The 57,671-nt window shown below is 43.5% G+C and carries 38 protein-coding genes, 2 pseudogenes and 1 riboswitch (2 of these 41 running past the window's edge); of the genes and pseudogenes, 29 read left to right on the forward strand and 11 right to left on the reverse strand.

The features are described from left to right. The 8 genes from M2470_RS02605 to M2470_RS02640 all read left to right on the forward strand — a co-directional run. Window positions 1-1,863: the 3' portion of a S46 family peptidase gene (locus M2470_RS02605; protein ID WP_348524181.1), read on the forward strand. The gene continues 270 nt to the left of window position 1, outside the view; the window shows 1,863 of its 2,133 coding nt (coding positions 271-2,133); its start codon lies off the left edge, out of view; the stop codon is at window positions 1,861-1,863. A 175-nt stretch (window positions 1,864-2,038) separates the two neighbouring features. Then, window positions 2,039-2,983, forward strand: a complete 945-nt coding sequence (locus M2470_RS02610) for an SPFH domain-containing protein (protein WP_280743527.1) — start codon at window positions 2,039-2,041, stop codon at window positions 2,981-2,983. Window positions 2,984-2,990: 7 nt separating this feature from the next. Continuing rightward, on the forward strand, window positions 2,991-3,197 hold the full coding sequence (locus tag M2470_RS02615; RefSeq protein ID WP_280743526.1) for an Arc family DNA-binding protein: 207 nt from the start codon (window positions 2,991-2,993) through the stop codon (window positions 3,195-3,197). Window positions 3,198-3,355: 158 nt separating this feature from the next. After that, window positions 3,356-4,042: an ABC transporter ATP-binding protein gene (locus tag M2470_RS02620; protein ID WP_280743525.1), complete on the forward strand. Its 687-nt coding sequence runs from the start codon at window positions 3,356-3,358 to the stop codon at window positions 4,040-4,042. Further along, complete coding sequence (locus M2470_RS02625) at window positions 4,035-5,312, forward strand: ABC transporter permease (protein ID WP_280743524.1); 1,278 nt, start codon at window positions 4,035-4,037, stop codon at window positions 5,310-5,312. The genes M2470_RS02620 and M2470_RS02625 overlap by 8 nt, the downstream gene beginning before the upstream one ends. 27 nt (window positions 5,313-5,339) lie before the next feature. Next, complete coding sequence (locus tag M2470_RS02630; RefSeq protein WP_280743523.1) at window positions 5,340-6,602, forward strand: ABC transporter permease; 1,263 nt, start codon at window positions 5,340-5,342, stop codon at window positions 6,600-6,602. A gap of 20 nt (window positions 6,603-6,622) precedes the next feature. Further along, the gene (locus M2470_RS02635; protein ID WP_280743522.1) at window positions 6,623-7,744 is read left to right on the forward strand and encodes an efflux RND transporter periplasmic adaptor subunit; all 1,122 of its coding nucleotides are present in this window, start codon (window positions 6,623-6,625) and stop codon (window positions 7,742-7,744) included. Between the two features lie 33 nt (window positions 7,745-7,777). Further along, a complete protein-coding gene (locus M2470_RS02640) occupies window positions 7,778-9,121 on the forward strand; it encodes a TolC family protein (protein ID WP_348524202.1) in 1,344 nt (447 codons plus the stop codon). 3 nt (window positions 9,122-9,124) lie between these two features. Here M2470_RS02640 and mgtE read toward each other — a convergent pair whose 3' ends face one another. Beyond that, complete coding sequence (gene mgtE / locus M2470_RS02645; RefSeq protein ID WP_280743520.1) at window positions 9,125-10,471, reverse strand: magnesium transporter; 1,347 nt, start codon at window positions 10,469-10,471, stop codon at window positions 9,125-9,127. Further along, on the reverse strand, window positions 10,468-11,265 hold the full coding sequence (gene rsmA, locus M2470_RS02650; RefSeq protein WP_280743519.1) for a 16S rRNA (adenine(1518)-N(6)/adenine(1519)-N(6))-dimethyltransferase RsmA: 798 nt from the start codon (window positions 11,263-11,265) through the stop codon (window positions 10,468-10,470). The genes mgtE and rsmA overlap by 4 nt, the downstream gene beginning before the upstream one ends. An 89-nt stretch (window positions 11,266-11,354) precedes the next feature. Between rsmA and M2470_RS02655 the strand changes: the two genes are divergently transcribed. Next, entirely contained in the window at window positions 11,355-12,362 is a 1,008-nt protein-coding gene (locus tag M2470_RS02655; RefSeq protein WP_280743518.1) for a lysylphosphatidylglycerol synthase transmembrane domain-containing protein, read from the forward strand. A 31-nt stretch (window positions 12,363-12,393) separates the two neighbouring features. Beyond that, entirely contained in the window at window positions 12,394-13,878 is a 1,485-nt protein-coding gene (locus M2470_RS02660; RefSeq protein ID WP_280743517.1) for a DUF3943 domain-containing protein, read from the forward strand. Window positions 13,879-13,975: 97 nt separating this feature from the next. Here M2470_RS02660 and M2470_RS02665 read toward each other — a convergent pair whose 3' ends face one another. Beyond that, complete coding sequence (locus M2470_RS02665; RefSeq protein WP_280743516.1) at window positions 13,976-17,281, reverse strand: carboxypeptidase-like regulatory domain-containing protein; 3,306 nt, start codon at window positions 17,279-17,281, stop codon at window positions 13,976-13,978. A 113-nt stretch (window positions 17,282-17,394) separates the two neighbouring features. On the opposite strand from M2470_RS02665, the gene M2470_RS02670 reads away from it, so the two are divergent. Continuing rightward, entirely contained in the window at window positions 17,395-18,849 is a 1,455-nt protein-coding gene (locus M2470_RS02670; protein WP_280743515.1) for an aminoacyl-histidine dipeptidase, read from the forward strand. Between the two features lie 22 nt (window positions 18,850-18,871). Here M2470_RS02670 and M2470_RS02675 read toward each other — a convergent pair whose 3' ends face one another. Next, window positions 18,872-22,867: a hybrid sensor histidine kinase/response regulator transcription factor gene (locus tag M2470_RS02675; protein ID WP_280743514.1), complete on the reverse strand. Its 3,996-nt coding sequence runs from the start codon at window positions 22,865-22,867 to the stop codon at window positions 18,872-18,874. 247 nt (window positions 22,868-23,114) lie between these two features. On the opposite strand from M2470_RS02675, the gene M2470_RS02680 reads away from it, so the two are divergent. The 5 genes from M2470_RS02680 (at window position 23,115) to M2470_RS02700 (ending at window position 32,280) form a co-directional block, all read left to right on the forward strand. Then, window positions 23,115-26,564 (forward strand): SusC/RagA family TonB-linked outer membrane protein, encoded by a 3,450-nt coding sequence (locus M2470_RS02680; RefSeq protein ID WP_280743513.1) that lies wholly within the window; start codon window positions 23,115-23,117, stop codon window positions 26,562-26,564. A gap of 47 nt (window positions 26,565-26,611) precedes the next feature. Further along, window positions 26,612-28,483: a SusD/RagB family nutrient-binding outer membrane lipoprotein gene (locus M2470_RS02685; RefSeq protein ID WP_280743512.1), complete on the forward strand. Its 1,872-nt coding sequence runs from the start codon at window positions 26,612-26,614 to the stop codon at window positions 28,481-28,483. Between the two features lie 114 nt (window positions 28,484-28,597). After that, a riboswitch (TPP riboswitch) is annotated at window positions 28,598-28,716 on the forward strand. A 108-nt stretch (window positions 28,717-28,824) separates the two neighbouring features. Next, complete coding sequence (locus M2470_RS02690) at window positions 28,825-30,996, forward strand: TonB-dependent receptor plug domain-containing protein (protein WP_280743660.1); 2,172 nt, start codon at window positions 28,825-28,827, stop codon at window positions 30,994-30,996. A gap of 44 nt (window positions 30,997-31,040) precedes the next feature. Then, entirely contained in the window at window positions 31,041-31,667 is a 627-nt protein-coding gene (gene pnuC, locus M2470_RS02695; protein ID WP_280743659.1) for a nicotinamide riboside transporter PnuC, read from the forward strand. Continuing rightward, complete coding sequence (locus M2470_RS02700; RefSeq protein WP_280743511.1) at window positions 31,651-32,280, forward strand: thiamine diphosphokinase; 630 nt, start codon at window positions 31,651-31,653, stop codon at window positions 32,278-32,280. The genes pnuC and M2470_RS02700 overlap by 17 nt, the downstream gene beginning before the upstream one ends. 212 nt (window positions 32,281-32,492) lie before the next feature. On the opposite strand, the gene M2470_RS02705 is transcribed toward M2470_RS02700, so the two are convergent. Continuing rightward, window positions 32,493-33,500, reverse strand: a complete 1,008-nt coding sequence (locus M2470_RS02705) for an aspartate-semialdehyde dehydrogenase (protein ID WP_280743510.1) — start codon at window positions 33,498-33,500, stop codon at window positions 32,493-32,495. 129 nt (window positions 33,501-33,629) lie between these two features. Between M2470_RS02705 and M2470_RS02710 the strand changes: the two genes are divergently transcribed. After that, on the forward strand, window positions 33,630-35,414 hold the full coding sequence (locus tag M2470_RS02710; RefSeq protein ID WP_280743509.1) for a lamin tail domain-containing protein: 1,785 nt from the start codon (window positions 33,630-33,632) through the stop codon (window positions 35,412-35,414). A 90-nt stretch (window positions 35,415-35,504) separates the two neighbouring features. Continuing rightward, window positions 35,505-38,162: an ATP-binding protein gene (locus M2470_RS02715; RefSeq protein WP_280743508.1), complete on the forward strand. Its 2,658-nt coding sequence runs from the start codon at window positions 35,505-35,507 to the stop codon at window positions 38,160-38,162. Here the strand turns inward: M2470_RS02715 and M2470_RS02720 are convergent. Continuing rightward, window positions 38,163-38,855, reverse strand: a pseudogene (locus M2470_RS02720) (HAMP domain-containing sensor histidine kinase); the annotation flags it as partial. It lies immediately after the preceding gene. A gap of 2 nt (window positions 38,856-38,857) precedes the next feature. Next, window positions 38,858-39,901, reverse strand: a pseudogene (locus tag M2470_RS02725) (sigma-54 dependent transcriptional regulator); the annotation flags it as partial. A 139-nt stretch (window positions 39,902-40,040) separates the two neighbouring features. On the opposite strand from M2470_RS02725, the gene M2470_RS02730 reads away from it, so the two are divergent. Both M2470_RS02730 and M2470_RS02735 read left to right on the forward strand, forming a co-directional pair. Continuing rightward, on the forward strand, window positions 40,041-40,517 hold the full coding sequence (locus tag M2470_RS02730) for an outer membrane beta-barrel protein (RefSeq protein ID WP_280743506.1): 477 nt from the start codon (window positions 40,041-40,043) through the stop codon (window positions 40,515-40,517). Window positions 40,518-40,634: 117 nt separating this feature from the next. Further along, window positions 40,635-40,955, forward strand: a complete 321-nt coding sequence (locus tag M2470_RS02735; protein WP_280743505.1) for a hypothetical protein — start codon at window positions 40,635-40,637, stop codon at window positions 40,953-40,955. 128 nt (window positions 40,956-41,083) lie between these two features. Here the strand turns inward: M2470_RS02735 and M2470_RS02740 are convergent, their stop codons facing one another. After that, the gene (locus tag M2470_RS02740; protein WP_280743504.1) at window positions 41,084-43,489 is read right to left on the reverse strand and encodes an ABC transporter permease; all 2,406 of its coding nucleotides are present in this window, start codon (window positions 43,487-43,489) and stop codon (window positions 41,084-41,086) included. Between the two features lie 6 nt (window positions 43,490-43,495). Then, window positions 43,496-44,194, reverse strand: a complete 699-nt coding sequence (locus M2470_RS02745) for an ABC transporter ATP-binding protein (protein ID WP_280743503.1) — start codon at window positions 44,192-44,194, stop codon at window positions 43,496-43,498. Between the two features lie 222 nt (window positions 44,195-44,416). Between M2470_RS02745 and M2470_RS02750 the strand changes: the two genes are divergently transcribed. From M2470_RS02750 to M2470_RS02780, 7 genes are all read left to right on the forward strand, one after another. Then, on the forward strand, window positions 44,417-45,769 hold the full coding sequence (locus M2470_RS02750; RefSeq protein ID WP_280743502.1) for a sigma-54 dependent transcriptional regulator: 1,353 nt from the start codon (window positions 44,417-44,419) through the stop codon (window positions 45,767-45,769). Further along, the gene (locus M2470_RS02755) at window positions 45,766-47,049 is read left to right on the forward strand and encodes an ATP-binding protein (RefSeq protein WP_280743501.1); all 1,284 of its coding nucleotides are present in this window, start codon (window positions 45,766-45,768) and stop codon (window positions 47,047-47,049) included. The genes M2470_RS02750 and M2470_RS02755 overlap by 4 nt, the downstream gene beginning before the upstream one ends. A gap of 84 nt (window positions 47,050-47,133) precedes the next feature. Next, a complete protein-coding gene (locus M2470_RS02760; RefSeq protein ID WP_280743500.1) occupies window positions 47,134-48,597 on the forward strand; it encodes a TolC family protein in 1,464 nt (487 codons plus the stop codon). Then, window positions 48,582-49,832: an efflux RND transporter periplasmic adaptor subunit gene (locus tag M2470_RS02765; RefSeq protein WP_280743499.1), complete on the forward strand. Its 1,251-nt coding sequence runs from the start codon at window positions 48,582-48,584 to the stop codon at window positions 49,830-49,832. Before M2470_RS02760 ends, M2470_RS02765 begins: the two co-directional genes overlap by 16 nt. Before the next feature lie 26 nt (window positions 49,833-49,858). Then, entirely contained in the window at window positions 49,859-52,234 is a 2,376-nt protein-coding gene (locus tag M2470_RS02770) for an ABC transporter permease (RefSeq protein ID WP_280743498.1), read from the forward strand. A 344-nt stretch (window positions 52,235-52,578) separates the two neighbouring features. Beyond that, window positions 52,579-54,084, forward strand: coding sequence for a family 10 glycosylhydrolase (locus M2470_RS02775; protein WP_280743497.1), 1,506 nt, complete (start codon window positions 52,579-52,581; stop codon window positions 54,082-54,084). 1 nt (window position 54,085) lies between these two features. Then, complete coding sequence (locus M2470_RS02780) at window positions 54,086-54,937, forward strand: AraC family transcriptional regulator (RefSeq protein ID WP_280743496.1); 852 nt, start codon at window positions 54,086-54,088, stop codon at window positions 54,935-54,937. Here M2470_RS02780 and M2470_RS02785 read toward each other — a convergent pair. Next, window positions 54,927-55,625: a DUF3868 domain-containing protein gene (locus M2470_RS02785; RefSeq protein WP_280743495.1), complete on the reverse strand. Its 699-nt coding sequence runs from the start codon at window positions 55,623-55,625 to the stop codon at window positions 54,927-54,929. The two genes, M2470_RS02780 and M2470_RS02785, sit on opposite strands and share 11 nt — an antisense overlap. 4 nt (window positions 55,626-55,629) lie before the next feature. Further along, a complete protein-coding gene (locus M2470_RS02790; RefSeq protein WP_280743494.1) occupies window positions 55,630-56,187 on the reverse strand; it encodes a DUF3575 domain-containing protein in 558 nt (185 codons plus the stop codon). Between the two features lie 155 nt (window positions 56,188-56,342). Here M2470_RS02790 and M2470_RS02795 point away from each other — a divergent pair, with 155 nt between their 5' ends. Together M2470_RS02795 and M2470_RS02800 are read left to right on the forward strand one after the other, a co-directional pair. Next, window positions 56,343-57,467 carry a clostripain-related cysteine peptidase gene (locus M2470_RS02795; RefSeq protein ID WP_280743493.1) on the forward strand — a complete coding sequence of 375 codons (1,125 nt, stop codon included), beginning with the start codon at window positions 56,343-56,345 and terminating at the stop codon, window positions 57,465-57,467. A 40-nt stretch (window positions 57,468-57,507) separates the two neighbouring features. After that, window positions 57,508-57,671 carry the start of a tRNA threonylcarbamoyladenosine dehydratase gene (locus M2470_RS02800; protein ID WP_280743492.1) on the forward strand. It continues 550 nt past the right edge of the window, so 164 of the gene's 714 nt are visible here — the first part of the coding sequence; its start codon is at window positions 57,508-57,510; the stop codon falls past the right edge of the window.

Here is a 57,671-nt window from a genome sequence, read left to right on the forward strand (position 1 = left end):
CAGCAACTAAGTAGTGTAGAACATGATTATCTGAAAGATGGTTTTGTTTCGCAAACAAAGGAAGAAGAACTACCTGTTCCGGGACTGAATGTTCGTTACCTCCGCGAAACAGTGGATGTGAGTGATCGTATCAATACAGCGATTGCCTCGTATGAATCGGAATACGAACGTTTGATGGCTGCCGATTCCATCGGTCGCGCTATTTGCGATTCTATCGGTGAAAGCGAGTTTTTATCGGCAGATGTAGTGCCCTTTTATGCAAACAATAAATACTTTCTGGTAGTATACGATGTATTCAGAGATGTACGTATGGTATTTGCACCGCCCAGCTCAGTTGGTAAATTCGGTGGCGACACGGATAACTGGATGTGGCCTCGCCATACCGGAGACTTCTCCGTATTCCGCGTATATGCCGATGCCGACAATAAAGCAACAGAATACAATGCCAATAATAAACCCTATAGCCCTAAATATGTAGCCGAGGTTTCTATCCAGGGTTATCAGGATAACGATTATGCTATGACAATCGGCTTCCCGGGAAGCACCAGCCGCTATATGAGCTCCTGGGGTGTTCAGCAACGGATAGAAGACAGCAATAAACCCCGTATCGAAGTACGCGGTGTTAAGCAGAATATCTGGAGAGAAGCCATGAGTGCCAGTGATGCCGTACGCATCAAATATGCCTCTAAATATGCAGGAAGTTCCAACTACTGGAAAAACTCCATCGGAATGAACCGTGGGCTGGCCAACCTGGGTGTTGTAAACCGCAAACAAGGAGAGGAAAAAGCCTTTGCCAACTGGGTAAACCAGGATGCCAAACGCAAAGAAAAGTATGGCAATGTATTAAGCTTGCTTGAAAAAGGATATACTTCTACCAACGAATATCGGAATATTTCTACCTATTTGCAGGAAACATTTCTGAGCGGAGCTGAAATCATCCGCCTGGCTCGTATGGTACAGAGTGTAGATGTAAAAGGCTCTACTGAAGACGAAGTGAATATCTTCCTTGAAGATCGTATCAAAGCCTTCTACAAAGACTACGAACCAACGCTCGATGAAAAGGTATTGACAGCCATGATGCAAGTGGCAAAAGAACGTGTGCCTGCAGAATTTCTTCCCGACATATATAAAACGGTAGACAAGAAATATAAAGGCAATTACGCGAAGTATGCCGCCGACCTGTTCAAGAAAACGAAGCTTTTATCGTATGATAATGTAGCCAAGTTGCTCAAAAATCCTAAAGAATATGAAAAGCTGAAAAAAGATCCGGCTGCCGAACTGAGCCTGTCTGTAATGTTGTCAATCTATGATTTACAACAACTTATGAATGAATCTCGCTACGGTATCATGAAGGGTGAACGTCTTTATTTCGCAGGCTTGCAGGAAATGCAGCCGGAAAAGGCTTTCTATTCAGATGCCAACTTCACGATGCGTATGAGTTACGGTTCTATCGGCGGATATCGCCCCTATGATGCAGCCTGGTATGACTATTATTCAACAGAAAAAGGCGTTTTGGAAAAAGAAAACCCCGATGACGATGAATTCTGGGTACAAAAAGAAATACTGGATTTGATCCGCAGCAAAAACTTTGGAACCTATGGCAACCCGGATGGAACCATCAACGTAAACTTCCTTTCCAACAATGACATTACCGGTGGAAACTCCGGAAGTCCGGTCTTCGACAAGAATGCCCGCGTAATCGGCCTTGCTTTCGACGGCAACTGGGAAGCCATGAGTGGTGACATCGCTTTCGAACCCGATCTGCAACGCTGCATCGGAGTAGACGTGCGCTACATGCTCTTCATGATCGACAAATGGGGCAAATGCCCTCGCCTGATCAACGAGCTTAAGCTTGTGAAGTAAGATACTCTTTACATAGAATAAAATAGAAGGCGCAGAGCAGAGTTTAAACTCTTGCTTCTGCGTCTTCTGTTTTTTTGTTTTGATTATTTAACAATATTATTTTGATAAATGTTTGTTTTTAAGAAAAATATCCTGTTTTTTTGTGATATCAAAATAATATCAAAAATATAATATTATGAAAGCTGTAGAGAAAGAATTTCATGGTGTGAAGTTATCAGGCTTTTTGGGCTTGCTTATTCTGTTTGTTGTTACGTGTTTTTTTATAGGCCTTTTGATGTTGGGTGAAGACTGGAGTATTATGACAGCTCTGACCTTGGGATTGGTTTTGATTACATTGTTAGCGCTTGGCTTTATGATTGTGGAGCCGAATGATGCCCGGGTGATGGTGTTTTTCGGGAAGTATAAAGGTACTATTACTAGCAATGGCTTCTTCTGGGTGAATCCTTTTTATGTGAAAAAGAAAATAACCTTACGTGCCAGGAACCTGGATGTGCCACCTATCAAAGTGAATGATAAAGTAGGTAACCCTGTGATGATTGGTGCTGTTATGGTGTGGAAAGTAAAAGATACCTATAAAGCAATGTTTGATATAGACTCTTCTTCGATAGAGAAAACAAATACCCATACAGGTATTACCTTTGCTCAATTATCTAAGCTGATGCAGAGCTACGAAAACTTTGTCAAGATACAGAGCGATGCCGCTTTGCGGAAGATTGCAGGAATGTATGCGTATGACTCCAACGAGAGTATGGGAGATAAAGTAACGTTGCGTTCTGATGATGGGGAAGTAGCCCAGAAGCTGGAAGAAGAGCTGAATAGCCGCTTAGCCATTGCCGGTATCGAGGTGATCGAAGCACGGATTAACTATCTGGCGTATGCTTCCGAGATTGCCGGAGTGATGCTTCGCAGACAGCAGGCTGATGCCATTATTGCCGCCCGCGAGAAAATAGTAGAAGGAGCTGTTAGTATGGTGCAGTTAGCATTAGACAAGCTGGATAGAGAGCAGGTAGTAGAGTTGGATGAAGAGAAAAAGGCGGCTATGGTCAGCAATTTGCTGGTGGTTCTCTGTGCGGATGAAGCGGCTCAGCCAGTCCTCAATACAGGAACTTTACATCATTAATCTTTCTATGGCCAAAAAGGAAAATACAAATAAGAGTTTTATTTTACGCATCGATGCTGAGATGATGGAAGCTATCGAAGCCTGGGCTGCGGATGAGTTTCGCAGTACCAACGGACAGATTCAATATATTCTAGATCAAGCCTTGCGTAAAGCAGGCAGAGGTAAGAAGAAACGAAAGACCAACCCCGAAAAAGGCGAAGAGGGCGCGGAATGATCCATCTGTCATTTCGTTAATGTTTTGTAAATATGAGTACCTTGCGATACAAGGTATTGGTGTGCTGGATATATTTGCGGAGTGTAAAAATGTTTCCCTAGCTTGTAACAAAAAAGATAATTTGTACGTCTAATAAATAGAAAAGTAACTACAATAGTATGATTATTCAGTTGGATGGAATAAACAAAACGTACTTCAACGGAGCCCCATTGCACGTTTTGAAAGGTATAGACCTAGGTATTGAGAAAGGAGAAATGGTTGCTATTATGGGAGCTTCCGGGTCCGGAAAATCAACCCTTTTGAATATCCTGGGCATCTTGGATACCTATGACACGGGTACTTATACCCTAAATGGGCAGTTGATCCGGGATTTGAGTGAGAGTAGAGCTGCTGAGTTGAGAAACAAGATGATCGGATTTATCTTTCAATCGTTCAATCTGATTTCCTTTAAGAATGCCATGGAAAATGTGGCACTTCCCCTTTATTATCAAGGAATCAAGCGGAAAAAGCGAAATGCCATAGCTATGGAATACCTGGATATGGTAGGGTTGGCTGATTGGGCAGAACATATGCCGAATGAATTATCCGGTGGACAGAAGCAGCGTGTGGCCATTGCCCGGGCGTTGATAGCCAAGCCGCAAGTGATATTGGCCGATGAACCGACAGGTGCTCTTGATAGTGTAACTACAGTAGAAGTGATGGAGCTTTTGCGTTCCGTTAACAAGGAAGGCATGACCATGATTATCGTAACCCATGAACAGTCTGTTGCCGATGTGACAGACCGTATTATCCGTTTGAAAGACGGCCTTATCGAACAAATCGAAATCGTTCCGCATTATGCTTGACTTTGACAGTCTACGTGAAATATGGAGCACCATGAAGAAGAACAAGCTCCGTACCTTTCTCACCGGTTTTTCCGTGGCATGGGGGATCTTTATGCTGATTGTCCTGTTGGGAGCGGGTAATGGTCTGGCAAATGGAATTGCTCATAACTTCCGCGACATGGCTGAGAATACGGTCTATTGTTGGTCGCAATATACAACACTCCCTTACAAAGGATATCAGCCGAATCGTAGCCTCAACTTCACGGAAGATGATGTTTTTGCGATTAAAAGGCAGTTTCCGGAAGTAAACCTCATTTCTCCGGTCCGGCAACGAAACGACACAATTACCTTCGATCAGGAATATCTGACAGGTACTATACTGTCTGTGCATCCGGACTTTAACTCAATTATGTATATCCCTGTCTTGTCCGGTAAAGGGCGATTCCTGAACAAAATAGACTTACAGCAACGTCGGAAGGTAATCGTATTGAGCCCACGTATGGTGGAAGTGCTTTTCCGCGATTCTATCGAACCTTTAGGTCAGCATGTGAAACTTGGAAACCTGATGTTTCAGGTGATAGGGGTTTACCAGGACGACAATAAAAGCAACGATGCTCCGGCTTATATTCCGTTTTCTACCAGTCAGCTGTTGTACGAAAACGGACGTAAGGTGTATAGCCTCCGTTTTACTCTTAAAGGTATACATACAGAGCCGGCGGAAGAAGATTTTACCAACAGGTTTCGCAAATATATGGCCCGGCGACTCCAGTTCGACCCTGAAGACAAGAATGCTATCGGGATGTACAGTACGGGGCAGGAGTTCCGTATGTGGCAGGGGATGACAAACGGTATTGCCTTGTTTATCTGGATAGTCGGCATCGGAACGCTTATGGCCGGAATTGTAGGTGTGAGTAATATCATGCTGATTACAGTCAGGGAGCGGACAAGAGAGTTTGGTATTCGTAAGGCGATTGGCGCTAAACCCGCTTCCATCCTAAAGTTAATCATCGTTGAGTCCGTTTTGGTTACCGCTGTTTTCGGATATATAGGTATGATTACGGGAATCGGATTAACCGAGTTGATCAATTACGTAATGGAAATGGCGAATGCCGGAGCACCGAGTGGAGGAAATCCGGGAGAGAATACAACAGTATTCCGCAACCCGACGGTAAGTCTGGGAATCTCGATGGCTGCAACCGGCGTATTAATCGTTGCCGGTGTACTGGCAGGTTACTTCCCGGCCCGGAAAGCAGTGAAGATTACAGCAGTTGAGGCCATGAGGGCAGAATAACAGAATAACTCAATAACAAACTGATAAATGTTTGATATAGATAGATGGATAGAAATATGGGTAACCATCACCCGTAATAAAACACGTAGTTTGCTTACCTGTTTCGGTGTATTCTGGGGCATCCTGATGCTGGTTATCCTGCTGGGGTCTGGAACCGGGATGAAGAACGGAATTATGGGTAATTTCAAGGGCTTTGCGACTAATTCGTTGTTTTTCTATACCGACCGGACGAGTGAAGCGTATAAAGGCTTCAACAAAGGGCGTTGGTGGAATATGCGCAACCGGGATATAGAGTCAATAGTAGATCAAGTTGAGGGTGTAGAAGATATCTCTCCGATTATTTGGGGAAACCGTTCCGATAAGAATGTAGTATTCGGACAGCTGACCGGAACATATAATGTAAAAGGAGTTTTACCTGATTATTTTAATATTGAAACACAAGAACTTTTCTACGGGCGCTTATTGAATGACGTTGATATCCGGGATAAACGAAAAGTTTGCCTGATAGGCTCAAAGGTAAATGAAGTACTTTTTCGTAATCAGAATTCTTGTGGCAACTATGTGCGTGTCAATGGCTTGTACTATCAGGTGGTAGGGGTAGTCAAAGCGCGTTCATCCAATATTAATATAGGGGGACGCTCGGAGGAGTCGGTTTTCCTTCCTTTCTCGACGATGCAACAAACCCTGAATCAGGGCGATATCCTGCACTTTCTTTGTGTTAGTGTAAAACGTGGTGTCCCTGTGCAAGTCGTTATAGATGGAATCACTTCGATATTGAAAGCCCAGAATGAAATTGCGCCTACCGACCCGCAGGCTGTAGGAACAGTGAACCTGGCAGCCCAGTTTGCCACTTTTGAAATGCTGTTTACCGGTATCGATATTCTGGTGTGGCTGGTAGGAATGGGTACTTTATTAGCCGGGATTATCGGGGTGAGTAACATTATGATGGTGACGGTTAAGGAGCGGACGAAAGAAATCGGAGTGAGGCGTGCTTTAGGTGCGAAACCTTTCAATATTATCTCTCAGGTAATGAGCGAAAGCCTTGTGTTGACATCACTTGCCGGTTTGCTGGGACTTAGCCTGGGGGTGTTTCTGCTTGATGTCGTCAACAAGGTGCTGTCTGCCCAACCTCCGAGCGGAGATGGTACTTTCTTTGAGAATCCGGAGGTAAGTATTCAGACTGCAGTAGCTGCTACAATCGTGCTGCTGTTTAGTGGGTTGCTGGCCGGCTTGATCCCTGCCTGGCGGGCGATGCAGATTAAAGCGATTGATGCAATACGTGAAGAATAATAACAAACAACAATAAAGTCATGAAAAATCGTATTTGGAAAAAGATCCTGCGAATTATCCTATTAACACTTGTAGGTGTTGCTGTTCTCGGAACATTTTATTTCTTGTGGAAAAAGGCTCAGCCTGTGATAACTGTGTATGAAATCGTGACGCCTGAAACAGGAACGGTGGAGACGAAAACGGTTGCAACAGGTAATGTTGAACCCCGCTATGAAGTACTGATTAAACCTCAGATTTCCGGTATTATTTCCGAACTAATGAAAGAAGCCGGGCAGATGGTGAAAGAAGGTGAGATTATCGCTCGTATCAAGGTTATCCCAGAGATGGTACAGCTAAACAGCGCTGAGTCGCGGGTAAACGTAGCCGAGATATCCCTGAAACAGGTAGAAGAAACATTCAAGCGAGACGAAACCCTCTTCAATCAGGGAGTTATTGCCCGGGAAGATTTCGATATCTCACAAGCTAATTATTTGAAAGCGAAAGAAGAGAAAGCGAATGCCCAGAATGCTCTGGAAATCATTCGTGACGGTATCGCTAAGAACTCAAAAGTTACCAGTACAACACAGATCCGGAGTACCATTACAGGTATGATCCTGGATGTTCCGGTGAAAGTAGGTAACTCCGTGATCCAGTCGAACAACTTCAACGACGGAACAACGATTGCTTCCGTAGCGGATATGAATGATATGATTTTCCGTGGAAATGTGGACGAAACAGAGATCGGACGTATCAACGAAGGCATGCCGATAAAACTGACGGTAGGAGCGATGGAAAGCCGCGTATTTGACGCTACCTTGGAATATGTATCTCCCAAGGGGGTTGAGAAGAACGGTGCCATACAGTTCGAGATCAAAGCTGCCGTATCCATCCCCGAAGACGCTTTCATCCGTGCCGGATATAGTGCAAACGCTGAAATCGTATTAAAACGTGCCGAAGATGTATTGACGATCCCCGAAAGTACTGTTGAATTCAACGGCGATTCAGCCTTTGTTCAGATCGTGAAACAAGAGAAGCCGGAGCAGCTGTTTGAACGTCATTATGTGAAGACAGGTCTCTCTGATGGAATCAAGTTAGAGATAAAAGAAGGTCTTACCGCCAGTGATAAAATCCGTGGAGCGGCTATCGATCCTAAAAAGAAATAACTTCAAACAACGAATGGTATGAAGAAACGTATGATGATCTATTTGCCTGCTTTGCTGCTTTTCATGGGTATGCAGGCGCAGGCTCAGCAGGAAAAGCAATGGACGCTTGAAGAGTGTATACAATATGCCATCGAGCATAATATAGACCTGAAGCAACAGGAGCAGACACAAGACCTCCGCGAGATCGAGCTGAATACAAGTAAGAGTAGTTGGCTACCCAGTTTGAATGCAAATATGGGGCAAAACTTTGACTTCGGGCGTTCCCCCTCTAATGAAGGGACGTATTCGCAGAGTAATTCAGCCAACTCTTCACTCTACCTGCAACTGAGTATGCCTTTGTTTGATGGTTTGAAGATCCCGAACGATATTGCAGCCCGCAAACTAAGCCTTCAGGCTGCCGTAGAATCGTTGAATAAGGCAAAAGAAGACCTTTCCATCGGGGTAGCTTCTTACTTTGTACAGGTGCTCTACAATAAGGAAATCCTGAAGATAGCCGAATTGCAAGTAGCGCTTACCGGTGAACAGGTGAGCCGTACCGAAGCATTGGTGAATGCCGGAAAGGTACCCTTGTCTCAGCTATACGATATCAAAGCGCAACTGGCTAAGGATGAGGTAACCCTTACAGAGGCAAAAAACAATGTCAATCTGGCCTTGCTGAATCTGACTCAGTTGCTTGAAATGGAGCGAAGCGGTATCAACTTCGATGTGAGTGTTCCCGAGGTAGGAGATGCTGTTTCCACCTATATGGGGAGTATCATCCCTCCCGATAATGTGTATAATAATGCAGTAGCAGTCAAGCCGCAGATTAAACAGCAGGAATACTTGCTGGAGAGCCGGAAGAAGATGTTGAAGGTAGCCCAGGCAGAATACTATCCCAAGCTGAACCTGAATGCCAGTTACAGCAACGGCTATTATTACTACTACGGAGATACCCCTTGGACTGGAGGTAATGCCAGTTTTAAAGACCAGATCAAAAGCAATGAAGGAAAAACCATTGGTCTGAGTCTGAGTATTCCTATATTCAACCGTTTCCAGGTGCGCAATAGCGTACGCACGGCCCGGGTAAATATTGTGAATCAGGAACTCGTTATGGAAAATTCGAAGAAAACGCTCTACAAGGAGATACAACAGGCCTATTATAATGCGACTGCTTGGCAGGATAAATACATTTCAGCCGAGAAATCTGTTGAAGCCAGCAAAGAGGCCTTCTCGTATGCCGAAGAGCGCTATGCCGCAGGGAAAAGTACGGCGTTCGAGTATAATGAAGCGAAAACCAAGTATGCTCAAAGCCTATCCGAACAGGCACAGGCGAAGTATGAATTCATCTTCCGGACAAAAGTACTTGATTTCTATAACGGAACACCTATTACGCTATAAGCCTTACAGCAACATAGAAGTAATATACATATAGATCATCATACCGATGATATCGTTGGTAATGGTAATAAACGGTCCGGTGGCAAGCGCCGGATCGATTTTTAATTTATTCAACGTCATAGGAACCAATGTGCCGAAGATGCTGGCAAACATCACAACCGCAAAAAGACTGAGCGAGACAGAGGCTGTAATGGCTCGGTCGCCTAAGGTGAAGTAATTGTAAATAAAGACAATCAGACTAATCATACTGGCGTTGATAAGTGCTACCACCGACTCTTTCAATACCTGAGAAAGAATATTGCTGGCTTTTAAGGTATTGTTTGCCAGGCCTTGTACCACGATAGCCGATGATTGAATCCCTACATTTCCGCCTGTTCCACCGATCAAAGGGATAAATAAAGCCATTTTCGGATTGGTGGCAAAGCCGCTTTCAAATCCTCCCAGTAAGATAGAATTACCCAGTCCGCCTATCATGCCGATCACCAACCAGGGTAGGCGTGCGGCAGTTTGCTGAATCACATTATCAGATGATTCTACGTCCTGCGAGATACCGGAAGCCAACTGATAATCCCTTTCGTGTTGCTCGCGTACTTCGTCCATCACGTCATCGATGGTGATGCGTCCTACCAGCCTGCCGATGCTGTCTACTACAGGCAGGGCTACCAAGTCGTATTTCTCGATCACTAAGGCCACCTCTTCGATGCTGTCGCCATCATGTACCACAATCGGCTCTTTCTTCATTACATGCTTGATCTTGGATACCGATGGATTGGTAATCATTCGCTTCAGCGGGAGGACGCCCTTCAGGCGTTCGTCATCGTCTACTACATATACATAGTAAATCTCGTCTATTTCTTCGGCCTGGCGGCGCATTTCTTCAATGCATTGGGGCATACTCCAGTTCTCGTTTACAACGATCATTTCGGTACCCATGAGCCCCCCGGCTGTGTCTTCGTCGTATTTCAGCAGGTCTACGATGTCCCCGGCTTGCTCTACGTCTTCAATGTGGGAGAGGATCTCTTCCTGCGTGTTTTCGTCCAGCCCGCGCATCAGGTCTACGGCATCATCTGTTTCCAGATTGTCTACCAGGCGCTTGGCGATTAATTCGCTGGGCAGCTCTTTCAGCAGCTTGTTTCTCTCCTCTTCATCCAGCTCCATTAAGGTATCAGCAGCCTTTTCACCGTCCAGTAACGAGTAGAGGTAGATACCTGCTTGTGTATTTATTTCCTGGAATAATTCAGCTATATCTGCCGGGTGAAGCTCCTTCAGTATCTCCTGTGCTTTCAGGTCATCTTTTTGTTCGATGATCTTTTCCAGGCTTTCTCTGAAATCTTTTGTTAGTTCAATCATGGCGTAGTTTGCGTTTTAAGGTAAGCGTCAGTCAGTAATGTAAGCTCTACGAATTGCTCTACCGAGAGTTGCTCCGGCCTTTGTCCGAATATGGGAAGCTCATAGTTGGGATAGTCTTTCCCCAGCAGTGGCTTCATGGAGTTTCTCAATACTTTCCGGCGTTGGTTGAAAGACGTTTTTACTACTGTTTTGAACAATTTTTCGTCGCAGCCCAGCGAGGTGCGTTTGTTCCGGGTAACCCGGATAACACCGCTTTTTACCTTTGGGGGCGGGTCGAATACCTGCTCGCTAACGGTAAACAGGTACTCTACATCGTACCAGGCTTGCAGCAAAACACTCAGAATGCCATAGGTTTTATTGCCCGGACCCGAAGCCAGGCGTTCGGCCACTTCTTTTTGCAACATACCGGAACAACAGGGAATACGATCCTTGTTTTCCAATACCTTGAAGAATATCTGGCTCGAGATATTGTAAGGGTAATTGCCGATAACACAAAATTCGGAAGGGAATAACTCCTGCAAGTTCAGTTGCAGAAAATCGCCAACTACGATTCGGCCATGCAGCTCGGGGAAGTGAACATTCAGGTAAGCTACGGATTCTGTATCCAGTTCAACAACAGATAAATCCTGACCGGCATCCAGCAAGAAGCGGGTAAGAACACCCATTCCGGGGCCGATTTCCAATATCGGCAGGCCTTTGTAGCCCAGCAATGTATCGGCAATCCGTTTGGCAACTTGCAGGTCCTTCAGGAAATGCTGGCCTAATGCTTTTTTTGGTCTTACTAACCTTGTCACTTCTTTTGCTGAAAATGTTTGTATTAAAATATATTATTATCTTTGCGGCTGTACAAAAGTACAACAAATAATTAAATTTTCTGCTCAGGATGGCTTTTAAGAAGATACTGCGTAAGTTTGTTAAAGTAATATTCCCGTTATTAATCGGATTTCTGTTATTGTGGTTTTTATATCGTGAGATGGATTTTAAGGAAATCTGGCTTGTCGTAAAAAAGGGGGTGCGTTACGATATCCTTCTTTTATCGTTATTGTTCGGGCTGTTGGGAAATGTTGTCCGTGGCTTCCGCTGGGGGTTGCTGATCAGCTCTCTGGGCGAAAAGTTTAAGATGAGTAACCTTATCTATGCGGTATTGGGTAATTATACTGTCAATCTGGTTTTGCCGCGCGTAGGCGAGGTATGGCGCTGTGGTGTGATTGCCAAGTACGAAAAAATTCCTTTTACCAAATTATTCGGTACCCTGTTGATAGACCGCGTGGCCGATACCGTGACAGTTGGTTTGCTGGCCTTTCTGATTTTTGTATTCAATATCTCTTTCTTTCAAAAGTTTCTGGCGCGTAATCCGGAATTACTGGAAAGTTTTCAGAATAATTTCAGCATTGTATGGATCATCCTGGGAATCGTTATTCTGGTTGCCGCTGTCTGGTACACCTTCTCCCGCCTGAGTCATATCGCTTTGGTGCAGAAAGCCAAAGGGATGTTGTCCAACGTTTGGGAAGGGATGAAAAGCGTCTGGTTGATAAAATACAAATTCCGTTTTATCCTGGAAACACTTATGATCTGGGGATCCTATTTTCTGTATTTCTATATTGCCTTCTTCGCTTTTGATTTTACACGCGACCTGGGACTGGATGTAGGGTTGATAGCCTTTACCATGAGTAGTATCGGTGTGGCAGTGCCTATACAGGGTGCGATAGGCCCCTGGCACTTTATGGTCATCGCTACATTGGTTATTTTCGGTGTAAACGAGAACGATGCCGCCGCCTTTGCCTTAGTAGTACATACAATACAATCGGTGATCTGGACAGGTCTTTGCGGACTCGTTGGTATAATTGCTCTTCCCCTTACCAATAAAACGGTAGAAACTACAGAAAAATAAATATAGTTCGGTGTAAACAGCCTGAAAGGTGATGATGAAGCATGCTGTATCTGTACTAATCCTATTTCTTAGCTGTCATTTTTGTGCCTATTCTCAAATAGGGATCAGAAAGCTGACGTCTATCCCTCGATTGGCAGACTCGGTAGATGTGGCATATCATTCAAAAAAGAATGGATGGCGTGCCGGAGGAATGGTCTTTGGCGTTAATATGGCGGTCTGGACATTCGATCGTTTCATACAGAAGGGCGATTTCGCTTATATAAACGGACATACAATCAAAGAAAACTTCCGACACGGTTTTATCTGGGACAACGACCAGATGGGAACTAATATGTTCCTACACCCCTACCATGGCAGCCTGTACTATAACTCTGCCCGATCAAATGGCTATAATTACTGGCAATCCGGCCTGTATTCGTTTGCCGGAAGCTGGATGTGGGAGATGTTTATGGAATGTGAATTCCCTTCTACCAACGATATCATCGCAACACCTATCGGTGGATTGGCATTGGGAGAAGTCTTTTACCGAACCACAGATCTTATTCTGGACGATCGGGCGAGAGGGAATGCCCGCTTCGGGCGCGAACTGGCAGCTTTACTCATCTCTCCCACACGCGGACTAACCCGTATCATAAATGGCGAGGCCTGGCGGAAAAGGCCTACCTCCGGCAAGCAGTTTGGAGTGCCGGAAGTGTATGTGGAAGTCTCCATGGGTATTCGCGCCCTGGAATTGGAAGACGATATATTCGACCAGGGGGTAGGATTCGGAACAGAAATAAATATAGAATATGGTGACCGCTTTGATGCTGAAAACAAGAAACCATACGACTACTTTTCTGTAAAAGCAGCGATTAATGCGCAGGCATCTCAGCCAATACTGGGACAATTGAATATTATCGGACGCCTGGCAAGTAAAGACATTTGGGATACTAAGAAAGACTATATGAGTATAGGCCTGTATCAGCATTTCGATTATTACGATTCCGATACGATTTCGGCTGTGTCTGCCAAAACGCCCTATAAGTTCTGTACGCCGGCTTCATTCGGGGTAGGCCTTATATATCAAAACAAACGATTTAAACGCTGGGATGTAGACGCATTTGCACATGCCAACGCCATTATATTGGGAGGTGCCCTGAGTGACTATTACCAGGTAGATGAGCGCAACTATAACCTGGCAAGCGGTTTCAGTACCAAAGTAGGTTTCAACTTTGTGTATAAGAAAGGCAAGTTCGCGGCATCGACCTTCTACGAAGTCTATCGTATGTACACCTGGAAAGGTTATCCCGACGATATAGACTGGGACGACTTCAACAGTAAAACCCTGGACGCCCAGGGCGATAAATCCAAAGCTATACTACATGCCGTAAGCCTGCGCATGGACCTGCGACTGAAAAATAACTTTTACCTCACAAACATAAACACAGCCTACAGCAGGGAGACCCATTACAAAAAGTTTGAAAACGTACTCTCTACCACCGGAGAAAGCCGATTAATGCTCACTTATAAGTTCTAAAAGCTAAAAATTTCACCCGGTTGAGAAAAAAATCTCACTGGGATGAGAAAAAATTCTCATGCAGGTGAGAAAAAGTTCTCATCCCAATGAAACTTTTTTATTTTACTATAAAATTCAGCACCTTTTCCTTGTCTTTTACTTTCTCTAGCAGGATGGTTTTTTTGACGATCTTCTCGTCTTTTCGCCCCCAATTACGATAGACGTTTATATAGGCTTTGGCTTTTGAGGCGGTTTTGACCTGCGAATCGCTATAGTAATTCAAGGCGATATGGTACTTTCCGGGTACGGCATTCTTCAATACATACATTTCCGGGCCGTAGCCGTCTGTTACGTCTTTGGTGAGTTGTCCGCCTATTTCGGTGCTGGTATGTCCATAGAAACACTCTTCACCTGTCGGCTCAATCACATGCAAGTCTATGTCCGTATTGTCTATATTCCAGCTTACAACGACAACGATATCGGCTTCTTTAATCAGTAAATCATCATCCGTCAGTATTTCTTCCACCTGCTTTTTAAAGTGGGTGATGTATTCTTTGGTATGATTCGTGAGCTTATATACGGATGCATCGGCTAGTTTGTTCAGGTATTTGAGGCATTGCAAGGCTGCAATCGACTGGAAATCGCCATATTCGCTATCCCAGTCGGCATTCAGGCAGATGTAGTAGTAGATGATTGCCAGATCGATGTTGCCTGATTGGGCAAGCGCATCGGCTGCCATTTGGTACGAAATGGCTTCTCCCTGCCGCCAGTCGATGATCCGTTTCATCATATAGTACGACTGATCTCCCATGCCCCAATCGGTAGCTACCATTGCTATATCCCGTATGGCCTGTACGTCGGAAGCATTTCTTTCCACCACAGAACTTAACAGTTTTAAAGCATCTCCTTTGCTTCCTAAACGGCTCTGGCGCTTGCGTGACAGCCGGTATATAGCATCAAAGCGCAGGTCTTCATCAGCCAGAGCCTCTTGTTCTTCAGATGATTGCTGCTCTGTGGTGTACAGGTTGTAACGTATGGGTTTGAGTTGAATATCAAAGGCATAGTCGGGCAATGCATTGAGATATTGCATGAATTCATCGTCAGGGTCGAGGTCTATAATGCTGTTGTTTCCTCTCAATCGTTCAATCCATGCGATGAAGTTTGCCTTCGGATCACCCAGGGATAGTCCGGCATCCAGGGCTTCCAGTTCTTTGATAATACGGTCTACCGTACATTCTTCTACGAATTCATCGGGATCTCCGTCTATCCCAAATTCCTCATAATCGCTTTCACTTTCCAGCATCAGGAAAGAGGTGTATTGTCCGGGCACCTGATAATAGGTAGAGTAGTTAATGGCGGCTTCCTCTGCTTTAAAGCCATAGTTGTCCAGGTAAGACAGAGCGATCTGCCCATAAATACGTGAAGAGAGTATGGAATTGATTCTTTCCGCATCCCGGAAAACAAGTGTCTGGCTTTCCATACCGTTGTTCACTTTAATTTGGATATTCCCGGAGGGGATGCCCCGGCCTGTGAAGATCAACTTTTGCCCGTTGTATAATTGTGTCGGAGAGCCTGAAACCAGGAAATCCTTTATCCCTTCTACCTGTATCTCTTCAATGCTCCAGGGCTTGAAACGGAACGATTTAGCCGTAAGCCCGGCTTCTTCCTCACCGGTTACGGTAAAAGAAAAGCCGTTGGTAGAGTTACTCAGGAAGTTCAACAACCCGATATTTGTTCCCGACAGGCCTGTCTTATACGTGTGGATCCGGTCTCCTTTATGGAGTGTCTTGATGAATGAATGTTTGTTTGTTTCGCCCCAGTTGTAATCTGCATCACTCATCAGGAAAATATGTTTCGCCTTGTTTTCTTTGAGCCAGGAAGGAACAGAGGCTTCTGTAAGGGCATCGGCTATATTGGTCGCCCCTTCCAAAGCCAGTGTATTGGCATAAGTAAGGAATCCGTTCAGGTTGTAGTAATTGTTCTTTTCGTAATAATTCTTGTACCAGAAATGGTCGATATTGAAGCAGAGAACGCCAAAGCGCTTGATAATATCCCGGTTCTGAGTAAGTATTTCGTCCATAAGTTTGAGCCATACGTTGAACTTATCGGGATTTGAACTTAAAGAGACATCCAACAGGAAAACGGCATCTTCGGGTATGTCTTCCTGCATGTGTTCCGGAAGTTCTACCCTGTAGTTGGCTCCGAAATAAGCGATATTTTCGTTTTCATCGTCGCTTTCCGACTGAACAAGCATCACCGGCTGTATGCTGTTGTAATGAATCGTATATTCTTTTTGTTTGGGATTTTTGATCGTGTAATACGTCCGTCCGCCCGTTGTATACTGTGGGGCTAACTGAGGCTGTATTTCCAGAGGAAGACTGCCGGAGTGATGGGCAGAGATATCAACCTGAAGGTCTTTCTCTGTTTTAGGTAAAGACAAGATATATTCCCTGAAATCGTAGGCTTCTGTCATGTTCAGGTCGTAACCGATAACGACACGGTGCAGCTTATCCATCGCCAGCGGGAATACACGGCATGAAAACATATCGGCTCCTCCCCATTCCATCAATGCCGGATCGATATTGGCTGAAACGGTCTGTTCATACGCTTTGGCAGCTTTCTGCTTCGATACGATACGTGCCTCTTTTACGTTGTCCCATTCCCGATCACTCATATCTTCAATACCTTTGTACGTCAGGTTGAATTTATCCGGCTCATACATGATGTAAGGAATCTCTTTGTCGCTTTCATCCAGGTATTCGGTCTCTCCGAATGCAAAATAATAGGGTGTTGCATCGGTAGGCAGTTTTAGTTTGAAAACACCCTCCAAACCATCCTTTTTATCGTTGAAGAAAAAGCAATCCATCAATACCCGTACCCTGAATCCATCGATCTGGATAGCTATTTGTGAGGCTTCAAGAGGGATGAAATCATTGTCTCCCACTTCCAGCCGGATGGAATTGTCTGCCATACCGGAACGTTTCCAGGTAGTAGCTTTTTTATCTTTGCCGTCTTTTCCCTGTAAGCTCTTTGCGGAAATACTGCTTATAGAGCCCGAGAGGCTTCTTTGTGCCTGTACACCATATCCTACAATTACCACTTCGTCGAGCGTTTGGTGATCTTCTGTCATCACCACTTCGTAATGATCTTTGTCACCAATCTCTATCTCATGTGTAATGTATCCGATAAACGATACAACCAAGGTCGGGGATGGAGTATCGGGGGTAATTATCAGTTCAAACGTACCATCAATGGAGGATATCGTTCCTGTAGTAGTTCCTTTCAGTAGAATAGACGCCCCGATGATGGGCTCTCCGATCTCGTCCTTTACCAGGCCGGAAATTCTTCTTGTTTGGGCTTGCGCAACGGTTGAAAACAATAATGTGAGTAACAGTAACAGGTTAAATAGCAGACTTTGTTTCATATTGTCGAGAGTTGTTTTTGTAAAAATAAAGAAAAAACAAGAGAGTGAATCGTTTTCTGAGTTCTTTAATCAAAATATTCTTTATATTTGAGGGAATTTAAAATGATAGAATTATGTCAGCAGAGATCAAGAACCTTTCGCCAAAACATGTGTGGGGATATTTTTATGAACTAACCCAAATTCCTCGTCCTACCGGTCATATGGAAGCTGTAACTCGCTTTGTCGTGGGCTTTGGTAAAGGATTGGGACTAGAAACGTTGCAAGACGAAGTAGGAAATGTGCTTATCCGCAAGCCTGCCACCCTCGGTATGGAAGGACGTAAAACCATCATCCTACAGTCTCACCTGGATATGGTGCCGCAGAAGAATTCCTCTGTACAACATGATTTTCTAACAGATCCTATCGATGCCTACGTGGAAGGCGAGTGGGTAACTGCCCGTGATACTACGCTGGGTGCCGATAATGGAATAGGAGCTGCCCTGTCTATGGCTGTATTGTCTGACAATACCTTGAGTCACGGACCCATAGAAGCGCTTTTTACAGTAGATGAAGAGGTAGGTATGGATGGTGCCTTTGGTTTGAAACCGGGCTTCCTGAAAGGCCGTACCCTGATCAACTGTGATTCGGAAGAAGAAGGCGAACTGTTTGTGGGATGTGCCGGCGGGGCAGACCTGAATATTTCTCTGCAATTTAAAGAAGATTCGTATATACCGGAAGGCGATGTGGCTGTAAAGCTGAGTCTGACCGGTCTGAAAGGCGGGCATTCGGGTGTAGATATCCACCTGGGGCGTGCCAATGCAAACAAGCTGATGTTCCGCTTCCTGAAGGATGCCGTTTCGGAGTCTGCCGTGCGCCTCTCTTCCGTAGAAGGTGGGTCGTTGCGCAATGCGATCCCGCGCGAAGCCTTTGCCGTAGTAACGATTCCCGAAGAAAACGCGGAAATCCTGTGGGAAATGGTTTCCGATTACCAGGAACTATATAGAGAAGAATATAAAGGAATAGAAGATGGCATTAGCTTTACAGCTGAGAAGATAGATATTCCTTCTACCCTGATACCGGAAGAGATACAAGACGATTTGATCAATGCCATAGAAGGCTGCCAGAACGGAGTAATCAGTATGTTGAGCGATTTCCCCGGAACGGTGGAATCGTCGTCCAACCTGGCTGTAGTAACCTCTTCTAACGGACTGATTGAAGTAAAAATACTGGTGCGTAGCTCTTCGGAAAGCCGGAAAGCCGCCCTATGCTCCAGCCTGGAGAGCGTCTTTGCCCTGGCAGGTGCTAAAGTGGAATACGGAGGAGCATATAATGGCTGGCAGCCAAACATCGATTCTCCCGTGTTGAAACTGATGTTGGAAACGTATGAGAAACTGTACGGGCGCAAACCTTCCGTAAAAGTAATGCACGCCGGACTGGAATGTGGCATCATACAAGGAATCTATCCGGATATGGATATGATCTCTATCGGTCCCGACTTGCAATTCCCTCATTCACCGGATGAACGAATCAACATCCCTTCAGTAGAGAAAGTCTGGAACTTTATAAAAACAACACTCGAACAAGTATAAGGATATGCAGAAAGGAAGAAGGCTACTTCTTCCTTTTGTATTCCTGGGGGGTGACACCAAATTGCTTCTTGAAGCATTTGCTGAAATAGGCCGGGTTTGAAAATCCTAACTGATAGGCTATTTCTGCAATTGTGAGATTGTTCTTGTCTTGCAACAACGTCTGACTCCTGTTGAGCTTTAACAAAAGGAGATACTCGTTGGGCGTCATACCCGTGATGCTTTTTATCTGGTTGAAGAAGCGGGTACGCCCTATCCCCAGTTCGCGGCTCCAGAGCGAGATATCGAAGTGTGTATTGCTCCAGTTTTCTTCCACAATCTGCTTTGCCATGCTTAGGAATTCCTGTTCCTTTTCATTTGTGGCCATTTCTTCCATTTCGTGATCTTCGGGGGTAGGTATCTGTTGAAGCATTTTCCTCCTGTTCTTCACCAGATAATTGCAGCGAAGGAAGAGAATACGAATGTTGAAAGGTTGTACGATATAGTACTCGGCTCCGGCCCGGATGCTTTCAATATTCTGTTCTTCCGTAGGATGTGAGCTTAACAAAACAAGAGGAATATGATACGTCTGAATATTGGACTTCAGCATATGACACATTTCTATCCCGGAAATACCCGGCAGATTGACTTTGCTAAGGATGATGTCCGGTTTCTCTTTTACAGCCGCTTCATAAGCTGTTTCTGCATCCTGGAACTCCGTTACCTCATATATGTGTGAAAAAGATTCTTTCAGTAGCTTGCGCATTTCATAGTCTTCTTCTACAAGGTACATGTGGAAGTTTTTCACCTGCTTTTCATCGTATTCTTTCCAGAAAGGATCATCTTCCAGCAGTTTCGTCATACTGGCCGGTAAAGAGCTTTGTAGTTCCTCTACCTGGTCTTCTGTGTCGATATTGTCGAAGTGGGAATTTCCGGTCTGTAATTCAATTATTAAAATCCGTTTGCTTTCTTCCTGGATAACCGAGATATTTCCTTTGTGCAGATCAATTATTCCTTTGCTGAAGACAATGCCGATGGCTCCGTCGGGCAGTGAAGATATATCTGGATATAGCTTGTTCTCATCGTTGAGTATCTCGATGAACTTATCGATGTCTTTCTCTCCTTTACTTGTCACTTTATGTGTGATATAAATGCGTGCAAGCCCGCTTTTGTAGTGTAAAGAGAGCGTTATATTATCTTTAGGTGAGGCAATTTTAAAAATGAAGGAAAGCAAATTGTAAAACACCCTTTGCATCTGCTTTTGGTCAAACCATAGCTGGGTGTTATCGTTAATGCTGTTGTACCGGAATGAAAGGCTTTTTTCTACGGCATAATCACGGAAGGTAGAGTAAATGCCTTGCAGGAACTCGTCTATGGAATAATTCCTGACTTTCAACGACAGATTGTCTTGCTCTATTCTCCTGAAGTCAAGCATCTCGGATGTCAGCTCTTGCAGGCGGACCGCTTGTGTCTTTATCTTTTCAATCTTGCTTTTACCAATGGCAGGAACGTCGGATATTAGTCGTTCCAATTGTGAAAGAATTAAGGTGAGAGGGGTACGGAATTCATTGGATATATTAATGAAGAAATCCATCTTGTTCCGGTTGCTTTCCTCTATGCGACTCATTTCTCGTCGTTCCATCTCAAGGGAAGCCTGTAGCATGGATTTACTTCTGTTGGAGCGGATAATTCGCCAAAGAATAAATGATATAATAAGGAAATAGGCAATAATAGCCGGCCAGGTAGCCCATATCGGCGGTTTAACGGTGATGGCCAATTCTGCTACTTTCGAAGAATTGCCCAGCTCTCGTACAACCAGCTTATAGTTGCCGGGACGAAGTGAGTTGTAAATGATGGTTTTGTGATTTATATCTGTCCAGAATTCATCTAATCCCTCTAATCTATAAGTATATTGCGATGTACGGGAAGACAGGTAGTTGGAAGAGGCGAATTTGATGCTCAGGGTATTCTTATTATAGGGCAGTATCAGCTTTTGCGTCTGATAGAAGCTTTTGTCGAGTAAGGATGATGCCGGAGAAATATCCTCATTATTTATGAGTAACGAGCTAAAAAACAGCGAATAAGCATCCTGTTCTACAGGAAGGTCTTTTTCTGAGAAACAAAAGAGCCCATATATTCCGCCTGCATAGATACGATCATCTTCTCCTGATGAAACATAGAGTCCGCAATCGCCGATAAAAGCCGTTAAGGGCGATGTGGGATTGATCCGGATACTGTATGAGGAGGTAATTTTGTTGTCGGCGGATATGTCCAGTAGAGAAATACCTTTGTTGGATGTAACCACCAGTTTCCCATTTGGGGTAAAGGCCAGATTATAACAGATATTACTCAATAACTGATGCTCTTCTTTATTGAATACCTGGAATGTGTCCGGGGCTTCAATATACTTTAATATGCCCGACTTAAGTGTTACAAAGTAGAGTCCATATTTACTATCTCCACCTATTTTGATTACAGCACTGGGTATTTTGCTGTCTTCTTTGATCCCGTCTCCATATTGTTTAAGTATTTTCTTCTTTTTCAGATCAATGGTGAACAATCCATGTCGGAATGAAGAGACCCACATCATGTCTTTCTCATCGATGAAAACGGAGCGAATGATCCCGGAACATCGTTCTTTTAGTTCTTTTTCTTCAAAGAAAGGATGAATTTCGAGCGTAGATCTGTTTAACCTGAACAAGCCGTTCTGTGTCCGCAAAATCAGCTCATTTTTATACGGCTGGATGCTTTCAACAATCCGCTGATGTATGGTTTCCAAAGCTCCATGCTTTACCGGAACTATTTTGTCTGTTTTCAGATCCAGGTAGCAAAGCCCTTCCATATAGGCACTGATAAAGAGTCTGTCGTGCTCCTCATCATACCATAGATCCCTGATTTTGTTCTGCGGCAAGCCGTTTTCCATCGTAATATGTTCAAACGTATTGCTGCCGGCCCGTAAGATGTTAATCCCGCTACCTTCGGAGGCAAAGTACATATTGCCATCCTTGTCTTTTGTGATTTGCCCTATGACTGCTCCGTGCAGGCGGCTTGGATTGCTTTCGTCTGTAGAATAATAGGTGTAATTGTCGGCAGAGGGGTTGAAGTATTTCACGTCTCCGTAATAGGAGCCGATCCATATGGTGCCCTGTTTATCGGAAAAAAGGGCATATATGGTTGACTCACTCAGTATATGGTCTTGCAGAATGAATCCGGTTGTACCCTTTTCTCTTGTGAGACGGTAGATGCCCGTAAGAGTGCCTATCCATATTGTACCTTTTATATCTTCCTGGATACAGAAAATACTGTTTGAGAAAACTGGGGCGGAGAGTTGTTTATTTCCTTTGATTTCTAAAGGTATAACTTCTTGTTCGGGTGTATATAGAAATATTTTATGGTTTTGTGTAGCCATCCAGATATACCCCTGGAAATCTTTGTGCAGGTAGACAATGTGTTCGTCGGTTAATATCCTGTTGGTTACTCTTTTCTCATCCTCGTTGACGACAAATACGCCGGAAGGAGTCGCTACCCAGAACTCTCCTTCTTCCTTTTCAAGGATAAAATCGGAGCCTATCAGGGTATCGGGTAGGGACACGATTGTTTCGGAAGTATTTGTCTCCCAGTCATACGCGGAAAATAGCCCGTTTCTGGACATATAATATACCTTGCCGTTTGAATAGCAAATGGAATAAGTAAAAATATCCGGGTTGTGGAAGGTTTCGAGTGTCAGGTTGAAGCTGACCAGCGAATTCTCTGCCAGGAAAAAGAGAATAGAATCATTTCCACAAAGCGAGTGAATATTTGAATCCTCTATTCCATTCAGGTGTTCTGATGCGCGGAAAACTTTAACGTCTTCTCCGTCGTAGCGGTTCAGTGCGTCATTCCCAATCCATATTCTCCCGATGTTATCTTGCCAGAACGATACGGCCGACAGTTGCGAAAGCCCCTGCTTATTACCTAATGTTTGGTAATAGATCCCTTGTCCGATCAGGTTTTGGCAAAGAAAGGCAATTAATGTAAATATTAGTAGAATATACCTTCTCATTTATGCTCATTTAGATTGTGTTAGGTGCATTATAAAATGAAAGTGCAAATATACTAAAATTGTACGTTAACATACTAAAATTGTACACGAAACTATATGATAAGATGAAATAACCTGCTATAAAATAACTCGGAAGGATTCTTTAATACTTTTGTGAAAATATTTAAAAATACAAATATTAAGGGAATGCCAAACGTAAATCGAATTACCCTTATCATTTAATTACAAATTTTAAAAACTATCTATTATGCAGAAAAAGAACAAGCTGATCAGTGCTTTGTTATTGGCTATGTGTTTGTGCTCTGTGACTATGCATGCAACAGAGAACACAACGATATTCAATGAAGAGACTGGGGTTGCTCAACAGAAACGGAAAGTCACCGGAACTGTTAATGATGCTTTTGGTTCTGTAGCCGGAGCATCTATTGCGATTAAAGGAACCACTTTAGGGACTATTTCCGATATCAATGGGAATTTTTCTATAGATGTGGCCGATGGTCAAACACTGGTTGTTGCGTTTCTTGGTTATGTTACCCAGGAGATTAAGATAACCAACCAAACGTCTTTGCAAATCAATCTTTCTGAAGATACGCAGGCGTTGGACGAAGTAGTTGTTACTGCTTTGGGTATGAAGCGTTCTGAAAAATCCTTGGGATACGCCATGAAAGAATTGAAAGGTGATGAATTAAACACAAACCTACTTAATCCGGTTTCTGCTTTGCAAGGAAAAGTTGCCGGTTTGGAAATCTCCGGTTCTGATGGTGGTATGTTCGGTTCTTCCAAAATACAGATACGTGGTGTATCGACATTGGGCAAGAATAACCAACCTATCTATGTGGTAGATGGTGTTATCCTGTCTAATGATATCAAGGAAGGTAACCCCGACTGGGCCGGAAACCCGGATGACTTCGGAAACGAACTGAAAAACCTGAACCCTTCTGATTTCGAAACTGTATCTGTGCTGAAAGGTGCTGCCGCTACAGCTTTGTATGGTTCACGTGGACTAAACGGAGCAGTTGTTATCACTACTAAGAGTGGTAAGACTAATCAGGGCTTGGGAATCCAATTCACTCAGACAGTAGGTATTGACGCTGTAACATCAGCTCCGGATCTGCAAAATGTATTTGGTAACGGAACAGCTTCCGGATATGTAGAATACGGAGACAAAGATGCCAATGGCGACTACTATATCTTTGACAATCACCGCCAGTTCTCTTATAACAATGACGGACGGGTTAGTTTGCTGCCTCTTCAGGGCATGAGTTTTGGTACTCCTTTCGACGGACGCGAAATAGAGTATTATGACGGAACTTATCGTGCATACAGCCCTCAGAAGAATAACTTTAAGGATGCGTATAACAAAGGCTTTAACTCCAATACAAATATCGCTATCAACGGAGGGAATGACAAAACAACATTCTATACCTCTATGGGATTCCGTTATGCCAGTGGAACATTGCCTAACAATGAGTTTAAAAGATTTTCTTTCTTAGGAAAAGCTTCTCATAAAATTACAGACCGGGTTAAGTTGGATATCAGCATGTCATTTGCCAATTCAATGCCTAAAAACCCGCAAATCAATATTGGTGAGCAGTTTGTAAACGGTAACTGGGGACGTGAATACGATCCTTCTTACTCAAAGAAACTATATAAAGGTGCACACGGAGGTTTGGCGAGCAACAGCTATGGCGACCAATACGGAAATATGCCGGGACGTGGTATCTGGTGGAGATTGTATGAAAATACATATGAGCAGAAAGAAACATCGGTTCGTCCGGTTGTTAAATTGGAAGTAGACTTGTTGGACTGGTTGAAATTCAACACGGAAGGTAGCTACAACTATTATTATACCCGCTACGAAGGAAAAGAACTGGGACAGGGTTATGCCAATACAGGAAACACAGAAAGCGCTGCCGGAAAATACGAGATGAAACTTAATACAAAAGAGCAAACGAACCTGAACGTTAACTTCTTGGCAAATAAAACGTTCGGAGACTGGGCTGTGAACGGTTTTGTACGGGGAGAGTATTATGAAAACTTCCGTCAGTATCAGCAAATCAGCACAAAAGATGGTTTGGTTGTTCCCGGACAGTATTTTATTGAAAACTCCCAAAAGACTCCGAACTATGAAGCGAAAATTAAAGACAGAAAGAGAATGTTCTCTGTTGCCTTTATGGCTGGCGTAAGCTGGAGAGATCAGGTGTTTGTAGATGTTACAGGGCGTAATGACTGGTCTTCTTCCCTGGTATATAGCGATTCTCACGGAACTTACTCGTATTTCTACCCTTCTGTAAATGGTTCATGGTTGTTGACCAATACTTTCAGAGATGAATTGCCTACATGGGTTTCATTTGCTAAAGTACGTGCTTCATGGGCACAGGTTGGTAACGATACCGACCCTTATTCAATCAATTCGGCTTATAAGCTGACTACTTCAACTTCAAGCGCTTCTAACTATTATGGATTGGAACTTCCTACAACAGTAGCCAGTGCTAACCTGAAACCTGAGCGTAAGAATGCCTGGGAAGTTGGTTTAGACTGGCGTTTTGTAGACAATCGTTTTGGTATTGACTTTACATACTACAAAGAAAACACGAAAGACCAGATCATGACGATTGATGTACCTTACCAATCAGGTATCAAAAAGCAGATCATCAATGCAGGTAATATCCAGAATAAAGGGGTTGAAATCGCTGCAACTGTTGTGCCTGTTCGTACGAAAGACTGGGAATGGGATATAAACATGACCTATACTAAGAACCAGAACAAGGTTATTTCTCTACACGAAAACGTAGCTGATTATATCGTGTTAAGTGGTGATGTAGCCTATGGTAACTACCGAATTGGTTCAGTAGCAAAAGTAGGTTCTTCTTATGGTACATTAATGACAGACAGTTATCTGAAGTTCGATAAGTCTTCCGGCCTGCCTATCCTTGTATGGACAGAGTCAATGAGACGTGCAAACTATTTGCGTAATGAAGCTGAAATCTATGAAATCGGATCTATGGTTCCCGACTTCCTGGGCTCTGTATCTACTAATCTGAAGTATAAAAACTTCTCTCTATATGTTGGTCTGGATATGCGTTTTGGCGGATATGTAGCTTCATACAACTCTCGTTATGGTACAGCATATGGTTATACAAAGAAATCTCTTGACGGAACTCCCGGACATGGTGGCGTTAGCTGGACTTCCGGTTATGACGGATTAACTTATCACGACGGAGTAGTTCCTAGCGGACTCTTCCCTACAGGTACAACTATTACACAGCCTAACGGTTCGGTTTATACCGTACAGTCAGGGGGCGTTTCCAAAGAAGGTGAATCATATCAGGAATTGATTGATAAAGGCGTGATCGAGCCTACACATGCTTCTGCATGGAATTATAGAAATAACGCTTGGACAATGGCCGGACGTAATTATGGTGTTGTGTCTGATGCTTGGGTGAAAAAGCTAAATTATATTGCTTTACGCGATGTTTCGCTTAGCTATCGGGTACCTACTGCTTTCTGTCAGAAACTGAAAGCTAAGAGCTTGAATCTGACTCTTGCCGGTCACAACCTGGGTTATTTGCTGAATTCAATGCCTAACGGAGAAAATCCGGAGTCGGTAGCTGGTACAGCATCAGGTGAATTTCGTGTTCGTTCCTTCCAGGGCGTAACATCCAGTTACACTTTCACCCTGAATGTTGGCTTCTAAACGTGTATAAAGGAAAAGTAAGAAAATAACTTTTGATAAATTACAAAATGAAAAAATATAAAATATTATTGACTTCTGCTTTGGCTCTCCTGGCGCTGTCATTCGGTAGCTGTAAAGATGATTTTGCAGAAATAAATACAGATCCCGCAGCCGTAACCGACGGAAATCCGTCTTACTTGTTTGCGCAAGCAGTACTGGCATTCGAGCCGCAAGGATATACCTATTGGTTCTACAATGCTTCGGAAATATTTGCCTGGACACAAGCCGGTGTTTCTACCGGCGGAGTATCTTCATCTCTTGCCGATGGTGCACCTGAACAAGGATTGGGAGTGATAGATGTACTGAAATATGCGAACGAACTGGCACATGCCCGTTCTTTGATGGACGAAGAAGAAAGTGCTAAGTATGCACAATATGCTGCTGCTTTGGATGTATTATGTGTATATATGGGAATCTTTGACACCGATTTCATTGGTAACATCCCATACACAGAAGCTGCACAGGCAGCTCATGGCGGTACATTGACCCCTAAATATGATAAGGTAGAAGACTTGTACAACCTTTGGTTGAATGACCTGGACAAGGATATCGACGTGTTAAGCAACGCTGCCGGACAGGTATTTCAGGCATCACAGGATGTGATTTATAACGGAGATGTAAAAAAGTGGGCCAAGTTGGCAAACTCTTTGAAACTGAAGATCGCTGCCCGTCTGATCAGCCAGAACCGTGCAAAAGCGTTGAGCATTGCTCAGGAAGTAGCTTCTGCTTCTTGTGGAGTGCTGGATGGCGAAGCCGACGATTTCCTTTTCAACAAAGCTAAAGCAAGTACTACAAGCGATGATTATGCATACCACTGGAATAACGGTGTTTTGGCAGGAATCGGTGGTTCTCAAACAATGATTGACTTTATGGTTGAAAACCGTGATCCACGCGTACGCTTCGTATTCAGAAAGAATAGCTGGAACTCAAAAGTAGTTCAATTGTTCTTTGACGCAAAACGTGAAAAGGATGTTCCTAAATACATCTTAGACAACGTAGACTACGAAGTAGGAGCAGATGGTCTCTATCAATTCAAGGGCTGGAAAGGCGCAGGCGAGCCTTGGGTACGTTATTATGGATTGCCTTTGGCTTTCGATGCGGGACAACAGGCCGGTACATACGGTGATTGGTTTAACTATTCGGTACAATGCCGTTATAATGAAAACTATACCTATCGTCCTTACTCTATGTTCCAGACAGAGATGATCTATGGACGAGTAGAGTTTACTTATCCGACTGTTCCGGGCGATGCTGCTATTGAAGACAAGACAGCTACTCCTTGGTGGGGTATTTATATGACGACCGCTGAAGTAAACCTTTATCTGGCTGAGTTTAAGCTGTTGGGAGCTAATCTTCCTGCTTCAGCTGATGCTTATTTCAATAAAGCGCTTGAGGCTTCAGTAAAGGAATATGACCGCTTGGCAAAGAATAACAAAATTCCTTATTACGGAACAACTTACAACTACGATCCGCACGAAAAGGCAATCGACTTGGTAAGCGGTGAGATCGAAACAATGATGGGTAATAAGAAGTATCAGTTAACCGGTAATGCGGCTACCGACCTTGAAAAGGTGTATATCCAGCAGTTGGTGCATTTCTTCATGCAGCCGATCGATCTTTATGCTACTGCCCGTCGTTCGGGTGTTCCTAAAATCGGATCTGATATTCTGAATCGTGTGAATTATACGCAGGTTCCTACGACTTCTATACCTCGTCGTATGGCTTTGAACCAGCCTTCTCCAACGGATTTGATGTATAATGTTTTGATGGAATCTTATAAAGATCAGGGATACACTGTTGGCTCAGGAACAATCCTGAACTCTGAACGTGTATGGCAAGACAAGGGAGCTCCTCAATGGGGAGAAGGTCCTAAGATGTAATATTAACGCCAAATCTATATATATAAAAGGCTGTTGCGGATTTTTCTGCAATGGCCTTTTTTCTTTTCCCGTAGAAAGAATTGTTATTTGCTGTTTTTTTGTTTCCTTTGTGCCCCGAATACTAAGGGGTGCTTGTTGTTGTGTCGGAAACGATGCAAATTACAGGCTGAGATTATACCCATATAACCTGATGCGGATAATACCGACGAAGGGAATTAGGATAAGGTGCGGCCGCACTTATCCGGTATATTTCTTCTATAAACACTCCTATCCTATTCAACTAACAAGTTTAATTAGTAAATTGACTAAGGATGAAAAGTGTATGTTTAATTGGGGTAGCCATGTTGTTGATGCCGGCTGCCATGTACGGCGATGAACAGCCGGTAGATTCTCTTAAAGTAACAAAAGACATTTCGCTGAATGAAGTAGTGATTACTGCCACCAAAGCAGTAAAAGGAACGCCTGTTGCCTATAGCGACATCTCAAAAGATGAGCTTTCGAAACGGAACGACGGGCAGGGGATTCCTTCCCTGATTGCCCAAACCCCCTCTGTTATTATGACTTCCGATGCAGGAACAGGTATCGGTTATTCCGGTTTCCGTATCCGTGGAACGGACGCCAATCGTATCAATATTACGGTAAATGGTGTGCCAGTGAATGATGCCGAGTCGCATACGGTGTTTTGGGTGAATATGCCTGATTTTGCCTCTTCGGTGCAGAATATACAGATACAGAGGGGGGTAGGAACTTCTACCAACGGAGCAGCGGCCTTTGGGGCTACCGTATCGATGCAAACGGAAAATCCGTCGATGGAACCGTATGGAGAGTATAGTTTGTCAGCCGGTTCCTTCGGGACGGTGAAGCATATGGCGAAGGGCGGAACGGGTTTGCTGTACGATCACTTTGTGTTTGATGCCCGCTATTCGGATATCCGGAGTGATGGCTTTATCGACCGGGCTTCGGCTAAAATGAGTTCGTATTATATTTCTGCTGCCTGGTATGGCGATCAAACGTTGCTTAAGTTTCAAACCTTCGGCAGTTCGGAAAAGACTTATCAGGCATGGAACGGGGTGCCGTCGCATCTGTTGAAAACAGGCAACCGAACGTATAACCCTTGCGGTAAATACGAAGAAAACGGAGTGGAAAAGTTTTATAATAACCAAACAGACAACTATTGGCAGGAGCATTATCATCTGATTGCCAGCCAACGCCTGGGCAGCAATTGGGATATGAACCTGACTTTGCACTATACCCCCGGAAATGGTTACTATGAAGATTATAAGGGGGGAGCGAAGTTTGCCAGCTATAAGTTGGAAAACTACATCGACCCGGAAGGAAATACTGTAAAGAAAACAGACCTGGTACGCCGGAAGTGGTTGGAGAGTGATTTCTACGGAGGCATTTATAGCGCAAACTACCGGAATGATCGCTTACAGCTAACCATAGGAGGAGCTGTAAATAACTATGTATGCGACCATTTCGGACGGGTGATGTGGACGAAAGCAGCTAATACCTTGCCTTCTCCAGATTACGAATATTACCGGAACAGAGGCGAGAAGCTCGATTACAGCTCATACGTGAAAGCCAACTGGCTGTTCCATCCGTCTTTGAATGGATATGTAGACCTGCAATACCGTGGGATAGATTACACCATCAAAGGAAGTGACGACAAAGCGGGCGACCATGTGGATATCGATAAAAACTGGAACTTCTTCAATCCCAAGCTGGGGCTGAATTATAACCGCGAGGGGCATAATGCCTTTGTATCCTTCTCTATAGCCAACCGGGAGCCGAGCCGGGATAACTTCACAGAGGCAGGAGTCAACGAACATCCCACTCATGAAACCCTGTACGACTACGAAGCGGGCTATAGCTATCGGAGGGCAAACTTCCATGTAGGAGCCAATCTCTATTATATGGATTATGATAACCAGTTGATCCTTTCGGGCAAGATCAGCGAGATAGGCGAGGCGCTTACCACCAATATCAAAGACAGCTACCGGATGGGAGTAGAACTAACCGGAGGAGTAAGCATTACCCCTTGGCTGGACTGGAATGCTAATCTGACATTAAGCCGCAACAGGATCAAGAATTTTGTCGAATTTATCGACAATTGGGATACCGGCGAACAAGCTACCAACTATCTGGGAACAACTCATATCGCCTTTTCACCGGATGTAATAGCTAATAGCATGTTCGACTTCTCCTGGAAAGGCTTCTCCGCCAGTTTCAATTCACAGTATGTCAGTCGGCAGTATGCGGATAATACGTCCGACAAAGACCGCTCGATAGACGCCTACTTTGTGAACAATCTGCGCGTAGGCTATGTTTTCAAACTAAAGTTCATGAAGGAAGTGGCTGTAGATGTAACGGTAAATAACCTTTTCAACGAGAAATACGAAACAAACGCCTGGGTGTATTCCTATATAGAAGAAGGCGTTCGTAAGAAAGATGACGGCTACTTCACCCAAGCCGGCACAAATGCAATGGCAAGAATCACGTTTAAGTATTAATTGTTAATTATAAATGGTGAATGATTAATAATTAACAATTTATAATTAAAAAAGTGTTAGAATACTTTGGCGTTATAACGGGTTTGATATACATGATACTGGAGGTGAAGCAGCATCCGGTCATGTGGGTAGTGGGGTTTGTTACTTCTCTGGTGTATGTCTTTGTCTTTTTCTTTGCCAAGATATATGCTGATATGGGGTTGCAGGTTTATTATGTGTTAATTAGCGTGTATGGCTTTTGGCTGTGGATGGCACCCCCCAACCCCCTAAAGGGGGGGCAGACGGAAGAAACTTCTTCACCCCCCCCTTCAGGGGGTCGGGGGGTGATTTACCGGCATGCCGGCTTGCCTCTGTTATTGGGCTTGCTTGCTTTAACGGGAGGAGCTTTTGGAGCGATTTATTATGTTTTGTCCCATTTCACCGATTCTCCGGTACCTCTGGGCGATGCTTTTACTACAGCCGTGGGGATTGTGGCTACCTGGATGCTGGCGCGGCGTATCATTGAACATTGGTATTTCTGGATTGTGGCGAATGCTGTCTCCATTTATATTTATTATCTACGGGATTTGTATCCCACAATGTTTCTTTATCTTTGCTATGCCTTGTTGTCGCTATTGGGCTTATATACCTGGATAAAGAAAGGAACAAAAGTAAATGCAGAAACAATATAACTGTGTAATTGTGGCTAACGGGAGCTTTCCAACCTCTTCATACGCGTTGGAAAGGCTGAGGGAAGCTTCTGTTATCATCGCCTGCGACGGGGCGGTAGAAGCACTCCATACGCGGGACTTTACCCCTTCGGCTATCATTGGCGACATGGATAGTATTCCAAACGAATTAAAGCAACGATATGCCGACCGAATCCACGAAGATAAGGGACAGGAGACAAACGACCTGACAAAAGCCGTTCAATTGGCTTGCCGACTCGGTGAAAAGGCGGTTTTGATTGTCGGCGCGACAGGTCTGCGTGAAGATCATACCATAGGAAATATCTCATTACTGGCCGATTATATCGAAGAGCTAGACCAGGTAGAAATGCTCACGGATTACGGCCTGTTCACCCCCATACAAGAAACAACCACCTTTGAAAGCCGACCGGGACAGCAAGTCTCCCTCTTCGCCCTCTACCCCGAAGGCAAAATAACGACCGAAGGTCTGCGCTGGCCCATAACAAATCGCCGTATAATCTCTTGGTGGCAAGGCTCTTTAAACGAAGCGCTAGGCGATACATTCACCATCCACATCGAAGCAAACGCAAGAGTGATAGTTTATCGGGTGAAGTAAAAGTTTCATGCCGATGAGAATTTTTTCTCACCCGCATGAGAACTTTTTCTCAACGGCATGAGAAAAAATTCTCACCCAGGTGAAACTTTTAGTTTTACGCTAGAAAAACAAACGAAACTTCCTGTTTATTAGTATTTTAATCGGGATATGTGTTAAATGAAAAAAGGCTATCCTTTTTGGGATAACCTTTTAAGATGAATAATCCTTTGTGGTTAGATATTTTTCACCTTGATAAGATATTCTGCGATTTGGACGGCATTCAGGGCAGCACCTTTCTTGATTTGGTCACTTACGGTCCAGAATGTGAGTCCGTTCGGGTTTGTCAGGTCTTTGCGGATGCGTCCTACATAGACAGGTTCTTTGTCTGCTACGAACAGTGGCATCGGGTATTCTTTGTTGCTCGGTTCGTCTTGTAAGATGATTCCGTCGGCTTCGGCAAATGCTTTACGAGCCTCTTCTATGCTGATGGGGCGCTCTGTTTCCACCCAGGTTACTTCGCTATGGGCGCGAAGGACTGGTACGCGTACGCAGGTAGCGCTTACTTCGATGTCGGTATGCATAATCTTGCGTGTTTCATTATACATCTTCATCTCTTCTTTGGTGTATCCGTTTTCGGTGAAAACGTCTACCTGGGGAATCAGGTTGTATGCTAATTGGTAGGCAAACTTCTCTACCGTAGGCTCTTCACCTTTCAGTATTTGTTCGTATTGTTTAACCAGTTCGGCCATGGCTGTGGCACCGGCTCCGCTGGCAGCCTGATAAGTAGATACGTGTACCCGTTTTATATGTGATAAATTCTCTATAGCTTTTAACGCTACAACCATCTGTATGGTTGTACAATTTGGGTTGGCGATGATACCGCGTGGACGGTTCAACGCATCTTCTGCATTTACTTCGGGCACTACCAATGGCACATCCTTATCCATACGGAAAGCACTTGAGTTGTCGATCATCACAGTTCCGTGTTTTGTGATTGTTTCGGCAAAATCAACAGATGTACCACCGCCGGCTGAAACAAAAGCAACGTCGATTCCCTTAAAGTCGTCGTTGTGTTTTAATTCTTTCACGGTGTACTGTTTACCACGGAAGGAATAAACACGTCCGGCACTACGGGATGAACCAAAAAGAACAAGTTCATCCAGCGGGAAATTTCTTTCGTCGAGTACACGCAGGAATTCTTGTCCTACGGCTCCACTTACACCAACAATTGCTACTTTCATTTTAAGCGCTGATTAATTTGTTTTATTATTAAACCTGTATATATTTGCATGCGCATTTCAGCATGCTTTTATAAACTTGTTGAAAATAGTGCGCAAAGATAGATAAAAATATTACAAAACCCTTTAACTATGAAACAAATATTGTTGTTTTTAGCCCTTTTACTTCCATTTTGTGCTTTTGCGCAATTCGCAGAGTCTTTCTCCGGACCGGAAATTATTTCCGAAAACCCTTGGACAGGTGATATAGATATGTTTTCCATTAATGAGGAAGGGCAGTTGCAGTTTGTTTCTCCTAAAGGAAAGGCCGGGGATGCTTCCTTATTTTGCCCTCTTTCATACAGCCGTAATATGAGCTGGGAGTTGGATGTTATGCTGGGCTTTAAATCCTCTAATTCCAATAATCTGCGAATCCATGTTTATTCGGACGATGATATCGTGTATTACATTCAAGCGGGGAATAACTCCGGAAAGATATCCCTTTATTCGCAAGAAGGGAATCGTTCTCCCAAACTATGTATCAGCGGGCAATCTCGCTTGGAAGCCGGACGCTTTGTAACAATCCGCCTGCTGTTAGAAAATGGTGAGTCCTGGTCGCTTTATACCAAAGAAACAGGAGAGGAGGGCTATTCGCATGAGGGCTCGTATACCATGAGATATCTTCCTTATGCTCCGAAAGCATATATTAATCTGCAATTCCGGTATGTAAAAAGCCGGGAAAGTAACTTCTATATAGATAACCTATCTGTAACGGAAATTCCGGATGAAACGGTGCCTGCGAACGATTCAAAGGTCGATTTGATCGATATAGAGCAATTAAGTCCGACGGAGTTGCAGTTCGTTTTTGACAGAGAAGTGGATATCTCAACCGCTGTTTGTGTCATAGATCCGCTCGGAGCATCTACATCGGTAAGTTATGGAGCGACAAAGTCAATCGTAAAGGCTACTTTCCCCATGCCGATCGCAGAGGGTAGGGAATACTACCTTTATTGGGAGGAATTGTACGACGGGCAAGGTGTACTTGTAGACCTCGCCATGGAGCTCTATTTTGACGAAGAAGATGACAACAGGCAAGAACCCATTGAGAAGATAGAGCCGGGTGATGTCGTTTTCAACGAGCTTTTACCCAATCCTTATACTGGTGGAAGCGAATATATCGAACTATATAATCGATCCGGACGGTCTCTCTCACTTGCTGGTTTGGCTATTGCAATCCGCAAAGCGAACGGTTCGCTGAGTACCCGCTATCCTCTTTCAGGAAATATCCCTTTACTAAAGGAGGAAGGCTATCTTTTGCTGACAAAGAGTATGAAGGATGTAATGCCTTTTTACAACCTGCTTTCTCCTGATGTTGTGTATGAACTCTCCTTGCCGGTTTTGGCAAATACATCTTCTACACTGGTCTTGTTTCGCGTAGAAGATGAGGTGGTTATTGATGAAGTTACCTATTCTTCCGGATGGCATGATGCCTCCATAAAAGATCAGAAAGGAGTTGCTCTGGAGCGGATTGACCCAAACGCAGATACGCAGAATGCTACAAATTGGACGTCGGCAGCATCGGAAGCCCGTTACGGCACTCCCGGATATCAGAATTCCCAGTTTATGATAAAAGAAGAGAACATCCCTTCTTTTGTAGAAGCCCCCGTTTTAATGGCAGACGGTCTTTATAAAATCCGTTATCAGCTAAGCCAGCCAGGCTATAATTGTCGCGCGTTTGTCTTTACTATTAACGGATATAGGGTTGCCGAGATTGCTAATCATGAGCTGTTAGGAACTTTTGGGCAGTTCCTTTGGGATGGAAAATCGTATGATGGCACTTATTTAGCTCCCGGTATTTATGTGTTTTTTGCCGAGCTCTACAATAAACAAGGTAATGTTTGCCGCTATAAAAAAGTGTTTATGGTTTCCAAAAGATGATACCCAAAATATTTTTTAATATTTTGCAGTTATGTTGCGAATGATGATTAATTTTGTACAGAAATATATCCATCAATAACGAAGAATGATATGCCAATTATCTCTAACAATAATCGTTTGCTATCACTTGTTTTTCTTGTGTGTTTTCTGTTTGTTTTGACTCCGGTTTATTCTATTAACGGCGAAGAAAGAATCCTGATCGTTAGTTCCTATAATCCTGACACACGTAATACTAAGCAAAATATATCCGAGTTTTTGGATGAGTATAAGCGTTTAGGGGGTACGTCTTCTGTTGTTATAGAAAATATGAACTGTAAAAGCCTTTTTGAAGCGCCTTTATGGAAACAGAAAATGGAAGAAATTATAGCGAAATACTCAGGGGAAAACCTCCCTGGAATCGTTATAATACTTGGGCAGGAAGGTTGGTCCTCTTACCTTTCTATTGATCCGAAAAAGAAAGGAAAGGTGCCCGTCTTATGCGCTATGGTAAGTAAAAATGCCGTGTTGCTGCCGGATACAAATGTGGTTCTTTCGGAATGGACGCCCGAAAGCTTTGATGTGAAAACGCTACTGGATGCCAATCCCAATATATCCGGATATTTGTATTCGTATGATGTAGAAAAGAATCTGGATCTGATTCGCAAATTGTATCCCGAAACAAAGCATATTGCCCTGATTACTGATAATAGTTACGGAGGAGTGGCTCTGCAGGCACACGTGGAAAAAGAAATGCGAAAAGTAGACGATCTTGACCTTATTTTACTTGACGGGAGAAAGAACAGCATCTACACCATCATCGAGCAAATCGGAAATCTACCTCCACAAACGGCTATCTTGTTAGGAACTTGGCGTGTAGATGTAAACGAGAGTTATTATATCGGAAACGCTACATACGCCATGATGTCTGCCAATCCCTATATTCCTGCCTTTACGCTTTCCTTTACGGGTTTGGGACACTGGGCAGTCGGAGGATACGTCCCTCAATACCGGACACTTGGGGCAGATTTGGCTAAATTAACGATCGATGTACAGAACGGCTATCTCAAAATGGGAGATATGAAAGCAGAAATCCTCCCTAACTACTATGTCTTTGATGCTGATAAACTGAAGGAAAACAATATCCCTATGAACCTGCTTCCTGCTGATTCGACTCTTATGAACGAAGATATCAGCATTTTGGTAGAGTACAGATATGAGATTCTTTTGGCTGTAACGATTATTCTGCTGTTATTCCTCATTATGTTGGCTTATTTCTTTTATCGTTCTAATAAGTTGAGCGAGCGTTTGATGGATTTGCAAGTTGACAATACGATCATCATGGATAATGTACAGTCATCAATTCTTTTTATCAATCCGGACTACAGCATTAAGTGGAGGAACAACGTGCAATTTACGTGTATCCCCGAATTTGGCGAGAACAATTGCTGCATAATACCAGGTGGAGTGGAACCGTATTGCACCGATTGTACCCTTATTAAAGCGATGAAAACGCGGAAAACAGCAGAGGCGGTACAATATTGTGTAGTAGACCAATATATTCACGTATTGGCCAATCCTATATTGGATGATAAGGAGGAATTACTGGGAGTTGTAGTAAAAAAAGAAGATATTACGTCTCTTAAAATGACGGAACTTGAGCTAAGAAAGGCAAAAGAAAAGGCCGAAGAATCAGACCGTCTCAAGTCTGCCTTCCTGGCGAATATGAGCCATGAAATTCGTACACCCCTCAATGCGATAGTAGGCTTCTCTGAGCTTTTAAGCACAACAGACGATCCGGACGAAAAAAGCGAATACGTAGGCATTATAAATACGAACAACGAATTGCTTCTACAGTTGATTAATGACATCCTTGATTTGGCGAAGATTGAAGCAGGTACTTTAGACTTTGTGAATATTCATGTAGACATTAATCAATTATTCTCCGATATGGAGCAATCCTCACGGATGAAAGCTCGCAATGACGTAAAGATGATCTTTTCCGAAAAGCTGCCGCATTGTGTGATCAATACCGATAAAAATCGCTTGTCTCAGGTGATGTCGAACTTCATCAACAATGCCATCAAATTTACCACCGAAGGTAGTATCAGCTTCGGATACCAGCTTCGGGAGAACGATCTCTACTTCTTTGTTACAGACACCGGTACCGGTATCAAAAAAGAAGAACTAGAAACTATTTTTGAACGCTTTGTCAAGCTAAATAGTTTTGTGCAGGGTACGGGACTAGGACTGTCTATTTGCCATACGATTGTAAGCCGTCTGGGAGGTGAGATCGGTGTAGATTCAGAGTACGGGGAAGGCTCTACTTTCTGGTTTACCTTACCGCTGGATGCGTTAGTCTCTACGGAAAAGAAAGAGCTGCACAGCCGTCAGGTAGTATATGTAGATGAGTATAAGAAGAAGGCAACCTTGTTAATAGCAGAAGATAACGAAAGTAATTATGTGCTATTTAGCGCGATGCTGAAAGAATACCATTTGCTGTATGCTCGCAATGGAAGGGAAGCGGTAGAACTGTATCATAAGTATTTTCCCGATTTGATCCTGATGGACATAAAGATGCCGATTATGGATGGCTATGAAGCAACACAAGAGATTAGAAAGACCGACACGCAGATACCCATCATCGCCGTTACAGCCTTTGCCTTTGCCGAAGACGAACAGCAGGTGCTGGAAAGTGGCTTCGACGCCTATGTCTCCAAGCCTATTAAAGCCGGAGAATTGAAAAAGAAAATCGAATCCTTCCTGCAATAATCAGGAAATAATTGTACGTGTATGAGGGAACTGCAGCTTGAATGTAGTTCCCTTTTCAGTTTCAGAGCGAACGGATATACTTCCCCCATGTCGGTTAATGATCTGTCGGCAGATACTTAAACCAATGCCGGAACCTCCGTTTTTCGTTGTAAAAAACGGAACGAATACCTTATCTATTGCTTCGGAAACAATGCCGTTTCCATTATCAGACACGCTGATGATGGGGAGCCCGTTTTCCTTGAACGCTTTTATCATTATTTCGGGGGTTGCTTTATCTTCTGTTGCTTCTATGGCATTTTTAATCAGATTGATGAGTACTTGTTCTATCAGCAGGCGGTCGGCATTAAGTTGCAGATTTTGTGGTTCGATGGAGTAGCTAAAAGTGATTCTGTCCGACGAAAACAAACCTTTGAGGCTATTGAACAGTTCACGAACGGCGAAGGTAGTTTTAACAGGCTCCGGTATTTTCGTCAATTGCCGGTAGTTCTGTACAAAATCCAGTAATCCTTTGCTCCGGCGATGGATAGCTTCAACGGCTTGTAGCATGATTTTATAGTCTTTCTCATTCACTCCGTTCTGAGCGGCACGTTCGCTTACGGTTTCAGACAAGGAAATGATAGGGGCGATAGAGTTCATGATTTCGTGTGTCAGTACGCGGATCAGCTTCTGCCAGGCTTCGTTCTCTGCTTCGGCTGTTTGCCGTATTTGCGGGCATAGCGTGTAAGGAAATGCCCGGCAAGCAGGATGATATCATTCCCCCGCTCGCGAAGAGGGGGAACCTGTATTTCTATAGTATTAATGCGATACAGCAAATCTTGGCGGAATGTTCCTTCGGCTACCATTTGATGTATGTTGGCATTGGTAGCCATGATGAGCCTTACATCGATGGGGATGATGCGGGTACTGCCCAGCCGACTGATCTGGTGTTTCTCTATTACGGTTAGGAGTTTTGCCTGCATGGGAAGACTCAGATTGCCGATTTCATCGAGAAATAAGGTGCCTCCAGAGGCTATTTCAAAACGTCCCGGCTTGTCTTTTCTGGCATCGGTAAAGGCTCCTTTTTCGTAGCCGAAGAGTTCGCTCTCGAATAGTTGCTCAGGAATGCTTCCCAGGTCTATGCTTGTAAATATCTTATTGCTTCTTGGCGAATGATGATAAAGGGCGCGTGCTATAAGGTCTTTGCCGGTGCCGTTTTCTCCGAGGATAAGAATATTGGCATCGGTATTGCCAAGCTTTTCGATAGTAGCAAAGATCTCCTGCATGGCATCGCTTTCACCGATGATATCGAAGCTCGTATCTTCTTGCAGACTAAGACTGCTTACCTGTTGCCTTAGGGTATGTACTTCTTCACGACTTTCACGCAGTTGGAAGGCAGCCGAGAGGGTAGCCAGCAATTTCTCTTTCTCCCAGGGCTTGGGGATAAAGTCGGTAGCTCCGGCTTTGATGGCACGCACGGCCTTTTCCGTATCGGCATAAGCCGTAATGAAGAGGACAACAGCTTCAGGGTCTGCCTGTTTTATTTTTTCGAGCCAAAAGAAGCCCTCCTGTCCGCTGATAGCATCTTTCTTAAAGTTCATATCCAGCAGGATAACACCCGGCCTGAATATGTTTATGAAATGCTCTATCCTCTCGGGTTGGGTAGTTACTTTGATTTGCTCTACAAAAGGCTCCAGCAGCAGCTTCAATGCAAAAAGCACATCTTCATTGTCATCTATTATCAGTAATTTTCCTTTCTTCATGTCGTGATATCTTTGTCTGATAACAAATGTATAGAGAATATAGATGCATTGTATGTGCGCATTCGCACAAGTTTGTTTATTGAAAAAAAGACCTATTATTGTGTTAATTTAATTAAGTAAACATAAAAACATCTCTATTATGAAAAAGACAGTTTTATTCCTTCTCATCTCATTAGCATCTTTAAGTCTATCGGCACAAAGGTATTTGGGCGGATCAATTGCTATTCTGGATTATCCTGAGATAGGTACGTATGTTAATATTGCACCTGAATTCGGCTATAACATAAATGAAAAGTGGGCGGTAGCAGGGGTTGTGTCGTTTACGCACATGAATAGCACCAGTGCTTTTTCTTTTACGCCTTATGCCCAGTACACCTTTTATCGCAAAGGTCTTTTTAGTTTATTTCTGGATGGCAGACCCGAACTCTCTGTGAGCGAGGGTGATGTCGGCTTTGGGATTGTTCTCATGCCGGGCATACAGATAAGGGCCAATGAGCGCATCTCTTTTCTAGCTCGCTATGGCTTTCTGGGCTACAGGGATCATGTGTTTGATGATGTATCAGGGCTAAATCTAGGTACGAATACGTTAAGCATAGGTTTTATTGTTCATTTATAAGAAAATACATAGTGTTTTTTATTAATTTTTGTTGCATAGTTCAATATTTTTTAATATATTTGGCATAATACCTATAGAGCCTAAGGATTTATTAACGCAATATTAAAAAGTAAAACTATGAAAAATAAAAAACACTTTCAGCTACTGTATTTGTTGGCGATATCGTTTTGCCTTACCGGCTGTGCAAGTAAGAACTACTTGACGGCTGATCCACTTGTTTTTGACAGCAATGAGCCTGTTATCCCCGAAGAGTTAGTGATAAATCGCTATAACTGGGATAATTATGATTATCTGTTGAACTTCTCGGGTATTCTATACGATAAGATGGAGAAGGAATGGGAGTCCGACCGGATGGTATTTCCATATGGTCCATACTTACTTGAATGGAAGAAAGTAAACGGTACTTTCTCTTTTCACCTTCTTGCCAGAAATCGCTAACAAATACAATTAGCTAGAAATTAGATGATTGTGCCTCTTTCTAAAACGCATGCATGCGTTTGAAAAAAAGCACCCATGCGTTTTTAAAATTGCATGGGTGCGTTTTACAGATTGCATGCGTGTGATTATTATTCGCTTTTTACTACTTCGGCAGGATTACTCCTTGCTGCTCTCAGCACTTGTCCCAATACCGTAAGCAGTACTACTGCAACTACTCCTATCATCACCCCTGCCAGCAACCACCAGGGAATATCTGTGCGATAGGCATATCCTTGCAGCCAGCGACTCATAGCAAGGTAAGCCAGCGGAAGTGCAAAAACACTGGCAATAATCACCTGCAAGCTGTATTCGCGGAAGAAAATGCGAATGATATCACTGGCTTTGGCACCTACTACTTTGCGGATGGCTATCTCCTTGCGGCGGCGCTGTGTAGAAGCCGAAGCTACGGCATAAATACCGAATAGCGAAATAAGCAGGCAAATCATTGCTAATACGGAAAACATCTTTAGTCCTACCTGTTCCGAATGATTGAAATTATCATACAAGTTGTCGAGTGTTGTTAGTTTGAGGTCGGCAAACGAAGGATCAACATTGGGTAGGATAGCGGCTATCCGCTCTATTGCTTCCTGCTCTTGTCCGGGTGTTACGCTGATATATAGAATATTGTTGTCTACCATCCTGGATTTAGGCGTAGGAATGTATCTGAAGATGGTTGGATGAATGCGGCTTCGGAGCGATAAAGTATGAAAATCATTTACTACCCCTACCACTTTGTATTCTACATCGTATTCCTGTTTAGCAATCTCCATATCAATATTATAAATAGAGATGCGGAGATTGGTGCCTATCGGATCCTTAAGCCCCATCACCCGGACAGCTTCTTCATTGAGAACAACATTCTGTCCTCCACCCTCTTTATACCATTCTCCGGCAAGCATTTTTAAGCCAAATATTTCGGAAAAATGCTGGTCGGTAGGGATGATATTAAATGTAGGATTATCATCTTTCAATTTACCGGGCCACTCCACAATGTTGGTCATTTCCATAGTGTTGGCATGGTGTTGAGGGATGAAATTACTTCTACTGATGTTCCTGATTTGCGGAATGGTTTGAAGTTCTTGTATCAGGGCTGTCCGTACGTTATTTTGCATATAAGGGGGTAAACCGTGCAACTGTATGGTTCCGCTACGATTGAATCCCAGATCTTTATGATTAACAAACTGTATTTGCATCATTACGACCAATGTTGCAATAATGAATACGATGCTGACGGCAAGTTGCAGGGTAACAGCTATCCCTTTCAACAGTGGTTTACCTGTCGTTTTTCCTTTTGATAGAGGCTGTAACGCCAAATGTTTTAACCGCCAGAAAATAATAAAGCCTAGGGATAGTACCAATACCGTTACACTTACTCCGCAAATAATAAAGAGCTGTATCAGTGGCCATCTCTCTATGGCTAGGTCTAGTAACTTGGAGAATACAGGACGGGCAAAGAGGACAAGGCAACCACCAATCAGCAATGCCAAGAGGATTGAACAGGTAAGTTCGAATAGCATCTGCGAAATAAGTTGTTTGCTTTTAGCTCCATGTACTGCGCGTTGGTGTAATTCGCGATTACGCTGATGGAAAAGGTTGAGATGCAAATTCAGGAAGTTGAATATTGCACTGAATAATAATAATATTCCGGCTGCGACGAATAACTGTATGAAATTCATAGTAAAAGGAATATCAGAGTTTAGCTGGTGGCGCACATCACTTACCGGCACCATCCGCACTTCATAACTAGGTTTTGCATTCAATTGCGAGGGAAGATCACGTATTTGTTCAGCCAGATTCTCTGCATCTGTCTGAGAATGTAGCTTCACGTACAATTGTACAGTGCATTCTATCCATTGATACTCTTCTGGTGCACCTAGCATAGACAGCAGGTAATCGTTTAAAAGAAGAGCATCAAACGGAAGATTAGTATTAGACGGCGGATCTTTTACTACAGCTGTAACTGTATAAGGATCACTGAAAAAATAAAATGTGCTTTGGATCTGTTGCCCGATAGCTTTTTCCACATCACCGAACAAGCCTATGGCCATACTTTCGGTGAGAACAATGTTGTTCATTATGTGCAATGGCTGCATAGCATCGCCGCTAACAAATTCCTGCTTAAAAACACGGAAGAAACTACTGTCGGTTATTAAAGTACGTAGTCCGATGTGTGGTACATGCTCGGTTTTACAATTATTTATCTCGGAAATAAAGTATGTCGAATTTTCCGTTCCCGGAAAGTGTTCATGCAGTTTATTACTTAAAACTCCTGGTACTAGTTCGTTAACTTTACCCGATTGCTCTTCAATAACATGGATGCGATATATATGTTCCGCATCGGGATAAAAACTGTCGTACGATGTTTCGTAGCGAAACCAGTAAAGGGCAGGAACGAAGCAGGCTATAGCAAACGCCAACCCAAATATGGCAGTCAGCGATTGTGTTTTGTGCTTCCATATATTGCGGAAAGCTATTTTTAAATAATGTCTAAACATACTCTTTTAGTTTGCGGTGTAAGCTAATTCTTTCAGGAAGTTTTCTGTTATCGGCTTTCCATCCAACATGTGGATGATGCGGTTGCTATAGCGGGCATCGTGTGCACTGTGCGTTACCATGATAATAGTAGTTCCGGCATCGTTCAAGGTAGTTAGCAAGTCCATAACTTCCATGCCGTTTTTACTGTCCAGATTACCTGTCGGCTCATCCGCCAGAATCAGTTTCGGTTCGTTAACGATGGCGCGGGCGATGGCTACACGTTGTTGCTGCCCTCCGGAAAGTTGGGAAGGATAATGATTCCGGCGATGGCTGAGCTGAACGCTTTTCAAGGCTTCTTCCACCTTTTGTTTTCGCTCGGATATCTTTACTCCTCCATATAGCAAAGGCAACTCAATGTTTTCGAATACAGTAAGCTCCTCTATCAGGTTGAAGCTCTGGAAAACAAACCCGACATACTCTTTCCGTAAATCGCATCGTTTGTTCTCGTTTAGGTGGCTAACTTCTTTGTCGTTAAAAAGATAAGAGCCGGACGTAGGTTCATCAATCAATCCCAGAATATTCAGTAAAGTAGATTTGCCACATCCTGACGGCCCCATAATAGCTACAAACTCATGTTCTTTGATGTGAAGGGACATATTGTCTAACGCGATTGTTTCTATTTCGTCCGTTCTGTAAACCTTTCTCAAGTCTGTTATTTTAATCATGTCATTAAGTATTTTATGAATAGTGTACACATTCAAGGGCAAGTCTTGTGCCAGTTGATTAATGTGTTGTTAATTATCGTTTTAATAAATCCGGAAGATGATTAAGGTGTCCACTGGCAGACACAAATTGTCCATTTCCGGACGCTTTTTGTTCTCTGAATTATTCTTGATATATTTACAATCAGTTTATTTAAGTACTGTTCGTTTAACAATATAAAGAACATGAATTTACATCAGGCAACTATACTCATTGTAGATGATGATAAAGATATACTGACAGCTGTACGTTTTCTTTTAAAGATGGAGGTAAAGGAGATTCTGACGGAAACAAACCCCGAAAATATCCAAAAACTGATTACGGAGAAGAGTATCGATCTCATTTTACTCGATATGAACTTCAAAAGCTCTGTCAATACCGGCAATGAGGGATTGTTCTGGCTAAAAGAAATAAAGAAGTGGAGGTCTTTTCTGACGGTTATTATGATCACTGCCTATGCGGACATTGATCTGGCGGTCAAAAGCCTGAAAGAGGGGGCAGCCGACTTTATCGTCAAGCCCTGGCATAATGAACATTTGTTGAATGTTCTTTCGGAGACACTTCAAAAACAGACACCTGCCGGAATTAAAGAACGGATCACTCGAAAGAAACCAAATGTGGAAATTGTAGGAGAATCGGAATGTATGCGACTTTTGTTTCACAAATTACAAAAGATTGCTCCTACCGATGCCAACGTATTAATCCTTGGAGAAAATGGGACGGGGAAAGACCTGGTAGCTCGTTCTATTTATCAGTCATCCTTGCGCAGAGATGATCTGTTCGTAAAGGTAGATGTAGGCTCTCTGACCGAAACACTTTTTGAGAGTGAGCTTTTCGGACACAAAAAAGGAGCGTTCACCGATGCGCGGGAAGATCGCAAAGGCTTGATAGAATCGGCTGATAAAGGAACACTTTTCCTCGATGAAATCGGGAATATCAACCTGCAACAGCAAGCCAAACTGCTGACCGTATTGCAAAACCGGGAGATAACCCGCCTGGGAGCTAATACGCCAACCCCTGTAGATATCCGCTTAATTTCTGCCACAAATTTACCCTTGCGGGAATTGGCCAATGAGGAACGTTTCCGCAAAGACCTGATCTATCGGATTAATACGGTAGAGATAACCGTGCCACCCCTTCGCGAACGTGGCTCCGACATCCTTCTGCTGGCCAAACATTTCCTCGAGATATATGGAAAAAAGTATTTCAAGCAAAAGCTCAGTCTTTCCGACTCTGCCCGAAAGAAACTGATGCTCTATCACTATCCCGGAAACGTGCGCGAGCTGCAATACACCATAGAACGAGGTGTAATTATGGCTGATAGTGACGTATTAAGAGCGGAAGATATAACCTTTTCTCCCATTGAACAACAGACAGAAGCTAAGCAATCTATACCAACCCATAACCTGGAAGACCTGGAAAGAACAGCCATAGAACAAGCGGTTCAAAAACATAATGGAAACATATCACAAGCGGCCAAAGAACTGGGATTAACCCGGGGGGCTTTATACCGCCGCTTAGAAAAATACGGACTATGATCATTGTATTATCCATAATTATTATACTACTCCTGGTATATTTAATCTGCTCACAAAGAAAAATATATAGGGATATTGACGATTTTTCCGAAGCAATCATTTACAAAGATTTCTCACGGAGATATCCTGAGAAAAAAGGAAAAAACCAAAAGCTATATACGCAATTTAATGTCATTACGAAAGCCTTTCTGGATCTGGTTAGTGAGAAAGAAGCCCAGCAACACTATCTGAAAAAAATACTTGAATTGGTTGATACCGGGATTCTAGCCTATGATATTGAAACACATGAAACATTGTGGATGAATGATGCTTTTGCTACAATGCTTAATATTCCGCATATTAAAAATATAAACTGGCTAAAAAGGCAGAACGAAAGACTCTTTCGGGAATTGTCGGATATTCCGCTAAATAAGAGCATCCTGATGACTATTCATGCCCAGAAGCAAACGATCAAAACGATGACTAATGCTTCCATTTTTGAAACCGAAGGGAAAACGTATAAGCTCATAGCCTTTCACAACGTAAGCGCCACGATGGAGGAAGTGGAGTCGGGCGCCTGGAAGGGATTACTTAACGTAATGACCCATGAAATAATGAATTCTATAGTCCCTGTTACTTCACTCTCAGATACGCTCAGAAAGAAAATACACACATTCAAAGAAACAGCCTCCGATCTATCTAATCCGGATTGGGAAGATATGGAATTTGCCTTGGATACCATCCACAGGCGGAGTGCAGGCTTACTAAGCTTTGCCGAAACCTATCAAAACTTAACCCAGAAGATTGTACCTAATATGAAACTGCATAATCTTTATGAGTTGATAAATGCGGTGTATTTTCTGATGAATCCCTCTCTGCAACAAAAAGGGATCAGTTTCGGGCTGAAGACAGATAATCCGGATGTAGCAGCGTATATAGACCGGGACCTTATAGAGCAGGTTATCATCAATTTTATTACCAATGCGACCAATGCTGTCAACGGCAAAGAACATCCGGAGATACATCTCTTTTCCGGAAGCGATACAGAAGGGCATCCTTTTATAACTGTAGCAGACAATGGCTTTGGTATTCCTGATGACATTCGTAACAACATCTTCATCCCTTTTTTCAGCACGAAAAAGAATGGGAATGGCATTGGCCTGAGTATCTCGCGTGAAATCGTCAAGCTGCATGATGCGGAAATACATGTACAAAGCGAGGAAAACCAAGGGAGCGCTTTTACAATCTTATTTAGTGTGTGCGACACCGCACGTTTCTTGTGCGCTGATGCACAACAATAGAAGCTGTCTCTTTATTATTTCTTTCTGAATTTCAGCTGATTATATCTGTGGCATGCGTTTTGTTTCAGTTATTGTATGAAACGCATGGATATACGATTATTGGTATTGGCTCTTTGCTTTGCCGCTTTGCAGTTGCAGGCGCAGGATACGCTTCGGCTTACTTTGCGGGAGGCGATAGGGATGGCGCAGGAGCACTCTCCGGAGGCGATTGCGTCGCGGCATAGTTTTCGGGCTTCTTACTGGAACTGGCGATCGTTTAAGGCGAACCTGTTGCCGAGTCTGACTTTTACTTCCAATCCCTACCTGAACCGTTCGATCAGTACAGTTACCAATCCCGATGGAACGGACAATTTTGTTCATCGGAACCAGCTTTCGGTGGATGGCGGATTGACAATTAACCAAAATATTCCCTTTACCGGAGGTAGCTTATATGTAAATACGGCCTTGCAACGTCTGGATATGTTTGAGAATGATATTACTTCTTACAAGAGCTCTCCCATAGTTATAGGCTATGAGCAGAATCTGTTTGGCTATAATACGTTGAAATGGGACAAAAAGATAGAGCCGGTACGCTATGAGGAGGCGAAGAAAACACTCGTTGAGGCGCTTGAACTGGTGGCTGCCCGGACAACTTTGAAGTTTTTTCAACTGGCATCGGCACAAACAAACTGGGAGATCGCCCTCTTCAATCATGCCAATGCCGATACCCTTTACCAGTTTGCCCAAGGGAGATACAACATCGGGACAATCACCGAAAATGAGATGCTGCAATTAGAGATTAACCTCCTGACAGAGCAGACCAATATGATGAATGCACGGATCGAAATGGACGATTACATCCAGGAGCTCCGGAGCTATCTGGGGATCAATGAAAATGTCTACCTCTTTGTTGATGTAGAAGAGGCTGTTCCCGCTTTTAGTGTCCCAATCGACCGGGCGCTGGTTTCGGCATACGAGAACAATCCGCAACTGGAAACCTTACAGCGGCGGAAGCTGGAAAGCGAAAGTGCCGTTGCCTTGGCAAAGGCGGAGAGGGGCTTCCGAGCCGATCTGTACGTGCAGTTTGGTCTGACGCAAAGCGATGAAAAGCTGAAAAAAAGCTATCGCGACCCGATGGATCAGCAGCAGGTGAGCATCGGTATCCGTATCCCGATAGTAGACTGGGGCGTAGGCAAAGGCAAGGTGCAAGTAGCTGTCAGCAACCGGGACAAGGTATATACGGAAGTAGCCCAGGAGCAAACCGACTTTGAGCTAAATGTGCTGAAATTGGTGAAACAGTTCAACTTACAGACCGACAAAGTACGTATCGCGAAGAAAACAGACCAGACAGCCAGGCGTCGTAATGAAGTAGCGCAACGCCTATACCTGCTGGGAAAGTCCGACATCCTCGATTTAAAGGCTTCTATCACAGAGAAAGACACGGCACGCAGAGCCTACATCACAGCCTTATACAATTACTGGAATCTGTATTACGGCGTGCGAAGCCTCACCGGATACGATTTTGAAAAGAATAAATCAATAACTGAAACAACATGGATAAACCGATAAAAAAGAAATCGGCTTATTATCGCTACCGGTATTATATCCTTGGCGGGATTGCCTTTGTGGCACTGCTTATTTATGTGGGGATGGTTGCTGCCGGAGGTTCTAAGTTGAGGGCAGATGCCGACAACCTGATCGTAGGCGAGGCAGTTGCCGGGAAGTTCCTTGAGTATGTAGACGTAGAGGGCGTAGTGCAACCCATTCTGACCATCAAGATCAACACCCGCGAAACAGGCAGCGTAGAACGGATTATTGCCGAAGAAGGAGCCATGCTTGAAAAGGGGGATACCATCCTTACATTGACCAATCCAGACTTAGTCCGCATCATTGACGATCAGCGCGACGAATGGGAAAAGCAACTCATCTCCTTTAAAGAAAAAGAGATAGAAATGGAGCAGAAAAGCATCAACCTACAGCAACAGGCCCTGCAGACAAGCTATGAGCTGGATCGCCTGAAAAAGAGTTTTGCCCTGGATGAGGAAGAGTTTAATATGGGCGTAAAAAGCAAAGCTCAACTGGATTTGCAACGCGATGAATTCGACTATAAAACGCAAAGTACTGCTTTGCAACTGGAAGGCCTACGGCATGATAGCGCCGTTACAGTCTTGCGCAAAGAACTGAAGAAAAACGACCTGGAGCGTGAGCAGAAGAAATACCTCCGGGCGCTCGACCGGATGGAGCAACTAATCATCCGCGCCCCGATCTCCGGGCAACTTAGTTTTGTAAAGGTAACCCCCGGCCAGCAGGTGCAGAGCGCCGAGAGTATTGCCGAGATTAAAGTGCTCGACCAGTTTAAGATACACGCCTCCCTGAGCGAGTATTACATCGACCGCATCACCACCGGACTTCCGGCTACTGTCAGTTGGCAAGGCAGCAAGTATCCGCTGCGGATCACGAAAGTAGTCCCCGAAGTAAAAGACCGTAGCTTTGATGTAGACCTTGTTTTCACCGAGGCTTTGCCGGAGCATATCCGTATCGGGAAGAGCTTTCGTGTGCAGGTAGAACTGGGTCAGCCGGAAGACGCCTTGGTTATTCCCCGGGGAGATTTCTTTCAATCCACCGGAGGCCAATGGATATACAAACTGAACAAGGAAGGTACGAAAGCCGTACGAACCCCCATCAGTATCGGACGGCAAAATCCCCAACAATACGAAATCACCAACGGATTACAGCCCAGCGACAAAGTAATTGTCACCGGATATGCTACCTTTGGAGATGCCCAGGAGTTAATTCTGAAATAAACAAAACGTATTTGATAGTAAAAATCATGAAAGTCATTCAATTAGGGATACGCTCTTTGTTACGTTTTCGGTTGTATACAACTGTAAACATCCTTGGCCTGGCGCTTGCTTTGGCTTGTTTTATTCTTATTTTCAGGTATGTATATAGCGAGTATTCTACCGACCATTATATAAAGGATATCGGCAGAGTTTGTTTTCTTACATACGAGGAAGAGCAGACGCATAATGTGCGCATCACTGGTAGTGGAAAGACTGCCGGATGGATGTCTCCCAATCCGTTGGAAGACAAAGATGTGGAGATGATGTCTGTCTTTTATCCGTTTGACGGGCAGATTATGGTGAATGAACAGTCGTATTCTGCTGCATCTTTTGCTGCTGATACGAACTTCTTTAAGTTGCTGACTCTTCCTATCCTGAAAACCAATGGTAGCCCCCTGTTGGCTCGTCCGGACGAAGTGATCGTTTCGGAAGAATTGGCGGATAAATTGTTTGCCAAGGCAGACCCTATCGGGCAAACAATCGTTTCTTCCAAAGGTGATCTGTTGACGGTTACAGGTGTTTTTGGAAAGCCACGAACAAAGATCTCGTTTTCTTTTGACATGGTAGAAAGTTCGCATGAAGAGGATGATAAATTGGTTGGCTCTTATCATCTTGTATTACTCAGAAAGGGATGTGATGTGAAAGCGCTGAATGCCCGCTATGATCAATTCAAGAAAATAGGAGAGGAGGATCGTTACAAGGTTCAGTTCTTTCCATTAAAGAAGCTCTATTTTGACAATCAGCTCATTACCTTTTTACCGAAAAAAGTAACGGGAAATATTACTTATTTGCTCTTACTCTTTGGTGTTGCTTTGTTAATCTTGTTTATCGGGCTTTTCAACTTTGTCAATATATATACTGTCTTGATGCTGAAGCGGGCGCGTGAATTTGGCATGAAAAAAGTATTTGGGGCCAACAAGAGGCAGTTGGCTATGCAGTTGTATGCCGAAAATATAGTTATGACGGGTATAGCCCTTTTCATCGCATGGGTCTTAGTAGAGTTGGGCTCCCTTCTTTTCCATGCCTATATTGGGCTTCCGACGCGTAGTAGCTTTTCTTTTAACATACTGCTGTCTGTCGGTATTCTTTTTATCCTACCGTTGGTTACATCGCTCTATCCCTATATCCGGTATATGTATGCTAGTCCGATTACATCGATACGCTCGGTGAACAGGGCAGGGGCTTCTGTTGTCTCCCGCAGCTTGTTTTTATGTTGCCAATATACCATTACGATAGCTTTAATCATTTCTTCACTGTTCTTTATTCGACAGCTGAATTTTATGATGAATATGGATTTAGGCTATGAAACAGAGAATATAATCAAGATACCTCCGCTTCGATCTCCGAACAGTAATTCGATGGATGCCTGGAATGAATACTTTAGGAAAATGGAGTATGTGGAGAAAGCGCTGAAAGAATCTCCATTAGTTCTTGATTATGCCTTTGCCAATACCCCTTCCAATATCAATTCTACTCCGTATTCTGTATATGTTCCGGGGAAAGAACGTATGAATATTTCGGCAGACGTAAGTAGCGGAAGCCAGTTCCGTATCTTAGGCTTCAAACCTAAAGTAGGTCGTATTTGGGACGATTCGATCGATAGTTTTGAGGATTTTAATGTTATTATCAACGAATCGGCAAAAGCCGTATTAGGAATAACGGATATAGATAAGGCAACTGTTATTTCCGATGGCTTTTTCGTCTGGTATAGCGGTATTGACAAGGATCGCCGTCCGGAATACCGTGTTATAGGGGTAATAGAAGACTTCAATACCGGGCATCTTTCCAAAGCCGTTCCTCCTCTTATTTTTTATTATTACAAACACTCTCAGGCCTCCTTGTTGGTGAAAATCATACCAGACAAGAAGCAGGAAACGATCAGCTGGCTCCGGCAAGTGTATGGGGAGATAAGCGGTGATACGTTCAGCTATCAATTCCTGGAAGACGAAGTGAAAGCGCTGTATGATTCGGATCGGATGCTGACTCATATCCTGACGTTCTTTTCCATCATTGCTATCCTGATTTCATCGATGGGATTGTTTAGCTTGTCACTGTTTGACATCCAGCAACGCTATCACGAGATTGCCATAAGAAAGGTGAACGGAGCCTCTTCGGGAGCTATCCTGCTCTTGTTATTACGGAAATATTACCTCTTGCTGGGACTTGCTTTCCTGATCGCTGCGCCTATCTCCTGGCTGGCCATCACCAAGTACCTGGAAGGCTTTGCCCATAAGGCCTCCATTGCCTGGTGGCTCTTTGTCGTAGCCTTTATCGTTACAGCCGCTATATCCTTACTCACACTCATCATTCAAATAACAAAAGCCGCCAATACCGACCCTTCCAAGGTAATCCGGGCGGAATAAAAACAGGAGATTGTAATATGAGCTTTATCCCAGATACGCCGTTGGCGTTTGCTGCTGTGCTAATGCTTGTTTGTCTTCATATCCAGCTGTTTGCGGGTGAGTTTCGCTATTTTTCATGGGGTGAAACTAAAAGTTTCACCTAGGTGAGAATCTTTTCTCATGGCGTTGAGAAAAAATTCTCATGCGGGTGAGAAAAAATTCTCATCGGGATGAAATTTTTGTTCTTTGGATAAAAATGAGTGAAACTTACGCGAAAAAGGAAGCACACTTTGTTTTTGATAAATAATGAATATTTTGAATATAAAGTGTACCTTTGTGATAGCAAAACGGATACAAGCGTACTTATGCGTGGAAGATATATATACTTCTTATTGTTCATTGTATTTTGTCTGTTGACAGGATGCGCTACTTCGCGCCAGCGATTAAAAGATAAAGACAGGATACCCAAACGAGAATTTCGAGGCGCTTGGATACAGACGGTTTTTCAAGGTGAATACAAGGATATGAGCCCCTCTCAGATGAAGACCGACTTCGTTCGTAAGCTCGATTTTCTGCAGGATTGTGGGATCAATGCGATTGTATTTCAGGTAAGGCCCGAGGCGGATGCCTTCTATCTGTCGGAGCTGGAACCCTGGAGCCGTTTTTATACCGGAACACAAGGGCTGGCGCCGGAAGGTAACTTCGACCTGATGGCTTTTCTGATCGCCGAATGCCACAAACGCAATATGGAATTCCATGCCTGGCTGAACCCTTACCGGGCAGCTGCTTCGGCTACTCTTGAATTTGCCGAGTCGCATATTGTAAACACCTATCCGGGACGTTTTGTCAGATATAATAATCAGATACTTTTTGATCCCGGCCAGCCGCAGAATAGGCACTTTATCTGCGATGTGGTGAAGGATATCGTCAGCCGTTACGATGTGGATGCCATCCACATGGACGATTATTTCTATCCCTATCCGGCAGCAGGTGTTCCTTTTCCCGACGATAAGAGTTTTGAGCGCTACGGCAAGTCTAAAGGCTATACCGAAGCAACGCGTGGCGACTGGCGGCGCGAGAATGTAAATACCCTGATAAAAGAACTCAAGCAAACGATACAGGCTGCAAAGCCTTGGGTGCGTTTCGGTATCAGCCCCTTTGGCATTTATCGTAACAAGAAAAGCACACCTGATGGCTCAGGCAGCGAAACCAGCGGGCTTCAAAATTATGACGATTTATATGCCGATGTGCTCTGTTGGGTAGAGCAAGGCTGGATAGACTATAACATCCCCCAGCTTTACTGGGAGATCGGACATGCTTCGGCCGACTATGTGCCGCTTATCAAGTGGTGGGACGCGCATGCCGGGGATGCTCATTTATATATCGGGCAGGATGTTGCCCGTACGATGAAATCGGATCATTTAGCCCAAAAGATGGAATATGCCCGTACGTATCCGCATGTAGGGGGAAATTGCTTTTGGCCTGCCAATGAGATCTTGTGGAACAACAAAGGCGTAGCCGACAGTCTGAAGCAACACTATCATCGCTATCCGGCTCTGATCCCGGCCTATACGAATATGTATGACCGGAGTCCGGAAATGGTTAAAAACCTGAAGGTAGAAAAGCAAGCAAACGGGATCATGCTAAACTGGAATGCTGCTTCAACTTCTCATTATTATGTAGTATATTACTTTGCGAAGGGCGAAAAGGTGGATTTGAATAATCCGAAATGTATCTTCGAGATTACTCAGGATGCGGCTTGTTTCCTGCCTTACCGGAACAAGGGTAAAGATAGCTTTCGTGTGGTTGTAACGGCTGTAGACCGCTACCATAACGAGAGTAAAGGCGAAAGAATTAAACTGAAACTATAATATGTTCGAAGAAAGATGCAATAAATATACCGATTGTGCTTCCTGCGGACAGTTCAGGAAGGGCATTTTCAAGTTTCGCAGTTTTCCCCGTGGCATATTCCTTCCCAAGGAAAGATGCTCGCAGAATATCATGTATTTTATATTGAAGGGAGAGGTATGGGTGAATAGCAATGAGCATCCCGATACGATCCTGAGAGAAGGACAATTTATTCTTCAGCCGGTTGGTTCGTCTGTGGAATTCAGGATACATACTCCGGTAGAATCGGTGTTATATTTGTTCGACAGGCTGCAGAATGTCTGTGATTCCCGTTTTCAGGCGGGGCTGAGTTTTGTGGAAGGAGTAACTCCTGCCTCTTCTGTTATGAAGACTTGTGCTTTTTTGCGTCATTACCTGGAAGGTATGAAATTGCTGCTCAATGATGATTTGCTTTGTGCCGGCTTGATACAAGCAAAACAAACCGAGTTGTTCTATTTGCTGAACAGTTATTATACGATAAAGGATTTGTCGGCTTTTTATTCTCCTATTTACAGCCACGGAAGAAGCTTCCATTATTTTGTTATGAACAACTACCAGCAGGCCAAGGATGTTGAGGCTTTTGCCCAGTTAGGTGGCTACACCGTCCCTACCTTCAGGAGGCTGTTTAAAGAAACATTTGATGAGCCTGTGTATCAATGGATGCTCAAGCAAAAGAAGCTGGATATCTTTAATGATATAACTACAACAGACATGTCGATAACCGACATTAGTACTAAACACGGTTTTGAATCTTTAGCGAACTTCTCGCATTTCTGTCGATCCAATTTCGGGAAATCCCCCCGGGCGCTCCGCGCGGATAATGTTACTACTTTCTGATTTGTTGGGAAGGATACTCTCCTTGTCTGTATCTGAGAGTAGGTAATTGCTCCTGTTGCTGTTGTTTTGTCTGAGGTTGTTGAACCTGGCTGTTCTGAGTCGGTTGCGTTTTGTTTACAATCGGCTTGTCCTGTGTTTGCTCCGGGGCAACTGTATTTGTACGAGTTGCTGTCCGGCGGGGGCTATTTGCATTAGTGATACGCAAAGACTTCTCCAATACATCGGTAAAGGAATCTTTTACGTTGTTGTTGTAATCAAGCACTTCTCCGATCAACAGGAGCTGACAGTTGTTCATCCAGGAACGGTAGGCAAATGCATCTTTATAAGGCAGGAACTGAATCAGGTCTTCGTCGTTTTTAAGGACGGCATACGCATCGCCTTTGGCAGCTTCCAGTCCGTACAGATTAACGGCCCGTTCAAACATTTTCCGTTTGTTTGCCCCGTTGATAATTACTGCCGGCAGGTACTCGATATTATTCCCTTTTTTCAAGGCCAGAGTAAGCGATAAACTTTCACGTTTCCCTATATATACGTGATTAATCCTGATATCCATATCAAGATTTAATGTTTGCCCTTTCAGGTTTGCGGCATTTAATTTTACCGTTACGGTTCCGGCTTCCTGGGCTTGTACAAGCGGAGAAAAGCCAAGTATTATAATGCCTATGATGATAGTAAATATAGATTTCATAGTTTTATTTTATAATGTAAATGATACTGATGCCGAGTTTTGTCGGTCCAAAGTAACTTTTGGTAAAACGTCCTTCCAATTGCTGGCTTTTGATGAGCGTTTTATCATATTCAAAATTCAAATAACCAATCCCGGCTGTAAATTCAATGTTTACACGGGGGGTAACATACAGGGAGTATCCATACGATACACCTCCTCCGTAGGCTGTACCTACGTATTGATATTTTCGTTTAAAATCGGCAAGAGAAAAATCCAGTCGTGAGATATCATAGTCTGCATACATTGCATGTACGCCAAAAAAATGTCCGTTAAAACTTTCGAATAACCAATAGCGAGCTTCCGGTTGTATCATCCAGTGTTTCCAGGATTTATCACCTACATCCCAGCCATTATAGTTTCCGGATAAATCAACAGAGATTCTTTTATTAATAGCATATTCAGCTCCGATATTTATCGATGCAGTTGCGTCATATACAAGGTTGCTTTTTATAGCTATTTGTTGTGCATTTATTGCGGAAATTATGCATACGCCAAACAGGAGGCTCAACCATATTTTGTTCATACTACTTTTATGTTTATCAACGTTTATTAAACTGCAAATATAAATAAAAAGTTCATTGTAAGAGTAAAAGCTCTTTAAAAGATGACTAAACGTCGTGCATTTTGCAGAATTATATAAAAAGTCGTATCTTTGTTGTCTAATTAATGTAACAAAGAATGAAATTAAAGTACCTATACTGTTTAATCGTTTTTCTATTTGCCTTTACTTCTTGTTCAGACAAGGCCGAAGAGCCCGATTTATCACCTAAACGTACGGTATTAGTTTACGTTGTAGGAAGTAATTTGACCGGAAATATAAATGAAAATATCAGAGATATGATTTCCGTTGCCACTCCGGAAAACCTGAATGGAGGACATTTGGTAGTTTTTTTCTCAACAAGCAAAGATAAAGCTGAACTTTACGAGATAAAAACGGATGAAAACGGAGTGGTTGGCAAAAGCATGATCGCAGAATATGAAGGAAAAAGCGCCATTGCGGTGGAAACCATGAATGAAATTGTAGATAAGGTGGTTTCTATGTATCCTTCGGATGGCTATGGCATGATCTTCTCAAGTCATGGTACGGCTTGGTTGCCTACGAATTATTCAACGATGCTCCGTTCCTTCGGCGAAGAATCCGGTAAAAACATGGAGATTTATGAACTGAAGGAGGCTTTATCCGGTTTCCATTTTGACTTTTTGCTCTTCGATGTGTGTTCTTTTGGAGCCATTGAATGTATGTACGAGCTAAAGGATAGAGCCGATTACATCGTATCTTCTCCGTCTGAAATATTACGTGCCGGTTTCCCCTATGCTAAGATATTGCCTTGTTTGTTCACTACGGAGGCAGATCTACAAGGAGTAGTGGCAGGCTTTAAAGAGTATTATGTCCCGTCTTCTTACGGCAATGTATCTGTTGTTAAGACAGAAGCCCTGGATGAATTGGCGACAATCGTAAAAGAAATAATGGCAGCAGTAGGAGAGGAAGATCTTCTTTCGCTTCCTCTCAGTGATATACAGTACTTATCCTATTTGCCGTATGCGCCTACCAAATTGTACGACTTGAGCGCCTATATCCGGGAAATAGCAACTGTCGACCAGTATGCCCGCTTTACGGCATGCCTGGATAAAATCGTTGTCAACAAGTATTCTTCCGATGTAGTTGTTTGCCAGAATGGATATGAAAAAATACCTATCGAAGAATATTCGGGATTAACGATTTATCCGCTTCAAAGCAGCCTGACACAGCTGAATGCCTGGTATAATAATAATTTATTGTGGTCTAAATATATCTACCAGTAATCACTTTTAATTACTTTTGTATGCAGAAGTAAATAAGAGCATGAATTACCCGTGGAATACCCGTACCCAATTATTACTTGGCGACGAAAGGACGAATTATCTGTCTCGCTGCCACGTGTTGGTTGTTGGCTTGGGAGGCGTGGGCGCTTATGCTGCCGAACAGATCTGCCGGGCCGGTGTTGGTAAGATGACAATTGTAGACGC

The sequence above is a fragment of the Parabacteroides sp. PH5-46 genome (genome assembly GCF_029892785.1).
Taxonomy (GTDB): Bacteria; Bacteroidota; Bacteroidia; order Bacteroidales; family Tannerellaceae; genus DFXE01.

Coding starts and splice junctions, on each gene's coding strand:
- M2470_RS02740 (WP_280743504.1), bottom strand. CDS start 43,489: ATGTTTAGACATTATTTAAAAATAGCTTTCCGCAATATATGGAAGCAC.
- mgtE (WP_280743520.1), bottom strand. CDS start 10,471: ATGATTGAACTAACAAAAGATTTCAGAGAAAGCCTGGAAAAGATCATC.
- M2470_RS02660 (WP_280743517.1), top strand. CDS start 12,394: ATGATGAAGCATGCTGTATCTGTACTAATCCTATTTCTTAGCTGTCAT.
- M2470_RS02710 (WP_280743509.1), top strand. CDS start 33,630: ATGAAACAAATATTGTTGTTTTTAGCCCTTTTACTTCCATTTTGTGCT.
- M2470_RS02640 (WP_348524202.1), top strand. CDS start 7,778: ATGATCTATTTGCCTGCTTTGCTGCTTTTCATGGGTATGCAGGCGCAG.
- M2470_RS02675 (WP_280743514.1), bottom strand. CDS start 22,867: ATGAGAAGGTATATTCTACTAATATTTACATTAATTGCCTTTCTTTGC.
- M2470_RS02670 (WP_280743515.1), top strand. CDS start 17,395: ATGTCAGCAGAGATCAAGAACCTTTCGCCAAAACATGTGTGGGGATAT.
- M2470_RS02680 (WP_280743513.1), top strand. CDS start 23,115: ATGCAGAAAAAGAACAAGCTGATCAGTGCTTTGTTATTGGCTATGTGT.
- M2470_RS02685 (WP_280743512.1), top strand. CDS start 26,612: ATGAAAAAATATAAAATATTATTGACTTCTGCTTTGGCTCTCCTGGCG.
- M2470_RS02655 (WP_280743518.1), top strand. CDS start 11,355: ATGGCTTTTAAGAAGATACTGCGTAAGTTTGTTAAAGTAATATTCCCG.
- M2470_RS02770 (WP_280743498.1), top strand. CDS start 49,859: ATGAAAGTCATTCAATTAGGGATACGCTCTTTGTTACGTTTTCGGTTG.
- M2470_RS02730 (WP_280743506.1), top strand. CDS start 40,041: ATGAAAAAGACAGTTTTATTCCTTCTCATCTCATTAGCATCTTTAAGT.
- M2470_RS02780 (WP_280743496.1), top strand. CDS start 54,086: ATGTTCGAAGAAAGATGCAATAAATATACCGATTGTGCTTCCTGCGGA.
- M2470_RS02665 (WP_280743516.1), bottom strand. CDS start 17,281: ATGAAACAAAGTCTGCTATTTAACCTGTTACTGTTACTCACATTATTG.
- M2470_RS02750 (WP_280743502.1), top strand. CDS start 44,417: ATGAATTTACATCAGGCAACTATACTCATTGTAGATGATGATAAAGAT.
- M2470_RS02795 (WP_280743493.1), top strand. CDS start 56,343: ATGAAATTAAAGTACCTATACTGTTTAATCGTTTTTCTATTTGCCTTT.
- M2470_RS02610 (WP_280743527.1), top strand. CDS start 2,039: ATGAAAGCTGTAGAGAAAGAATTTCATGGTGTGAAGTTATCAGGCTTT.
- M2470_RS02765 (WP_280743499.1), top strand. CDS start 48,582: ATGGATAAACCGATAAAAAAGAAATCGGCTTATTATCGCTACCGGTAT.
- M2470_RS02615 (WP_280743526.1), top strand. CDS start 2,991: ATGGCCAAAAAGGAAAATACAAATAAGAGTTTTATTTTACGCATCGAT.
- M2470_RS02690 (WP_280743660.1), top strand. CDS start 28,825: ATGTTGTTGATGCCGGCTGCCATGTACGGCGATGAACAGCCGGTAGAT.
- M2470_RS02790 (WP_280743494.1), bottom strand. CDS start 56,187: ATGAACAAAATATGGTTGAGCCTCCTGTTTGGCGTATGCATAATTTCC.
- M2470_RS02755 (WP_280743501.1), top strand. CDS start 45,766: ATGATCATTGTATTATCCATAATTATTATACTACTCCTGGTATATTTA.
- M2470_RS02735 (WP_280743505.1), top strand. CDS start 40,635: ATGAAAAATAAAAAACACTTTCAGCTACTGTATTTGTTGGCGATATCG.
- M2470_RS02625 (WP_280743524.1), top strand. CDS start 4,035: ATGCTTGACTTTGACAGTCTACGTGAAATATGGAGCACCATGAAGAAG.
- M2470_RS02620 (WP_280743525.1), top strand. CDS start 3,356: ATGATTATTCAGTTGGATGGAATAAACAAAACGTACTTCAACGGAGCC.
- M2470_RS02760 (WP_280743500.1), top strand. CDS start 47,134: ATGGATATACGATTATTGGTATTGGCTCTTTGCTTTGCCGCTTTGCAG.
- M2470_RS02785 (WP_280743495.1), bottom strand. CDS start 55,625: ATGAAATCTATATTTACTATCATCATAGGCATTATAATACTTGGCTTT.
- M2470_RS02715 (WP_280743508.1), top strand. CDS start 35,505: ATGCCAATTATCTCTAACAATAATCGTTTGCTATCACTTGTTTTTCTT.
- M2470_RS02635 (WP_280743522.1), top strand. CDS start 6,623: ATGAAAAATCGTATTTGGAAAAAGATCCTGCGAATTATCCTATTAACA.
- M2470_RS02775 (WP_280743497.1), top strand. CDS start 52,579: ATGCGTGGAAGATATATATACTTCTTATTGTTCATTGTATTTTGTCTG.
- M2470_RS02630 (WP_280743523.1), top strand. CDS start 5,340: ATGTTTGATATAGATAGATGGATAGAAATATGGGTAACCATCACCCGT.
- M2470_RS02700 (WP_280743511.1), top strand. CDS start 31,651: ATGCAGAAACAATATAACTGTGTAATTGTGGCTAACGGGAGCTTTCCA.
- M2470_RS02745 (WP_280743503.1), bottom strand. CDS start 44,194: ATGATTAAAATAACAGACTTGAGAAAGGTTTACAGAACGGACGAAATA.
- M2470_RS02705 (WP_280743510.1), bottom strand. CDS start 33,500: ATGAAAGTAGCAATTGTTGGTGTAAGTGGAGCCGTAGGACAAGAATTC.